General features: G+C 73.0%; 47 protein-coding genes, 1 pseudogene and 1 riboswitch. Of the genes and pseudogenes, 12 read left to right on the top strand and 36 right to left on the bottom strand.

The annotated features are described in order from the left end of the window. Positions 1-392 precede the first annotated feature (392 nt). The 3 genes from HCC30_RS26115 to HCC30_RS26105 form a co-directional block, all read right to left on the bottom strand. Entirely contained in the window at positions 393-1,871 is a 1,479-nt protein-coding gene (locus tag HCC30_RS26115) for a serine/threonine-protein kinase (RefSeq protein ID WP_169445260.1), read from the bottom strand. Between the two features lie 931 nt (positions 1,872-2,802). Then, positions 2,803-4,104 carry a YrhB domain-containing protein gene (locus HCC30_RS26110; protein WP_169445258.1) on the bottom strand — a complete coding sequence of 434 codons (1,302 nt, stop codon included), beginning with the start codon at positions 4,102-4,104 and terminating at the stop codon, positions 2,803-2,805. A gap of 6 nt (positions 4,105-4,110) precedes the next feature. Next, positions 4,111-4,413 (bottom strand): YrhB domain-containing protein, encoded by a 303-nt coding sequence (locus HCC30_RS26105; protein WP_169445257.1) that lies wholly within the window; start codon positions 4,411-4,413, stop codon positions 4,111-4,113. 115 nt (positions 4,414-4,528) lie between these two features. On the opposite strand from HCC30_RS26105, the gene HCC30_RS26100 reads away from it, so the two are divergent. After that, complete coding sequence (locus HCC30_RS26100; protein ID WP_169445256.1) at positions 4,529-4,717, top strand: hypothetical protein; 189 nt, start codon at positions 4,529-4,531, stop codon at positions 4,715-4,717. A 412-nt stretch (positions 4,718-5,129) separates the two neighbouring features. Here the strand turns inward: HCC30_RS26100 and HCC30_RS26095 are convergent, their stop codons facing one another. Then, positions 5,130-6,533, bottom strand: a complete 1,404-nt coding sequence (locus HCC30_RS26095; protein ID WP_240979901.1) for a C39 family peptidase — start codon at positions 6,531-6,533, stop codon at positions 5,130-5,132. Positions 6,534-6,782: 249 nt separating this feature from the next. Here HCC30_RS26095 and HCC30_RS26090 point away from each other — a divergent pair, with 249 nt between their 5' ends. Next, positions 6,783-7,439: a hypothetical protein gene (locus HCC30_RS26090; RefSeq protein ID WP_169445255.1), complete on the top strand. Its 657-nt coding sequence runs from the start codon at positions 6,783-6,785 to the stop codon at positions 7,437-7,439. A 549-nt stretch (positions 7,440-7,988) separates the two neighbouring features. Continuing rightward, positions 7,989-10,025: an AAA family ATPase gene (locus tag HCC30_RS26085; RefSeq protein ID WP_169445376.1), complete on the top strand. Its 2,037-nt coding sequence runs from the start codon at positions 7,989-7,991 to the stop codon at positions 10,023-10,025. Here HCC30_RS26085 and HCC30_RS26080 read toward each other — a convergent pair. The 10 genes from HCC30_RS26080 to ribD form a co-directional block, all read right to left on the bottom strand. Further along, positions 9,943-11,130, bottom strand: coding sequence for a hemolysin family protein (locus HCC30_RS26080; RefSeq protein ID WP_169445254.1), 1,188 nt, complete (start codon positions 11,128-11,130; stop codon positions 9,943-9,945). The two genes, HCC30_RS26085 and HCC30_RS26080, sit on opposite strands and share 83 nt — an antisense overlap. Then, the gene (locus tag HCC30_RS26075) at positions 11,127-12,587 is read right to left on the bottom strand and encodes a hemolysin family protein (RefSeq protein ID WP_169445253.1); all 1,461 of its coding nucleotides are present in this window, start codon (positions 12,585-12,587) and stop codon (positions 11,127-11,129) included. Before HCC30_RS26075 ends, HCC30_RS26080 begins: the two co-directional genes overlap by 4 nt. A gap of 280 nt (positions 12,588-12,867) precedes the next feature. After that, positions 12,868-13,314: a PH domain-containing protein gene (locus HCC30_RS26070; protein WP_169445252.1), complete on the bottom strand. Its 447-nt coding sequence runs from the start codon at positions 13,312-13,314 to the stop codon at positions 12,868-12,870. Between the two features lie 53 nt (positions 13,315-13,367). Then, positions 13,368-14,216 (bottom strand): ATP phosphoribosyltransferase, encoded by an 849-nt coding sequence (gene hisG, locus HCC30_RS26065; protein ID WP_169445251.1) that lies wholly within the window; start codon positions 14,214-14,216, stop codon positions 13,368-13,370. A 174-nt stretch (positions 14,217-14,390) separates the two neighbouring features. Beyond that, on the bottom strand, positions 14,391-14,663 hold the full coding sequence (locus HCC30_RS26060; RefSeq protein WP_169445250.1) for a phosphoribosyl-ATP diphosphatase: 273 nt from the start codon (positions 14,661-14,663) through the stop codon (positions 14,391-14,393). Positions 14,664-14,698: 35 nt separating this feature from the next. Next, positions 14,699-15,184 (bottom strand): 6,7-dimethyl-8-ribityllumazine synthase, encoded by a 486-nt coding sequence (gene ribH / locus HCC30_RS26055; protein WP_169445249.1) that lies wholly within the window; start codon positions 15,182-15,184, stop codon positions 14,699-14,701. Positions 15,185-15,257: 73 nt separating this feature from the next. Then, positions 15,258-16,586: a bifunctional 3,4-dihydroxy-2-butanone-4-phosphate synthase/GTP cyclohydrolase II gene (locus tag HCC30_RS26050; protein ID WP_169445248.1), complete on the bottom strand. Its 1,329-nt coding sequence runs from the start codon at positions 16,584-16,586 to the stop codon at positions 15,258-15,260. Further along, positions 16,583-17,272 carry a nicotinamide mononucleotide transporter family protein gene (locus HCC30_RS26045; protein WP_346776819.1) on the bottom strand — a complete coding sequence of 230 codons (690 nt, stop codon included), beginning with the start codon at positions 17,270-17,272 and terminating at the stop codon, positions 16,583-16,585. Before HCC30_RS26045 ends, HCC30_RS26050 begins: the two co-directional genes overlap by 4 nt. Then, positions 17,269-17,889, bottom strand: coding sequence for a riboflavin synthase (locus HCC30_RS26040; protein WP_169445247.1), 621 nt, complete (start codon positions 17,887-17,889; stop codon positions 17,269-17,271). Before HCC30_RS26040 ends, HCC30_RS26045 begins: the two co-directional genes overlap by 4 nt. Further along, the gene (ribD, locus tag HCC30_RS26035; protein ID WP_169445373.1) at positions 17,890-19,020 is read right to left on the bottom strand and encodes a bifunctional diaminohydroxyphosphoribosylaminopyrimidine deaminase/5-amino-6-(5-phosphoribosylamino)uracil reductase RibD; all 1,131 of its coding nucleotides are present in this window, start codon (positions 19,018-19,020) and stop codon (positions 17,890-17,892) included. It abuts the gene before it with no gap. 191 nt (positions 19,021-19,211) lie between these two features. After that, a riboswitch (FMN riboswitch) is annotated at positions 19,212-19,342 on the bottom strand. Positions 19,343-19,561: 219 nt separating this feature from the next. Here ribD and HCC30_RS26030 point away from each other — a divergent pair. Both HCC30_RS26030 and HCC30_RS29250 read left to right on the top strand, forming a co-directional pair. Then, positions 19,562-20,443, top strand: coding sequence for an alpha/beta hydrolase (locus HCC30_RS26030; protein WP_169445246.1), 882 nt, complete (start codon positions 19,562-19,564; stop codon positions 20,441-20,443). Positions 20,444-20,560: 117 nt separating this feature from the next. Continuing rightward, positions 20,561-22,120 (top strand): tetratricopeptide repeat protein, encoded by a 1,560-nt coding sequence (locus HCC30_RS29250; protein WP_169445245.1) that lies wholly within the window; start codon positions 20,561-20,563, stop codon positions 22,118-22,120. On the opposite strand, the gene HCC30_RS26020 is transcribed toward HCC30_RS29250, so the two are convergent. Further along, positions 22,117-22,833, bottom strand: coding sequence for a TetR/AcrR family transcriptional regulator (locus HCC30_RS26020; protein WP_169445244.1), 717 nt, complete (start codon positions 22,831-22,833; stop codon positions 22,117-22,119). The genes HCC30_RS29250 and HCC30_RS26020 overlap by 4 nt on opposite strands. A gap of 230 nt (positions 22,834-23,063) precedes the next feature. Between HCC30_RS26020 and HCC30_RS26015 the strand changes: the two genes are divergently transcribed. From HCC30_RS26015 to HCC30_RS26005, 3 genes are all read left to right on the top strand, one after another. Next, entirely contained in the window at positions 23,064-24,377 is a 1,314-nt protein-coding gene (locus HCC30_RS26015; protein ID WP_169445243.1) for a UDP-glucose/GDP-mannose dehydrogenase family protein, read from the top strand. 105 nt (positions 24,378-24,482) lie between these two features. Then, on the top strand, positions 24,483-25,703 hold the full coding sequence (locus tag HCC30_RS26010) for a glycosyltransferase (RefSeq protein ID WP_169445242.1): 1,221 nt from the start codon (positions 24,483-24,485) through the stop codon (positions 25,701-25,703). Positions 25,704-25,777: 74 nt separating this feature from the next. Then, positions 25,778-27,424 (top strand): MDR family MFS transporter, encoded by a 1,647-nt coding sequence (locus HCC30_RS26005; protein ID WP_346776818.1) that lies wholly within the window; start codon positions 25,778-25,780, stop codon positions 27,422-27,424. A 6-nt stretch (positions 27,425-27,430) separates the two neighbouring features. On the opposite strand, the gene HCC30_RS26000 is transcribed toward HCC30_RS26005, so the two are convergent. After that, positions 27,431-28,834 (bottom strand): solute carrier family 23 protein, encoded by a 1,404-nt coding sequence (locus HCC30_RS26000; RefSeq protein ID WP_169445241.1) that lies wholly within the window; start codon positions 28,832-28,834, stop codon positions 27,431-27,433. A gap of 253 nt (positions 28,835-29,087) precedes the next feature. Between HCC30_RS26000 and HCC30_RS25995 the strand changes: the two genes are divergently transcribed. Together HCC30_RS25995 and HCC30_RS25990 are read left to right on the top strand one after the other, a co-directional pair. Then, positions 29,088-29,786, top strand: a complete 699-nt coding sequence (locus HCC30_RS25995; RefSeq protein WP_169445240.1) for a DUF5995 family protein — start codon at positions 29,088-29,090, stop codon at positions 29,784-29,786. 87 nt (positions 29,787-29,873) lie between these two features. Next, positions 29,874-30,803, top strand: a complete 930-nt coding sequence (locus tag HCC30_RS25990) for an LLM class F420-dependent oxidoreductase (protein WP_169445239.1) — start codon at positions 29,874-29,876, stop codon at positions 30,801-30,803. Between the two features lie 61 nt (positions 30,804-30,864). Here the strand turns inward: HCC30_RS25990 and HCC30_RS25985 are convergent, their stop codons facing one another. The 4 genes from HCC30_RS25985 to HCC30_RS25970 all read right to left on the bottom strand — a co-directional run bounded on the left by HCC30_RS25985 (position 30,865) and on the right by HCC30_RS25970 (position 35,856). Continuing rightward, positions 30,865-32,523 carry an NAD(P)/FAD-dependent oxidoreductase gene (locus HCC30_RS25985; protein ID WP_240979907.1) on the bottom strand — a complete coding sequence of 553 codons (1,659 nt, stop codon included), beginning with the start codon at positions 32,521-32,523 and terminating at the stop codon, positions 30,865-30,867. A gap of 139 nt (positions 32,524-32,662) precedes the next feature. Beyond that, positions 32,663-33,460 carry a carbon-nitrogen hydrolase family protein gene (locus HCC30_RS25980; protein WP_169445237.1) on the bottom strand — a complete coding sequence of 266 codons (798 nt, stop codon included), beginning with the start codon at positions 33,458-33,460 and terminating at the stop codon, positions 32,663-32,665. Positions 33,461-33,744: 284 nt separating this feature from the next. After that, complete coding sequence (locus tag HCC30_RS25975) at positions 33,745-34,200, bottom strand: Lrp/AsnC family transcriptional regulator (RefSeq protein WP_169445236.1); 456 nt, start codon at positions 34,198-34,200, stop codon at positions 33,745-33,747. A 210-nt stretch (positions 34,201-34,410) separates the two neighbouring features. Beyond that, positions 34,411-35,856: a GuaB1 family IMP dehydrogenase-related protein gene (locus HCC30_RS25970; protein WP_169445235.1), complete on the bottom strand. Its 1,446-nt coding sequence runs from the start codon at positions 35,854-35,856 to the stop codon at positions 34,411-34,413. A gap of 272 nt (positions 35,857-36,128) precedes the next feature. Between HCC30_RS25970 and HCC30_RS25965 the strand changes: the two genes are divergently transcribed. Continuing rightward, positions 36,129-37,940 (top strand): AMP-dependent synthetase/ligase, encoded by a 1,812-nt coding sequence (locus HCC30_RS25965; RefSeq protein ID WP_346776817.1) that lies wholly within the window; start codon positions 36,129-36,131, stop codon positions 37,938-37,940. A 3-nt stretch (positions 37,941-37,943) separates the two neighbouring features. Here the strand turns inward: HCC30_RS25965 and HCC30_RS25960 are convergent, their stop codons facing one another. From HCC30_RS25960 to fmt, 7 genes are all read right to left on the bottom strand, one after another. Further along, positions 37,944-39,383 (bottom strand): hypothetical protein, encoded by a 1,440-nt coding sequence (locus HCC30_RS25960; protein WP_169445233.1) that lies wholly within the window; start codon positions 39,381-39,383, stop codon positions 37,944-37,946. 167 nt (positions 39,384-39,550) lie between these two features. Next, entirely contained in the window at positions 39,551-40,876 is a 1,326-nt protein-coding gene (locus HCC30_RS25955; protein ID WP_169445232.1) for a cation:proton antiporter, read from the bottom strand. A 141-nt stretch (positions 40,877-41,017) separates the two neighbouring features. Further along, positions 41,018-41,494, bottom strand: a complete 477-nt coding sequence (locus tag HCC30_RS25950) for a cation:proton antiporter regulatory subunit (protein WP_169445231.1) — start codon at positions 41,492-41,494, stop codon at positions 41,018-41,020. Positions 41,495-41,848: 354 nt separating this feature from the next. After that, positions 41,849-42,835 (bottom strand): sugar-binding domain-containing protein, encoded by a 987-nt coding sequence (locus HCC30_RS25945; protein WP_169445230.1) that lies wholly within the window; start codon positions 42,833-42,835, stop codon positions 41,849-41,851. 160 nt (positions 42,836-42,995) lie between these two features. Further along, a complete protein-coding gene (rpe, locus tag HCC30_RS25940; RefSeq protein ID WP_169445229.1) occupies positions 42,996-43,673 on the bottom strand; it encodes a ribulose-phosphate 3-epimerase in 678 nt (225 codons plus the stop codon). A gap of 65 nt (positions 43,674-43,738) precedes the next feature. Next, positions 43,739-45,166, bottom strand: a complete 1,428-nt coding sequence (locus tag HCC30_RS25935) for a transcription antitermination factor NusB (protein WP_169445228.1) — start codon at positions 45,164-45,166, stop codon at positions 43,739-43,741. A gap of 130 nt (positions 45,167-45,296) precedes the next feature. Further along, entirely contained in the window at positions 45,297-46,229 is a 933-nt protein-coding gene (gene fmt / locus HCC30_RS25930) for a methionyl-tRNA formyltransferase (RefSeq protein WP_169445227.1), read from the bottom strand. A gap of 445 nt (positions 46,230-46,674) precedes the next feature. On the opposite strand from fmt, the gene HCC30_RS25925 reads away from it, so the two are divergent. Next, the gene (locus HCC30_RS25925) at positions 46,675-47,286 is read left to right on the top strand and encodes a hypothetical protein (protein WP_169445226.1); all 612 of its coding nucleotides are present in this window, start codon (positions 46,675-46,677) and stop codon (positions 47,284-47,286) included. Positions 47,287-47,355: 69 nt separating this feature from the next. On the opposite strand, the gene HCC30_RS25920 is transcribed toward HCC30_RS25925, so the two are convergent. From HCC30_RS25920 to carB, 9 genes and pseudogenes are all read right to left on the bottom strand, one after another. Beyond that, the gene (locus tag HCC30_RS25920; RefSeq protein ID WP_169445225.1) at positions 47,356-49,497 is read right to left on the bottom strand and encodes a primosomal protein N'; all 2,142 of its coding nucleotides are present in this window, start codon (positions 49,495-49,497) and stop codon (positions 47,356-47,358) included. 131 nt (positions 49,498-49,628) lie between these two features. After that, positions 49,629-50,837 (bottom strand): methionine adenosyltransferase, encoded by a 1,209-nt coding sequence (metK, locus tag HCC30_RS25915; RefSeq protein ID WP_169445224.1) that lies wholly within the window; start codon positions 50,835-50,837, stop codon positions 49,629-49,631. 514 nt (positions 50,838-51,351) lie between these two features. Continuing rightward, positions 51,352-52,623 (bottom strand): bifunctional phosphopantothenoylcysteine decarboxylase/phosphopantothenate--cysteine ligase CoaBC, encoded by a 1,272-nt coding sequence (coaBC, locus tag HCC30_RS25910; protein WP_169445223.1) that lies wholly within the window; start codon positions 52,621-52,623, stop codon positions 51,352-51,354. A 164-nt stretch (positions 52,624-52,787) separates the two neighbouring features. Next, positions 52,788-53,066, bottom strand: coding sequence for a DNA-directed RNA polymerase subunit omega (gene rpoZ / locus HCC30_RS25905; RefSeq protein WP_169445222.1), 279 nt, complete (start codon positions 53,064-53,066; stop codon positions 52,788-52,790). A 48-nt stretch (positions 53,067-53,114) separates the two neighbouring features. After that, entirely contained in the window at positions 53,115-53,711 is a 597-nt protein-coding gene (gene gmk, locus HCC30_RS25900; RefSeq protein WP_169445221.1) for a guanylate kinase, read from the bottom strand. A 37-nt stretch (positions 53,712-53,748) separates the two neighbouring features. Beyond that, complete coding sequence (locus HCC30_RS25895; RefSeq protein WP_169445220.1) at positions 53,749-54,072, bottom strand: integration host factor; 324 nt, start codon at positions 54,070-54,072, stop codon at positions 53,749-53,751. Positions 54,073-54,410: 338 nt separating this feature from the next. After that, positions 54,411-55,280, bottom strand: coding sequence for an orotidine-5'-phosphate decarboxylase (gene pyrF, locus HCC30_RS25890; protein WP_169445219.1), 870 nt, complete (start codon positions 55,278-55,280; stop codon positions 54,411-54,413). Next, positions 55,277-56,416, bottom strand: coding sequence for a quinone-dependent dihydroorotate dehydrogenase (locus HCC30_RS25885; protein ID WP_169445218.1), 1,140 nt, complete (start codon positions 56,414-56,416; stop codon positions 55,277-55,279). The genes pyrF and HCC30_RS25885 overlap by 4 nt, the downstream gene beginning before the upstream one ends. A gap of 122 nt (positions 56,417-56,538) precedes the next feature. Continuing rightward, positions 56,539-57,521: pseudogene (carB, locus tag HCC30_RS25880) on the bottom strand (carbamoyl phosphate synthase large subunit); the annotation flags it as partial.

Genomic DNA, 57,521 nt, shown 5'->3' with positions numbered 1-57,521 from the left:
CTTCATGGCGTAGTCGAGGTATCCGTTGGCCACGAGCTCCCGCTGCTCCGCCTGCCAGGCCAGGGCCTTGGCGCTGCCGTCGGTGCTGCTCAGTGCGGAGTGGTCGTCCTCCGTCATGCGGATGGCGGGCCCGTACCGCACCTTCTGCTTGCCGTGCGGCTTCCCCTCGCGGTAGAAGCCGTTCTCGGTGATGTCCTTCCAGGCCGACTTGGGCGGGATGTGGTTGATCTCCATCGGGACGCTGTACTTCTTGCGGTCGGGGTCGTTCGCGTTCTGCAGCCCCGCGTACGCCTCGCAAAGACGCTGGCCAGCTTCGCCGCCTCCACCCCGGCCCGCCGGCGCCCGCTGAGAGACCCGAACACGCCCAAGCTGGACGACGGAAGCCAGCCGGACTACCCGTGGTGGTTCTGCGGACCCGCGGAGAACGCGGCCCTGCGGGCGGCTGCGGCGAGCCAGGGACGGATGGAGCCGTCGTTGGTGAGGTCGGCACGGTAGGCCACCGCCACCCTCAGGTAGCGGTTCTCCCTCCAGCTGTACCGCTGTCGGTGGCTGCGGTGGACCTTGTCGGGACAGGGGGCGAGCCCGCCCCCGTCGCGGGCGCTCCAGATGGTGAGGCGCCAGGCTCCGCCCCCGTCGCCCAGGTACCCGTGCGCGTCCTTGGCCATCGCCCAGTCAGGGAACGCGAAGACCTGGACGCAGACGCAGACAGGGTTCTCCGGCATGCCTCGGGAGCCGGGCTGCTCCACGTAGACGCCGACGACCGCCCCAGTACAGTCACGGCACTCGAGTTCCCTGACCAGGTCGCTGGGGCCCGCTTCACGGGGGAGGCGGGTGTCCGCTGCGATCCGGGCGAACTCGATGCCCATGTCGTCGGTGAACCGCCGCGGCAGCAGAGCGTCCGCGGTGAACGGCGTCTCGTCGGTGGAGGCGCTGTTCCAGGAGCCGGGAGAGGGCGGCCGAGGTTCCCCTCGGATGTCGTCGTCCATCAAGCGGGTGCGCGGGGGCGGGGGCATCCCCTCAGTGGGAGCTTCCTCTGCCCCGCACGACGCCGAGAGTGCCTGAAGTCGCTGTTGGACCTGCTGTGCCGACTGGGGGCGCCGGTCGGGGTCGCGCTCCAGTAGTTCGGCGACGAGCGCGGTCACCTCCGGCGGCAGGCCGGGGCGCAACGCGTCCAGGGGCGGGGCCTCCTCGTCGAGCTTGCGCCGCACGATCGCCATGCTGTTAGGCCCGGTGAAGGGCGGTCGGCCGCCGAGCATCGCGAAGAGCGTCCCACCGAGTGCGTACAGATCGGAGCGTTCGTCGCCGCGTTCCGTGAGGAACTGCTCCGGTGCACCGAACTCCGGCGTTCCGGCCGGGGCCAGTTGGGAGGAGCGCGCCACCGTGAACGCGGCCTGGACGAACCCGGCGATCCCGAAGTCGATGACCTTCACCAGCCCGTCGCCGGTGACGATGACGTTGTGGGGCTTGATGTCGTAATGGATGACCTGGGCCCGGTGCGCGGCCTCCAGTGCGGCGCAGATACTGCCGGCGATGGCCACGGCACGCGTCAGAGGGAAAGGACTCCCAGCCTGGAGCCGCGCGGCGAGTGTCTGGCCGTCCACCTTCTCCATGACCAAGAACAACACGTCGTCGTGAACGCCCCGGTCGTACAGGGCGGCGACGTTGGGGTGGACGATCTGGGCAGCAGCCACCGCCTCGCGCTCGAACCGCCGGGGCAGGTCAGCATGGGCAACCCCGTCCAGATCCAGCAGCTTGAGCGCTACCTCACGGTGGAGCACGCCATCCCGCGCGGCCCACACCTCGCCCATGCCGCCCCGGCCCAGACGGCCGATCAGCTCGTAACGGTCCGCGACTATCTTCCCCCGCTCCACGGGGGGCAGCATACGAGACGCCTCCACCCCTGCGAAGACGGCGGATGCGGCGGCCGCCACACAGGCTCGGCCATGGACCGGGGCGGCACGCGCACGGCCAACAGGCCACGCAGCCACCACAGTTGTTCCAGCTGACGGGTCTGGGCAGTTCGCAGAGCCCGCATGAGGTCCCCGCTTGCCCCGCACATCGCGCCGTTGGCGCAAGCGCGCGGAAGCGAGGCGGGACAGCTGTGGCCGTGCCGGGGCCCGCTGAAGGGCCTCCGGGAGGAGGCGAGGAGTCATGAGCCTTGCGCACGAGTACAGCCAGCACCCCGGCCCGTGGACGGTCCAGGAAGTCCTGCGACTGCCGGAAGACACTGTCCACCGCGTCGAACTGGTGGAGGGGTCGTTGATGATGAGCCCCAGCCCGGGAATCCCGCACAGCGGGCCGCCCGCCACCTCGCCCGCCTCCTGGAGGACGCCGCAGACGAAACGGGAGCGGACGTCGAGGTATTCGACACGGTCAACGTGCTGGTCAAGACGGGTTGCTGGTCCCGGACATTGCAGTGGTCGACGCAAGCGCAGCGGCCGAGGCAGCACTGACCGGACCGTTCCGCGCGCGGGGCGGACACTTCCTGACCTGTTGCTTGAGGTCGGACCGTTCCGCAGCCCCCTGCGACCTCGGCAGCCGCGAACACACCCAGGCCGAAGCAGAACAGCTCCAGACCCCTCTGACCTCCCTCTGCCACCGCGCCCTCGGCTACACATGACATCGAACCGCCACGGTGCTCAGGCACCAGCCCAACGACACCCAGCCGCTTCCTCGAAGAACTCTGTGCCTCCAGCCCAGTAAATCCGCCCGACGGGTGGCGGCAGTCCCCTTGCTCACACCATTCCTCCGAGCCCCCGCCACAGCCAACCCCACCTGGTTCTGCGGCGGTCCACAGAGCGCCTACCTGTAGCGGATGAGGTGAAGGGCGATGACGCCTTCCGATTCGAGGCGGGCGGTCGTTCCCGTGTTGCTGTCGATGAGCTGGACACCGTCAGGGCCGTGGGTGGCAACGAGGACCAGGCCGGTGGAGTCGCGGCCGCGGCGGTCGCGGCGGCGCTGCCATACCAGTGCGCGGGCTCCCCGGGGCCATGACGCGATGGTGGCGATGAGCTGTCCCCAGTCGGTGTGGCTGGTCAGGGACTGCACGTCGCCCTCGAGGTTGGCCAAGGTGTTGGGCAACCACGATGCGGGGCCCGGCTCCGGGGGCAAGGGCATGCTCTCGTTGCCCGGGGTGGCGCCGTTGTCCCAGGCGTCGAGCCACTGCCACGGATAGGAATTGGGCAGCAGGATTGGTGCTTGGGTGCTCTTGGGGACGACGAATCCGGCGTCGAGCATGCCCGCGTTGCCGTCCCGTTCGTGCAGGAAGCGGCGGGTGTTGCAGGCGAACAGCCAGCCCCGTTGCAACTCGTCGGCGGCATCGGGGGAGACGAGTTCCACCTCCGGGCCCCAGGTGCTCTCCAGCCACGCAGTGGCCTTGCGCACGGCAGACTGCAGATCCGGGGCCGGCTGGCGCATCGGGTCGGCCTCGGCGGGCTGGAAGCGCGCCACGGCCAGAGAACGGATTCCGTGCGTCTGGAGCTGTGCCAGCCCGCCGGTCTGACCGTCCAGAAAGGCAACGTTCCCGTTCCGACTGTCGGCGAACAGCACAGTGCCGGTGGCCTCATGGCCGTTGACCTCCCTCCGCACCCACACCAGGGCCCGGGTACGCGGCCCCTGCTCCTGCACGGCGCGGATCACCTCGTCCCACGTACTACACGAGACCGTGGACGCCGAGGGGAAGTAGCGGCTGACCAACTGCTGCCACCAGCCGGGCTGTTCCTGCCAGGGCTGCCATGGCAGGGCTGTGGCCTGCGCGCCGTCGACCATCGCGCTGATTGCCAGGGCGCAGCCGCGGGCGTTGAGCTGCCGGGCCAGGTCCTGCGGGCCGCGCGGGTGCGGCGCTGCGTCGAAGGCGCGCAGGTCCGCGTGCGGATCGTGAGTCGCGGGATGGAACGGCGCGCTGCCGTTCCTGGGCACCGCGACGGTGCAGTTGAGCATCGGTTCGGCCCCGGCTGCCGCCTCGGGGCCGCGGGGGTCGAGCACGTTACGGCAGCCGAAGAGGAGGCTCTCCCGGTACTGCGCGAGGGGTTCGGGGCCGGTCAGTTCGACGCGGCCTTGGTAGACGTGCTGCAACCACGCGGCTGCTTGCTGTGCGGGGATCATGCGCGGTCAGACTCCGGGACGCAGTCGCTCGGGCGTCACACCGGTCTCCAGAAACGCTGCGGTTTCCTCGGTGGTGAACGCCGTCGGGAGGAACTGCACAGGTGAGCCGTCCTGCGGGACGTACACCACGCAGGACAGAGGAGCCTGCATGTCATCACCGGTATCGATGTGCTCCTGCGTGTCAAAGACAACGCTCCAAGCCCAGCTGTACTTACGGGCACACCCGGCCGGCAGGACGATCGTGTACTCGCCCGCGTAGGTTCGTTCAAGATATTCCCGGGCCTCTTGAATGGCCTGCTCTTCGCTCAACAAGGGTCATTTCCTCCAACTAGTAATAGGGCATGTACTTGATTCCGGAGACATTGGATTCCAGGTTTCCCAGTCCCCCCGTCTGCCCATCGAGAAATGTCACACCATGTTTACCGTGAACCACATTGAAGACCTGGGCTGGGAGCTGAAGCTGTTCACCGAGGCTTCGGGACGCGGGCTCTCCGCGATGTGCGGACGCTCTTCCACAACATCCTGGACACCGCGCCGCTCAGCACCAGCCTTCCCCAGGTCTCCGCCCCCTCCCCTCGCCCGCGTCCGGGACAGCCGCAGCGCCGCCGTCTGACGCGTCGGCGGAAGCCGAGGCGCCGGCTGTGGAGGCGGTGGACGCCGACGACGAGCATGCGGTCACCATCGCCTGGCTGAAGGGCTCCCCCGACGCCTGGTCGCCGCTGGATGTGCGCGATGCTCCCCTGGAGTGGCAGGAGCAGCTTCACAAGGCTGTGACCTGGCATAACGAGGGCAGGATCCTGGCTCGCGGCGCAGGTCATCTCCTGGAGACCTACCGGAGGCCCGCTCCTGCCATCGGGGCCCGGGACGCGGCCTTGGCGGTCATCGCGGCTACCTCGGCTCTGACACATCCCCTCTCCGCGGACGAGCCCAAATGGGCAACGGTGACCTTGACGAAAGGTGCTTCCCTCCACGAGGTGCCCCGATGGCTCGGGCACAGCTCCGTCGAGGTCACCGCCGCCTGCCCGCTACAGCACCCCCAACTCCCCCAGCACTTCCCGCTGTTCGTCCGAGAGGTCGAGGGGGAAGTACAGGTAGCAGACGCCGCCGGTGGCGCTGGTGGTCTTGCCGTCGGCGTCCTTGCGCTTGGTGCGGAGCCAGATGTTCTCCCACTGGCGGCGTTTGTAGACGCGGCGGACCGAGGGGTTGTCGGGGGCGGCCGGGTCGTTGGCGACGATGTCGCCGTCGGGGGTGAAGCCGACGACGGTCATGAGGTGCCCTGGGGTGCCGTAGCCGGCTCCGTCGAGTTCGGACTCGATGAAGGACTGGGAAGTGATCAGCGGGATGCCCGCGGCGATGAGGCGTTCGGCCTGGCCGAGGTCGTCGAGGCGGGTGACGGCGGCCTGCATGTCGCGGTACGTGGTCGCGTAGGCGGTGTTGAACGGCCAGTTGCCGCAGCCCTCGTACTGGTAGTCGAAGGTGTACCGGGCCGCGTGGCAGACCTGCGGGTCGGCGTAGTCCGGGTTGACCCACTCCAGGTCCTCGGCGGTGGGCTTGCGGCCCCAGAACTCCAGGATCATCTGCGAGGAGGTGGGGCTGCACCAGGCCTCGCCGCCGCCGTCGTACTCCGGGTACTGGCCCTTGTGGATCTCCTGCGAGTAGCGCGGAACCTTCAGTTCCGCGGCCCTGCCCGGCTCCGAGGCGGGCACCTCGAAGCGGTCGGGCACGTCCGAGGTCATCGCGCCGAGCCGCCAGACGGTCGGCCCGGTGTCCGAGCCCCGGGCCCGGTAGAGGGTGACGCGCAGCCGGTAGGCGGTGACGCGGAGGCCGGTGGCGCGGTCGTCCACGGCGAGGGTGTCGGTGGAGACGCTGGTGCTGCCGTCCTTCTGCTTGTCGACGGAGGTGCGGCGGGGCACGTCGTCGCCGTCGCCCGAGGTCCAGATCCCCATCGTGTACCAGGGCGAGGTGCCGCCGTCCGAGTACGTCGCCCGGATCTCGGCGCGGATCCAGGTGCCGCGCGGGGTGTGCGCGTTCCAGGAGACGATCGCCTCGCTCGCGGGCGCCTCGGGGCTGTGCTCGGGCGAGGTCCAGCGGGCGTACTCCCAGGTCTGCTCGCGGCCCGTGTGCGGATCCTTGTACGCGTACGTGCCGTGCGGCTCCTCGATGACGACGCCGGGGCGGCCGCCCTGCACGGCCCGGGTGCCCTCGTGGGTGCCGGTGAGCCAGTCGCGGTGGGCGGTCCAGGCGCGGTGGCCGACGGTGGAGGCGGCGCGGGTGCCGGGGGCGGACCGGCCCGGCTGCGCGGAGGCCGCGCGGACGGGCGTGCCGGACGTGGCGACGGCGCCGGCCGCGACGGCCACGGCGGCGGCGAGGACGGAGCGGCGCTTGGCCGGTCTGCTGCTCATCTCGTTCATCTCGTTCAACTCGCTCATCTCGGGGTTCCCCCAGTGGGTACGGGTGCGGATACGAGTACGGGCGGGAGGCGGTGCAGAGGTGCGGCGGGTCGGGGCGTCGGCCTGCAGTGCGGAGGGTGCGGACGGCCCGGTGCGACGGCAGGTCCACGTCAGGTCAACTATCGCCGCTCCGGGGGCCGGCGGGCCAGAGGTGCGCCGCCGGGCGCGTCATGCGCGCGGGCCGCGGCCAAGGGACGGCCCGCCGCCGCAGGGCCGTACGCTGGGGTGATGTCCCGCCCCACGCCTCCGTCCGCCGCTCCCCCGTCCGTACCCGCGAGCGGGGAGCCGGCGGCGCTGGCCGCGTGGCTGCGGGGGCTGCCGCCGTCGGTGGGCCCGGTGCGGCTGGTGGCCGTGGACGGGCACGCGGGGTCGGGGAAGTCGACCTTCGCGACGCGGCTGGCCGCGGCCCTCGGCGAGGCGGCGGAGCCGGGCGGCGGGCCCGCCCCCGTCGTCCGTCTCGACGATCTGGCCAGCCACGAGGCGCTGTTCGCGTGGACGGACCGCGTGCGGCGGCAGGTGCTGGAGCCGTTCGCCGCCGGGCAGCCCGCGCGGCACGCCGTGTACGACTGGGTGCGCGGGGAGTTCGGGCCGCACCGGCGCGAACTGCCGCCCGCACCGGTGGTCCTGGTGGAGGGGGTCGGCTCCGGGCGGCGGGCGCTGCGCCCGTATCTGGCCTGCCTGTTGTGGATGGACCTGCCGGAGGCGGTGGGCTGGGAGCGCGGGCGGCTGCGGGACGGTCCGGAGCAGGCCCGGTTCTGGGACGGCTGGACGCGCGCCGAGCGTACGCATTTCGCGGGAGATCCCTCGCTGCCGCACGCGCATCTTCTGGTGTCGCAGGGGCACGGGGGCTACGGGGTGCGGAGGGGTCCGGCGGGACTGCCGTGACGGCCCCAATTCGCTACCCAGCGTGACCCCTTGGGGCTCTCCGCGCATTCCCGGGTGCGCGCACGAAAGAGGCGCTTGACCCGGACGCCGTCACCGGATTACGTTTCCAACAGGGGGCCTGTACAGGCCCCCTGCAGACGCGAGGCCCCCGGTTGTTCCCCCGTGATCGGGGGCTTCGTTCTGCCCGGAGCGGGAGCTGCGTGCCGCTGGCTCCTCACTCTCCGTCATCCTCTCTCCCGGGTCGGCACCGCGCCGCGCGCCCGTCCGCGCCCCCTGCCCCGGCCCCCTGGACGCCTCGCTCCCGCCCGCCCACCGGCGGACCGGCGGCTGCGCCGGTCTTCGGTCGCGCCGGGTGCGCAGGTACGATACGGAAACGGCGTGGGGTACGCGGGGCGCAGGGGTGAACCGGAAGCGGACTCGCGCCAACTCCCGCCCGGCCCGGGCCACTTCGTCCACCACCCCCTGAAGGAGGACCGCCCAGGGCGGGCTCGCGGGGAGCGGCCGACGGCGGACGGCAGACGACGGGGGTGCAGGTGTGTGGGGGACGTGATGGACTTCGGCCGGCAGGACACCCGCGGCCTGCACACTCCTGCGGACCTCGCCTGGCTGCGCGGGGTCGACGCGTACACCGTGGGCGGATACGCGCAGGCCGAGGAGGAGTTCCGCACGGCGGTGCGGCTCGACCCGGGGATGGCCGACGCCTGGCTGGGGCTGCACGCCCTCCGCGTCGACACGGCCACCGCGCTGCTGCGCATGCACCACAGCAGACGGCGCTTCGGCGAGCAGCGCGCACGGCACGAGCGCACCCTCAACTCCTGGTACTGGCTGGGCTGGTGGGTGCAGCCGGTCCTGGAGTCCCCTCGTGACCTGCTGCTGGCGCACGCCTCGCACTGGCTGGACGGGCGGCACGTCGCCGAGCTGGACAGCGCGCTGGCGGACTGCCCGCCGGCCGAGAGCGACCCGCAGGTCCGCTTCCTGCACGCGTGCCGCGCGTACCTCGCCAAGGACTGGGACCGGCTCGTCGCGCACACCGAACCGCTGGTCGACGACCCGCTGCTGGGCATCGAGGCGGGCCTGTTCGCGGGCATGGCGCGGGTGCGGCTGGAGATGTACGGGCAGGCCGAACCGCTGCTGGCCGCCTCGCTGATGCGCTGCCGCAGCGAGCAGCCCCAGCGCAAGGAGCTGCGGTACTGGCTGGCGCGGGCCCGCGAGGGCACCGGCCGCAGCGCGGCCGCGCTGCCGCTGTACCGCGCGGTGCACCGCATCGACCCGACGTTCATGGACACGGCCGCCCGCCTGACCACCATCGCCGACGGCGACGGCCTGGGCGACCCGGCCACGGCCGTCACCGTCGCCGACCCGGAGACGGGCCCGTCAACCGGCGGGAATCCGGGGCCTGTTGACGGGGCGGACGGGGACTTCGCCTCTGGCGACGACGTGCTGGGCGGCATGCTCGGCGGGACGGGCTCCGGGAACGGCCAGGCGGACCCGCCCCGTGGCAGCCGGCGCGGCGAGGACGCGGCGGAGTGGGCCGATCCGGAGCTGGACCCCGAGGCGGACGCGCTGTGCGTCGAGGAGTCCTCCGACCCGGCGGCGCCGACCCGGATGGACCCGGGGCCGCTCCGGCAGCCGCGCGTACCGCCGCAGGCCGGTCCCGGTGACGTGCCGGCGCCCGCCGGGCCCACGGACCCGGTGCTGCTGGCCCGCGCCCTGGACGAGCTGGAGCGCATGGTCGGCCTGGAGCCGGTGAAGCGCCAGGTGCGGGCGCTGTCCGCGCAGTTGCACATGGCGCGGCTGCGCGCCGGACAGGGCCTGCCGGTGCAGCCGCCGAAGCGGCACTTCGTCTTCTCCGGGCCCTCGGGCACGGGCAAGACCACGGTGGCCCGCATCCTCGGACGCGCCTTCCACGCGCTCGGCCTGCTCGGCGGGGACCACCTGGTGGAGGCCCAACGGGCCGATCTGGTGGGCGAGTTCCTCGGGCAGACCGCCGTCAAGGCGAACGAGCTGATCGACTCCGCGCTGGGCGGCGTCCTCTTCGTCGACGAGGCGTACGCGCTGTCCAACTCGGGCTACGCGAAGGGCGACGCGTACGGCGACGAGGCACTCCAGGTGCTGCTGAAGCGCGCGGAGGACAACCGGGACCGGCTGGTGGTGATCCTCGCGGGCTACCCGGAGGGCATGGACCGGCTGCTGGCCGCCAACCCCGGGCTCTCCTCCCGCTTCACCACCCGCGTGGACTTCCCCAGTTACCGCCCGCTGGAGCTGACCGCGATCGGCGAGGTGCTGGCCGCGGAGAACGGCGACGTGTGGGACGAGGAGGCCAAGGAGGAGCTGCTGAGCATCGGCGGCCACGTCGTCGGCCAGGGCTGGATCGACGAGCTGGGCAACGGCCGCTTCCTGCGCACCCTCTACGAGAAGAGCTGCGCCTACCGCGACCTGCGCCTCTCCGACTTCTCCGGCACCCCCACCCGGGAGGACCTGGCGACGCTGCGGCTGCCCGACCTCATGCAGGCGTACGGTGAGGTGCTGTCCGGCCGGGGCGGCCCCGAGGGTCCCCGCGCCGACCCGCCTCCTCCCCCGCAGTGACGTCGCCGGGGCCGGCGTCGTCCGGTCCGTAGGCCGCGCCGGGCTGAGGGCCGGGCTGCCGGGTGCCGGGCCGTGGCGGGTCGTGGGCCGGGTCGCGGACCTCGCCGACGAGCATCTCCAGTACGTCCTCCAGTGCGACCAGCCCCAGCACGCGCCCGCCGCCGTCCGCGACCGCGGCGAGGTGGGTGGCGGCGGCGCGGAGCGCGCCCAGCGCCTCGTCCAGGGGGAGTTCGGCGCGCAGGACCGTCATCGGGCGCCACAGGTGCTGGGGGACGGCGCGGTCCGCCTCGACCTGGTCGAGGACGTCCTTGACGTGCAGATATCCCATGAAGGCGCCGTCCGGCGCGCAGATCGGGAAGCGCGAGTAGCCGGTGCGCACGGTCAGTTCCTCGACCTCGCGCGGGGTCACCCCGGGGCCGACCGTCACCAGCCGGTCGCGGGCGAGGAGGACGTCGGAGAGCCGGCGGGAGGCGAGGCCGAGGGCGTCGGAGAGCCGCTCGTGCTCCTCGGGGCCGAGCAGTCCGGCCTGACGGGAGTCGGCGACGAGGTGGGTGAGCTGTTCGCTGGTGAACACCGACTCGACCTCGTCCTTCGGCTCGACCCCGAAGCGCCGCAGGATCAGCGCCGAGGCGGCGCCGAAGGCGGCGGTCACGGGGCGGCAGAGCCGGGCGAAGGCGACGAGCGCGGGGCTGAGCCACAGCGCGGTGCGCTCGGGGGCCGCCATCGCGAGGTTCTTCGGCACCATCTCGCCGATGACGAGATGGAAGAAGACGACGACGGCGAGGGCTATCGCGTACCCGGCGGGGTGAACCAGCGCGGCCGGCATGCGGACGGCCTCGAAGACCGGTTCCAGCAGGTGCGCGACGGTCGGTTCGGCGACGGCGCCGAGCGTCAGGGAGCAGACGGTGATGCCGAACTGCGCGGCGGCCATCATCTGCGGCAGGTTCTCCAGCCCGGCCAGGACCCGCCGGGCGCGCGCGGAGCCCGCCGCCGCGAGCGGTTCGACCTGGCTGCGGCGGACGGAGACGAGCGCGAACTCGGCGCCGACGAAGAACCCGTTGGCCAGCACGAGCAGGGCCGCGAGAAGAAGCTGGAGCGCGCTCATCCGGCCACCGCCTGGGCCAGGTCCTCCCGCGCCCCGGGCGGCGGCCCGGGAGCGGCAGGTGCCGGAACCCGCGCCCGCACCGCCGACGGCCCGACGATCCGGACCCGTTCGGCCCGGTGGTGGGCCACCGTCCGCACCCGCAGCTGCCATCCGGCGGCCGCACCGGACGCCGCACCCGAACCGCCCTCGTGCTCCCCGCAGTTGACCGGCGGACCCGGCAGGTGTGCGGTGTCGCCGGGGGCGGGGATGCGGCCGAGGAGGTCCGCGACGAGTCCGGCGACGGTTTCGTACGGGCCCTCCGGCGCGTCCAGGCCGATCGCGCGGAGCGCGTCGACGCGGCAGCCGCCGTCGGTGTCCCAGGCGGGACGGCCGTCCGACTCCGGTGCGGCGGGGGCGAGTTGGGGCGGCGTGTGCCCGTCGTGCTCGTCACGGACCTCGCCGACGAGCTCCTCGACGATGTCCTCCAGGGTGACCACCCCGGCCGTCCCGCCGTACTCGTCGACGACGACGGCGATCGGCGCCTCGCTGCGCAGCCGCTCCAGCAGCGGCCGCAACGGCAGGGTCTGCGGGACGAGGAGCGGCGGTACGGCGATCCGCGCGACCGGGGTCCGCAGCCGCTCCTGCGCGGGTACGGCGAGGGCGTCCTTGAGGTGGACGATGCCGGTGACCTCGTCCAGCCGTTCGCGGTAGACGGGGAAGCGGGACAGGCCGGTGGCGCGGGTGAGGTTGCGGACGTCCTCGGCGGTGGCCTCGGCCTGGAGGGCCGCGACCCGGACCCGGGGCGTCATCGCGTGCTGCGCGGTCAGGCCGCCCAGCGAGAGCGAGAGGGTGCGGACGAAGAGGTCGGCGGTGTCCTGCTCGATGGCGCCGGCGCGGGCCGAGTGCCGGGCGAGGGAGGCGAGTTCGCCGGGGGTGCGGGCCGAGTCCAGCTCGTCGGCGGGCTGCACGCCGCAGGCGCGGACCATCCGGTTGGCAGCGGTGTTGAGCAGCGTGATCACCGGGCGGAAGGCGCCGGAGAAGGCGCGCTGCGGGCCGGCGACGAACCGGGCGACGGCCAGCGGGCGGGAGACGGCCCAGTTCTTCGGCACGAGTTCGCCGATGACCATCTGCACGGCGGAGGCGGTGAACATGCCGACGGCCACCGCCGTGCCGCCCACCGCGCCCTCGGGCAGCCCGGCGGCCGTCAGCGGTCCGCTGAGCAGCCGCGCGAGCGCGGGCTCGGAGAGCATGCCGACGACCAACGAGGTGAGGGTGATGCCCAGTTGGGTGCCGGAGAGCTGGAAGGACAGCTCGCGGAGCGCGGCGGTGACGTGCCGGGCGCCGCGGTCGCCGCGCGCCGCGGCCCGTTCGGCGTCCGCCTTCTCGACCGTGACGAGGCCGAACTCGGCGGCCACGAAGAAGCCGTTGGCGAGGATCAGCAGGAAGGCCGCTGCGAGCAGCAGGAGCGGGAGAGTCATGCCGTGCCTCCCCGGTGTTCACCGAAGGACACGGCGCGGGTACTGCCGGACGAACCGTCCATCGCGGTAGGAAGTCACTCCTCGGATCGGGGTGCGCGGTACGGCGGTGCGGCCGTCGCCGGTGCGGGACGGCACACCGCCGCGGCCCAGAGTAGCCACGGGGACGGTGGCGTGGGCAGGGCCGCCGGGCGGAGAGTTGGGCTCCGGATCGCGCGGGGGAGAGTACGGCGCCGCCCCGGGCGCCCCGTGGACGGGGGCGGCCGGGGCGGCGCCGGTGGTGTCAGGAGGCGGGGCTCGTACCGCGGCTCTCGCTCAGGGCCCGCAGCGCACGGGCGTCGGCGAGGGCCTGCTGCCGGCCGATGCCGGGCTGGATGCCCATCGCGGGCAGACTGGTGCCGTCGGCGAGGTCCAGGTACACCCAGGGGTCGCCGGCGCGGAGGTTGACGCGCAGCACTTCCGCCCATTCCAGTCGCCGCTTCGTCGTCAGGTTGACGACGGTGACGCCCTGCTCGTCCGCCGTGACGTGCGGGCGGGCGAGCAGCAGGAGGACGCCGAAGAACAGCAGGCCGGTGACGACGAAGGTCATCCGCTCCCCCGCGCCCAGCGTCGGAAGGATCATCGCGATCGCCGTGATGACGGCGAACACCGCCACCCCGACGCTGATCAGGACGGCACGGGTGCGCCCCGGCCGGAACGTGACGGGGAGCGCGGGCAGTTGGGCGGACATGGGCGAATCCCGGTGCTCGTGTGCTGAGTTGGTGCTGGGTGCGGGGCCGGCGCTCAGAGGCGGCAGGCGTGGATGCCGGTGGTGAGGATGGCGCGGGCGCCGAGGGCGTAGAGATCGTCCATGATCCGCTGTGCCTCGTTCGTCCGCACCATGGAGCGGACGGCGACCCAGCCCTGGTCGTGCAGCGGGGACACCGTCGGCGACTCCAGTCCCGGGGTGAGGGCCACCGCGGCCTCCAGGTGCTCGGCGCGGATGTCGTAGTCCATCATCACGTACCGGCGGGCGACGAGGACGCCCTGCATGCGGCGCAGGAACTGCTGGACCTTGGGGTCGTCCTCGCTCGCGCCCTCGCCGCGGATGACGACGGCCTCGGAGTGCAGGATCGGCTCGCTGATGATCTCCAGGCCCGCGTTGCGGAGCGTGGTGCCGGTCTCCACGACGTCGGCGATGATCTCGGCGACGCCGAGCTGGATGGCGGTCTCGACGGCGCCGTCGAGGTGCACCACGGAGGCGTCCACGCCCTTGTCGGCGAGGTGCTTGGTGACCAGCCCGGAGAAGGACGTCGCGACGGTCTTGCCGCCGAACTCGCTCACGTCCTTGGCGGTGCCGGGGATCGTCGCGTAGCGGAAGGTGGAGCCGGCGAAGCCGAGCTGGAGGATCTCCTCGGCGGAGGCGCCGGAGTCCAGCAGCAGGTCGCGGCCCGTGATGCCGATGTCCAGCTTGCCGGAGCCGACGTAGACGGCGATGTCGCGAGGACGGAGGAAGAAGAACTCGACCTCGTTCTCGCTGTCCACGAGGACCAGCTCGCGGCGGTCCTTGCGCTGCCGGTAGCCCGCCTCATGGAGCATCGCCGACGCAGGCTCGGACAGTGAACCCTTGTTGGGGACGGCGATGCGCAGCATGGGGCGGGCTTCCTTCGCGTAGAGAGCTGGGGTGTTCGAGCACGGTGCTCGGTTGCGGTGCTGGAGATGTGGTGCCGGTCCGCCCGCCGGACGCGGGGGCGGTACGGGCCCGTCCGGCGGTCCGGATCGCGGACTGCGGGGATCGGGCCTGCCCGGCGGCTCGGAGCCGTCGGCTCAGAGGTGAGCGTATACGTCGTCGAGGGAGATGCCCCGGGCGACCATGAGCACCTGCACATGGTAGAGGAGCTGGGAGATCTCCTCCGCGGTGGCGTCCTCCCCCTCGTACTCGGCGGCCATCCACACCTCGGCGGCCTCCTCGACGACCTTCTTGCCGATCGCGTGCACGCCCTGGGAGACGAGCTCCGCGGTACGGGAGGTGATGGGGTCGCCGGTGGCGGCCTTCTGCTGGAGCTCGGCGTGGAGCTCCTCGAATGTCTTGTTCGCCATGGTGTCTCTCACCCTACGTGGTCGGCCCGGGGCCCTCAGCGCCAGGGTTCGGAGACGGTGCGCAGGGTCGTGGCGGTGGCCACTGCGGCGGTGACGGCCTCGTGCCCCTTGTCCTCGGTGGAGCCCTCCAGACCGGCCCGGTCCAGGGCCTGCTCCTCGGTGTCGCAGGTCAGCACACCGAATCCGACGGGGACGCCGGTGTCGGTGGAGACCTGGGTGAGGCCCTGGGTGACGCCCTGGCAGACGTAGTCGAAGTGCGGAGTGCCGCCCTTGATGACGACGCCGAGCGCGACGACCGCGTCGTAGCCGCGGCCGGCCAGGACCTTGGTGACGACGGGGAGTTCGAAGCTGCCGGGGACCCGCAGCAGGGTCGGCTCGTCGATGCCGAGCTCGGCCAGGGCGCGCAGGGCGCCGTCGACGAGACCGTCCATGATCTGCTCGTGCCACTGGGCCGCGACGACCGCGACGCGGAGGTCCTGGCAGTTCTTGACGGTCAGTTCGGGTGCGCCCTTGCCACTCACGCGCTTCTCCTCTGTGCGGATGCGGGGTTTTTCCGGGGGAACTTCAGGTGTTTCGGGGGGATTTGGGACGGTGTCACTGGTTGCCGCAGGCGGAGGCGCGTTCGGCCTCCAGCCAGGGCAGGTCGTGGCCCATCCGGTCGCGCTTGGTGCGCAGATAGCGGAGGTTGTGCTCGCCGGCCTGGACGGGCATCGGCACCCGCCCCGTGACCCGCAGCCCGTGCCGCACCAGCGCCGCGGTCTTCTCCGGGTTGTTCGTCATCAGCCGCAGCGAGCGGACGCCGAGGTCGCCGAGGATCTGCGCGGCCGCGGCGTAGTCGCGGGCGTCGGCGGGCAGGCCGAGCTCCAGGTTGGCGTCGAGGGTGTCCCGGCCGTGCTCCTGGAGTTCGTAGGCGCGCAGCTTGGACATCAGGCCGATGCCGCGGCCCTCGTGCCCGCGCAGGTAGAGCACCACTCCCCTGCCCTCGGCCTGCACCCGCTCCAGCGAGGCCTCCAGCTGGGGGCCGCAGTCGCAGCGCAGCGAGCCGAAGATGTCCCCGGTCAGGCACTCGGAGTGCACCCGGACGAGCACGTCCTCCCCGGCGCCCGCCTCGGCGCCGTCCGCGGCGAGGTCGCCCGCGACGAGGGCGATGTGCTCGACGCCGTCGGCGGTGGAGCGGTAGCCGTACGCGCGGAAGGTGCCGTGCCGGGTGGGGAGCCGGGTCTCGGCCTCGCGGCGGACGGTCGGCTCGGCGGCCCTGCGGTAGGCGATCAGGTCCTCGATGGAGATGATCGCGAGCCCGTGCTTGCGGGCGAAGGGCAGCAGTTCGGGCAGCCGCAGCATGGTGCCGTCCTCGCCCGCGATCTCGACGATCGCGGCGGCGGGCCGCAGCCCCGCCAGCCGGGCCAGGTCGACGCCCGCCTCGGTGTGCCCGGCCCGCACCAGCACACCGCCGGGGCGCGCCCGCAGCGGGAAGACGTGCCCGGGCCGGACGAAGTCCTCCGGCACCGAGCCGCCCTCCGCCAGGAGCTGGATGGTGGTGGCGCGGTCGGCGGCCGAGATGCCGGTGGTGACGCCGTGCTCGGGCCCCGCGTCGACGGAGACGGTGAAGGCGGTGCTCATCGCCTCGGTGTTGTCCTGCACCATCTGCGGCAGCCGCAGCCGGTCGATGTCCTCGCCCTCCATCGGGGTGCAGATCAGGCCACGGCACTCGCTCATCATGAAGGCGACGACCTCGGGCGTGGCCTTCTCCGCCGCGATCACGAGGTCGCCCTCGTTCTCCCGGCTCTCGTCGTCGACGACCACGACGGGCCGCCCCGCCGCGATGTCGGCGACGGCGCGCTCGACGGGGTCCAGGGCGAGGTCGTCGGCCTCGCCCGTGCCGTGTCCCGCGTACCAGGTCTGCTGCGCGGTGATGCCGGTCATGCCCGGGCTCCTTCCAGTGCGGGCTCCGCCTCGGAGCCCTGCGCCGCGTCCAGGCGGGAGCGCAGCCACCAGGCGCGCAGCCCCCACAGGACGAGGCCGAGATAGATGACGTACACGAAGCCCGAGAAGGCGAGTCCGCTGCTGAAGGCGAGCGGGACGCCCACCAGGTCCACCAGCAGCCACGCGAACCAGAACTCCACCAGTCCGCGCGCCTGCGCGACCATCGCGGCGAGGGTGCCGACGAAGATGTAGGCGTCCGGCCAGGGGTTCCAGGACAGCGCGGGGACCAGCGAGAACAGGCCGCCGACCAGGGCGGTGCCGAGCGCCGTCCCGGCGATCAGCCAGGCCCGCTCGGAGCCGCTGGCGAAGCGGACGGCGATCGACCCGTCCTGCGCCTGCCCGCGTCCGCGGCTCCACTGGCGCCAGCCCCACACCGCGACGGCGATGACCAGGAGCTGCTTGCCGACGCCGCCCGCGAGCTGCGCCGAGCCGTAGGCCGCGATGAGGACGAGGCCGGACAGCAGCTGCGCGGGCCAGGTCAGCAGGGAGCGGCGCCAGCCGAGGGCGAGGGCGGCGAGGCCGATGGTGTTGCCGAGGGCGTCGGACCAGATGACGTGCTGCCCGAAGGCGGTGAACGCCTCGGAGTTGAGCCCGTCGGCCCAGCCGAGCCAGTCCACGGCGCTCACCGGACACCGCCGCCCGGAACCGCCCCCGCACCCGGACTGCCGTGGCTCATCAGGCGCTCCACGTACTTGGCGAGGACGTCGACCTCCAGGTTGACCGGCTCGCCCGCGCCCTTGGTGCCGAGGGTGGTCAGCTCCAGGGTGGTGGGGATGAGGCTGACGGTGAAGTGCGCGTCACCGGCCTCGACGACGGTGAGGCTGATGCCGTCCACCGTGATCGAGCCCTTCTCCACGACGTACCTGGCCAGTTCGCGGGGCAGTCCGATGCGGAAGGTGCCGTCCTCGGCGCGTTCCTCGATGGTGCCGGTGCCGTCCACGTGGCCCTGCACGAGGTGCCCGTCGAGGCGCCCGCCGAGCGCCATCGGGCGTTCCAGGTTGACGCGGGAGCCGACGGCGAGGGCGCCGAGGCTGCTGCGCCGCAGCGTCTCGGCGATGACGTCGGCGGTGAACTCGCCCCCGGAGGACTCGACGACGGTGAGGCACACGCCGTTCACCGCGATCGAGTCGCCGTGCCGCACCCCCTCGGTGACGACGGGGCCGCGCAGCCGGAAGCGGGAGGACTCCCCGAGGTTCTCCACGGCGACGACCTCGCCCAGCTCTTCGACAATTCCGGTGAACACTCAGGACTCCTCGGTGGGGTGGGCGGAGGGGACGGGGGACGCGGGGTCGGCGGCGGCGGTGGCGCCGACCGCGTCCGGGGGCACGGCGGTGATCCGCAGGTCCGGCCCCAGGCGTGCGGAACCGGTCAGTGTCAGCCGCAACGCCTGGGCGATGGTGCTGATTCCGGCGTCGCCGAGCGCGGGCGCCCCGTCCCCCAGCAGCACCGGCGCGAGATAGCCGACGACCCGGTCGACGACGCGGGCCGAGACGAACGCGCCCGCGAGCGCGGGCCCGCCCTCCAGCAGCACGGACCGCACGTCCCGCTCCAGGAGGGCGCCGAGCAGCGCCGTCACGTCGAGCCCGGCGCCGCTCGCGGAGCGGGGGAGCCGGACGTACTCGGCGACGCCGTCGAGTGGCGCGGTGTCCGCGTCCCGCGCGACGGCGACGAGGGTGGGCGCCGCGGCGTCGAGGACGCGCGCGCCGGGGCGGACGACGGCGGCCTCGGTGTCGACGACGACGCGCAGCGGCTGCACGGCGCCGGGGACGTCGCGCACCGCGAGGTGCGGGTCGTCGGCGCGTGCCGTGCCGGAGCCGACGACGACGGCGTCGACACCGGCGCGCAGCCGGTGCACGTCCGCGCGGGCCTCGTCGGAGGTGATCCAGCGGCTGGAGCCGTCGGCCGCGGCGATCCGGCCGTCGAGGGTCGCGGCGTACTTCCAGGTCACGTGCGGGCGGCCGCGGAGGACCGAGGTGAGCCAGGCCGCGTTGACGGCGGTGGCCTCGTCCTCCAGCAGCCCGGTGGCGACGTCGACGCCGGCGGCGGCGAGGGTGGCGCCGCCGCCCTCGGCCGTCGGGTTGGGGTCGGCGACGGCGTAGACGACGCGGGCGATCCCGGCGTCGATCAGCGCCTGCGCGCAGGGCCCGGTGCGTCCGGTGTGGTTGCAGGGTTCGAGGGTGACGACGGCGGTGCCGCCGCGGGCGTCGTCGCCGGCCTCGGCGAGCGCGTGGATCTCCGCGTGCGGGCCGCCGGCGCGCTGGTGCCAGCCCTCGCCGACCGTGCGGCCCGTGCGGTCGAGGACGACGCAGCCGACGACGGGATTGGGGCTGGTGGAGCCGATACCGCGCGCGGCGAGCTCGACGGCCCTGCGCATGGCGGCGCGCTCGTCGGGCGGCGCTGTGGCGTGAATGGCCACCGGGTCCTCCTGCCTTCTGGCACGGACTCCGGGGCGCTTCGGGAAGAGACACGGGTACGCGGAACGGGGAGCACACCGGGGGCATCCGGAAGATCCGTCCCCTCGGGGAACGGACCGCCGAAGCCGACGGTGAACCGTCTCGCGGCCCGTCGCGCACTGCCTCCCATCCGGACTTTCACCGTCGGTCCAGGAGTTTCACCTGGTCAACCGACCGCTGGCGGCGATCGGGTCGCGGACTGTAACCGCCGGTTCGGACTTTCACCGACCCCGGAGTGCGCTGACGTCACTGGTTCTGCGTCCAGTCTGCCACGGGGCGCCCGGGGCCATACCGGCGGGCCGCTGTGGCCTGACTCACAGCAGCGGTCGCCGGACGGAGGGTCACCGCGCGCGCCGGGCACCGACTCGCCGCGCACGCCCGGCAGTTGGGCACTGTGGAACGCTGTCCGCACCCCATGACGGCCCGTACCGGCCGCCCCGTACCGAGCGACGGAGAGCACGCGTGCAGCGCACCCCCGGCACCGACCGCCCCACGCACCTCACGCGGGTGCCCTCGGGGCCCGTGGAGTACCGGCTCGACCGGCGCGGCCCCGGCACGGTGCTGATCCTGCACGGCGGGCACATGCGGGCCGGAATCGCCGTGGGCGAGCGGGAGTTGGCGGCCGCCGGGCACACCGTCCTGGCCCCCTCCCGGCCCGGTTACGGGCGCACGCCGGTGTCCACCGGGCCGTCGCCCGAGCGGTTCGCGGCGGCGACGGAGGAGCTGTGCGCGCGGCTCGGCGTCCGCAGGCTCGACGCGGTGATCGGGATCTCCGGGGGCGGGCCGACGGCGGTGGCCCTGGCGGCGCGCAGCCCCCGGCTCGTGCGCCGGCTCGTGCTGGAGAGCGCCGTCGGCCCGCTGCCCTGGCCGGACCTGCGCACCAGGGCGGCCGGGCGGCTGCTGTTCCACCCCCGCACCGAGGCGCTGACCTGGGGCGCCACACACGCGCTCGTACGCCGCCGCCCCGGATTCGGGCTGCGGCTCCTGCTGGGCGGCCTGACCACCCGGCCGGTGGGCGAGGTCCTCGCGGAGCTGGACGCGGCGGACCGTGAGCAACTCGCCGCGCTGCTGGGGCGGATGCGCTCCGGCGCCGGGTTCGCGACCGACCTGCGGTACCTCGCCGGGGGCGCGCAGCCGCTGCTCGCCGAGGTCCGCGTGCCCGCGCTGGTGGTCGCGGGCCGCGCGGACGGCGCCGTCCCGTTCGCCCACGCCGAGGCGCTGGCCGCCGCGCTCCCCCGGGCCCGTCTCCTGGTCAGCGAGGCGGGCAGCCACCTCCTCCGGTTCGGCCGCGACGCGGCCCGCACCGGAGCGGAGACCGCCCGCTTCGTCACGGGCGGGGACTGAACCGGACGGCCCTCCGTGGCCTGGCACACTTCCGGTCAATTCACCTGCCCCGCACGGGGGTTGACACCTAGCCTGCCGCCGAGGGCGCGCCCGTCCGGGGCGCCGGAGGAGGGCACTGTGCGCAACGAGGACCGGCCTGTCGAGAGCCACACCAACAGCGTGGCCGACGGCCACTACTACGGCCCTGTCGTCCAGGCCCGCAACGTGCAGATCAACCACTACGACCGCGACCGCGACGAGGACGAGCGCGACCCGGTCCTCCCGGCGGTGCGGCGGGAGCCCGGCTCCTGCCTCGCCGATCTGGTGGTGGACGGCGACCCGCCCCGGCTCATGACGCCCAGCGGCACGCTCTACGTCGTCACCCTCCAGGCCCGCACCCGGCGCGCGGTGGTGCTGCACGGCGCCCGCGCGGTCGTGGTCTCCCGCCGTTCACCGCGCCCGGCCTGCCTCACGCCCCGGCTCGGCCGGGCGATCGTGCCCCGGTACTTCCGCACCGACCTGGACGCCGACCCGCCTCGACTGCACGCGGAGGGCACCGACTTCCCGTTCCAGATCAGCGAGACGGACGTCGAGCAGTTCCGCTTCGAGGTGGTCACCAGCCGCGACGAGGTCGCCTGGCGGCTGGAGCTCGACTGGGCCTGCGGCATCCACGAGGGCACCCTCGTCCTCGACGACAACGGCGCCCCGTTCGAGGCGTACCCGGTGCCCGCGCTCTTCGACGGCCGGTCCCCGTCCGCCCTCAGCTCCGGCTGCGGCTTCGGCGGCCACCAGCCCGGCTGCCCGGCCCTCCGCGTCGAGAAGCCCGCGCCGGAACGACACCCCGCGCCCCCGGTCACGGGCGGGGACGGCGGCCGCGAGGAGCTGCTCCGCACCGTCCTGGAGCTGGACGCCGCACTGCGGCCCGCCGACCCCGACCAGCCGGAATCGTGGCCCGGATACGCCCGGCTCTCCGGCCCCGTCCGGATGCTGCTCGGCCGCGCCGACTTTCCCGGGGACGCGCCCGAGCCGTTCCGCGCGCTGCTCCTCCGCTTCGTGCGCCACCTGTTCGTCACGGGGCAGCAGCGGCTCGGCGTGACCCTCGCGCGCCCCGCACTCCGCCGGTGGACCGAGACCCTCGGCGAGGACCATCCGCACACCCTCGCCCTGACGAACCGGCTCGCCGGGTGCCTGCTCGCCGACGGCGCGGCCGGGCAGGCGCGGGAGCTGTGGGAGGACCTCGTGCCGCGGACGGCCCGGGTCCTCGGCGAGGACCACCCGGACACCCTGACCGCGGGCGGCAACCTCGCCGCCTGCCTGATGGAGCTCGGCGCGTACGAACAGGCCAGGGAGGCGCACACGGAGACGCTGCGGCGCAGCACCCGCGCACTCGGCCCCGACCACCCGGCCACCCTGCGCACCGCGGGCAACCTCGCGCTCGGCATGCGGATGCTGGGGGACCACGAGGCGGCACGGGCCCTCGGCGAGGACACCCTGCGGCGGTACCGGGCGACGCTCGGGGACGACCATCCGGACACCCTGGCCGAGGCCGGCTCGCTCGCCTCCTCCCTGGCGCAGCTGGGCGAGCGCGAGGCCGCCCGGATGCTGCGCGAGGACACCCTGCGGCGCCGCCGGCGGGTGCTGGGCGAGGACCACCCGGACACCCGGCGCTCCCGGGCAGGCGGCGACGGGCGCCCCTAGCCCTCCCGCTCCCCCGTCACCGGGCAGTCGCAGCCGCACGGGGGCGGCCCGCCGCTCGTGGGCGCCGCGGGGCCGAGGAGGGCGGTGATGCCGTGGCTCAGGTGGGTGTGGAGGGTGTCCTCGGAGGCGGAGTCGAGGGCGGGGGTGCGGAACGCCTTGCGCAGCAGGCTCGTTCCGAGCAGCCAGGCGGCGAGCAGTTCGGCGCGTATCTCCGCGTCGGGCCCGTCCAGCCGGGCCGCGAATTTGGCCGAGAAGACCTCCGCCACCTCGTCACGCAGACGCGCGAGCGTCTCCTCGCGGCCGGAGGAGCGCAGGGCGGACAGGACGGGGTGCGGGATCTCGTCATCCGGCGGGCCGCTGGAGACGAAGTCGCACATCCAGGCGGCCACTTCGTCCAGCGGGGTCTCCAGCAGCGGCCCGAAGAGCGCGGCGCTGTCCTCGGAGACGGACGTGAACAGCGCCTCCTTGGAGCCGAAGTAGCGGTAGACCAGGGCCGCGTCCACCCCCGCGTCCCTGGCGATGTCGCGGATGCTGGCGCCGTCGTAGCCGTACCGGCCGAAGCGCAGCGCGGCGGCGGCGAGCAGCGCGGAGCGGGTCCCGGAGGCGGTGCGCCTCCGGCCGCCGCGCGCCGGGCGCGCCTCGTCGGCACGTTCCGGACCGGCCCCGTGATGCGGGCCCTGACCTGCGGTTTCCTGTGTCTTCGGTGCGTCCACTTCGGTACCTCTGCCTCCGCCGGCTGATCTTCGTTCGAACAGCACATCGTCCAGCTTCACGAGACTGTCCGGAAGTCACCGTTCGTTGTCATCGACCGTTGACCAACTCACCGTGCCGTGGCTTATGTTCGTGGAGTACGGCGTTCGTGTGAACGATCGTCGGCGAACCGTTCCCCAGGGACCGTGGCGCCGTCAACGCCCGCCCGCACGGCAGGAGATGGGGCTCAACCATGCGCGAAGGACACATAGCCGTCGTCGGCACCGGCTACGTGGGACTGACCACGGGCGCCGCCCTGGCCTCCCTCGGACACCGCGTGGTGTGCGCCGACGCCGACCCGCACAAGGTCGCGCGGCTGCGCCGGGCCGAGGTCGACATCCTCGAACCCGGCCTGCCCGGACTCGTCCGCGAGGGGCTCGACTCGGGGCTGCTGGAATTCGGCCAGGACACCCCCGCCGCCGTCACCGGCGCCGGCGTGGTGTTCCTCTGCCTGCCCACGCCGATGGGCGCCGGCGGTGCCGCCGACCTGGCCGCCGTCGAGGCCGTCGCCGCGGAGATCCGCGCGGTGCTGCCGGCCGGCTGCGCCGTGGTCAACAAGTCCACCGTCCCGGTGGGCACGTCGGAACGCGTCGCGGCGCTGATCGGCCGCCCGGACGTGCACGTCGTCAGCAACCCCGAGTTCCTGCGCGAGGGCCACGCGGTGCACGACTTCCTGCACCCCGACCGCGTCGTCGTCGGCGCCGCCGACCGGGAGGCGGGCCGCCGCGTGGCCGAGCTGTACGCGCCGCTCGGCGCCCCGCTGGTGCTCACCGACCCGGCCAGCGCCGAACTCACCAAGTACGCCGCGAACTTCTTCCTCGCCATGAAGCTGTCCTTCGCCAACAACCTCGCCGCCGTCTGCGAACGCTTCGGCGCCGACATCGGCGACGTCACGACGGGCCTCGGGCACGACCCCCGCGTCGGCGCGGCCTTCCTCCAGCCAGGACCCGGCTGGGGCGGCTCCTGCCTGCCCAAGGACACCCACGCGCTGCTCAGCATCTGCGAACAGGCCGGCGTCGAGTTCCCGCTGCTGCGGGCCACGATCGAGACGAACGTCGAACACCAGCGGCAGCTCGTCGACCGCGTCGCCGCCGGCTGCGCGGGCCCCGACGGCACGCTGCGCGGCGTGCGGCTGGCGCTGCTCGGGCTCGCCTTCAAGGCCGGCACCTCCGACCTGCGGGACTCCCCCGCCCTGGCCATCGCCCGCGCCCTGCGCGCACGCGGCGCCGAGCTGTACGCCTACGACCCGGCGCTGTGCGAGACCCGCCCGGACCTCAGCGATCTGCTCACCCTCACCGACGACCCGGCCGAGGCCGTCACCGGCGCCGCCGCCTGCCTGGTGCTCACCGAGTGGCCCGAGTTCCGCGAGCTGGACTGGACGCGGCTCGCCGGGCTGCTCGACGGACGGCTCGTCCACGACTTCCGGAACATCCTGGACCCGGCCCGCCTGGAGGCGGCCGGCCTGAGCTGGCAGGGCATCGGCCGCACGGCCGCCCTGACCACCTGAACCCCCTCCCCGGCCCGCATTCTCGGGGCCCGGTTCCCCGCGCCGCCGGACGCAGAACGCACGGCGGCTCCGCACCCAGCCAGGACCGAACAGAAAGGCCCTCACATGCGGGTTCTGTGCACCACCATCGGCAGCCCCTCGCACGGGCGTGCCCAACTGCCGCTGCTCCGCGCCCTGTCCGCCGCCGGACACGAGGTGCGGGTGGCCACCACCTCCCACATCGCCCCCCTCTTCGCGGACGACGACCTGACCGTGGACGCCGTCTTCCCCGAGTTCAACGCGCGCACCATCCTGGAGCGGGCCGACGGCCTCACCAGGGCCGACCTCCCGGAGGACCCCGCCGAGCTGACGCAGTTCATGGTCAAGCTCATGGCCGGCGGGCTGTCCGGCTCCCTGGCCCGGTCCATGCACGAGATCCTGCTGCCGCTCGTGGAGGAGTTCCGTCCCTCCCTGATGCTGCGCGACGGCATGGACCTGAGCACCTGCCTGATCGGCGAACGGCTCGGCATCCCGCACCTGCCCACCCCGTCCGGCCTGGTCAACTCCTTCGACCCGGCGCTCTTCGTGCCCGGCCTCACCACCCTGCGCAAGGAACTGGGCCTCCCCGCCGACGACGATCCGCTGTCGGTGGTGGCGCACGGCCGCGTGGACTACGTCCCGGACGCGTACTCCTTCGCCCTGCACGTGCCGCCGTCCCTCTCGTACCGGCAGACGGTGAACGTCGAGCGCAGCTCCGTCCTGCCCCGCTGGGTCGCCGAACTGCCCACCGACCGCCCGCTGGTGTTCGCCGCCCTCGGCACCGCGCTGCCGATGATGCACACGCAGATGGAGCAGCGCGAGAAGGACGACTGGTACCCGTTCCCCCAGCCCGATCCCGCCGCCACCCTGCAGAGCATCGTCCGAACCGGCGGCCTGCTGGAGGAGTGCGAGGTGATCGTCGCCACCGGCGGGGTGCCGGTCGACGGGAGCGGGCTGCCGCCGCACGTCCACCTCACCGAGCGGCTGCCGCAGCCGCTGCTGCTGGAGGCGGCGGACGTGTTCCTCACCCACGGCGGCTTCAACAGCGTCCGCGAATCGCTGCGCACCGGCACGCCGATCGCCGTCCTGCCGCAGTTCGGGGACCAGCACCCGAACGCGCAGCGCGCGACGGAGCTCGGCATCGGCCGCGAGATCACCGACCGTTCGCCCGAGGGCGCCGCCGCCGTCATCCGCGGCCTGCTCGCGGACGACGGTGTCGCGGCCGCCGCCCGGCGCGCCCGGCTGGCGATGCTGGCGCTCCCCGAGGTCGACAGCGCCGTCGCGGACCTGGAGAAGCTGGCCGGCTGAGCCCCCGCGCGGGCTCCGCCCCGGCGGGGCCCGCGCAGCCGCGGCCCGAGACCGACCACCAAGGAAGCAACCACGTGACGTCCTCCCCCGCGTCCGGCGCCCCCTCCCGCGACGAGCCCCCGCCCGACTCCGCGGAGCCGGGCGCGCCCGCGCGGCTGTCGCACCGCGAGGTCGTCGTCGTCCTCTCCGGTCTCGTGCTGGGCATGTTCCTCGGCGCGCTGGACCAGACGGTCGTCTCCGCGGCGCTGCGCACCATCGCCGACGACCTGAACGGGCTGACGGCGCAGGCCTGGGTGACCACCGCGTACCTGGTCACCGGCACCATCGCCACCCCGCTGTACGGGAAGCTGTCCGACATCCACGGCCGCCGCCGGGTCTACCTGGCCGCGATCGTGCTGTTCACGCTCGGCTCGCTGCTGTGCGGCTTCGCCGGCTCGATCCACCAGCTGGCCGCGTTCCGCGCGGTGCAGGGGCTGGGCGGCGGCGGGCTGATGTCGCTGGCCATGACGGTCATCGCGGACATCACCTCGCCCCGCGAACGCGGCCGCTACCAGGGCTGGTTCATGGCCGTCTTCGGTGGCGCGAGCATCGTCGGCCCGGTGGTGGGCGGCGTCTTCGCCGGGTACGACTCGCTGCTCGGCCTCGACGGCTGGCGGTGGATCTTCCTGGTGAACGTGCCGCTCGCCGCCGTGGCGCTGGCCGTCATCACCCGCGTCCTGCGCCGCGTCCCGCACACGCCCGTGCGGCACCGGCTGGACTGGGGAGGGGCCGCGGCGCTCACCGTCGGCGTCGTCCCGCTCCTCACCGTGGCCGAGCAGGGCCGCGCCTGGGGCTGGACGTCACCGCTCGCGCTCGGCATGTACGCGGTGGGCGCGGCGGGGCTGGTGGTGTTCGTCCTCGTCGAGCGGCGCATGGGAGAGGCGGCGCTGCTGCCGCTGCGGCTGTTCCGGATACGCAGCTTCCGCCTGGGGACGGTGCTCCATTTCACCGTCGGCATCGGCATGTTCGGCGCCATGACGACCCTGCCGCTCTACCTCCAACTGGTGCGGGGCCTGAGCCCGATGGCCGCCGGTCTGGCGATGCTGCCCACCATGGCGGCGAACGTCGCGGTCACGCTGACCGTCGGACGGCTGATGTCCCGCACGGGGAACGTCAAGGTCCACATGGTGACGGGCATCGGCTGCTTCACCCTGGCCATGGTGGTGTACGCGACGCTGGGCGTGGACAGCCCGCTGTGGCAGGTCGCCCTCGGCATGCTGTTCATGGGGGCCGGGCTCGGCGCGTCCATGCAGACGATGACGACGCTGGCCCAGTCCGAGGTACCCCGCACGGACATGGGCGCGGCCACCGCCTCCGTCAACTTCTTCCGCTCCAACGGCGGGACGGTCGGCGCCGCCGCGTTCCTCTCCGTCCTCTTCTCGCTGGCCGGTTCCCGGATCGCGGAGCGGCTGGCCGGTGCGTTCCGGGAGCCGTCGGTGCGGCAGCTGGCCGAACAGCCGGAGAACGCCGAGGTGTTGAAGGGCGTGCTGCGCCCGGACGGCTCCCTCGACCTGGAGGACTCGGCGTTCCTGCACACCCTCGACCCGCGCCTGGCCCGCCCGTTCCTGGAGGGCTATGTGGGCGCGATGCAGGCCGTGTTCCTCGTCGGGGCCGCCGTGCTGCTGCTGGCGTTCGTCATCGCCGCCTGGCGCGTGCCGAATCTGAAGCTGTCCGACGAGTGAGCGTGCTCAGTCCGCCTTGCCGTGGCCGTCCGGCCCCTTGTCCTTCGGGTCGTAGCCGGCGGTGCCGCCGTCCAGCAGGGGCTGCTGCCGGGTGCCGGCGGCGTGGGAGAGCCAGCGCAGGGCGTGGTAGCCGGTGAGGACGATGAGCGTGCCGAGCGCGATGCCGCTGAGCTCGAAGGTCTCGGTGAACTTCAGGGACACGTCCCCGACCCCGATGATGATCCCGGCGGCGGCCGGTACGAGGTTGAGCGGCTGCGCGAAATCGACCTCGTTCCGGATCCAGATCTGCGCGCCGAGCAGGCCGATCATGCCGTACAGGATCACCGTGATCCCGCCGAGCACCCCGCCGGGGATGGCGGCCACCACGGCACCGACCTTCGGGCACAGCCCGAAGAGCAGCGCGAACCCGGCGGCGGCCCAGTAGGCGGCGGTGGAGTAGACGCGGGTGGCGGCCATGACGCCGATGTTCTCCGCGTACGTGGTGGTGGCCGGGCCGCCCACCGCCGTGGAGAGCATGGACGCGGCACCGTCCGCCATGATCGCGGTGCCCATCTTGTCGTCGAGCGGGTCGCCGGTCATCTCGCCGACGGCCTTGACGTGACCGGCGTTCTCCGCGATGAGCGCCACCAGGACGGGCAGCGCGACGAGGATCGCCGAGGTGGAGAACTCGGGCGCGTGGAAGGACGGGAGGCCGATCCAGTCGGCCTGCGCGACGGCGGAGAAGTCGAGCCGCCAGTGGTCGGTGACCTTGCCCGAGCCGTCCACCGAGTGGATCTGTCCGAGGCTCAGGTCGAGCACCCAGGACAGCACGTAGCCGAAGAGCAGCCCGAGGAAGATCGCGATCCGGGACCAGAAGCCCCGCAGCACCACCAGCGCGAGCCCGGTGAAGAGCATGGTGGCCAGCGCCGTCCACTGGTCCTGCGGCCAGTAGGTGGAGGCCGTGACGGGGGCGAGGTTGAAGCCGATGAGCATCACCACGGCACCGGTGACCGCGGGCGGCAGCACCGCGTGGATCACCCGGGCGCCCAGGACGTGGATGGCGAGCCCGCACCCGGCGAGGCAGGCGCCGACGACGAACAGCGCGCCGGTCAGCGTCCCCGCGTCGCCGCCCTGGCCCGCGATGACCGCGGAGACGCCGACGAAGGAGAGCGAGGAGCCCAGATAGCTGGGCACCCGTCCGCGGGTCAGCAGCAGGAAGAGCACGGTGGCCACGCCGGAGGCCATCAGCGCCAGGCCCGGGTCGAGACCCATGAGGACGGGTGCGACGAAACACGCGCCGATCATGGAGACGACGTGCTGGGCGCCGAGCCCGGCCGTCCGCCCCCAGCTCAGCCGCTCGTCCGGCCGGACCACCTCACCGGGCCGGAGATGCTTCCCGTCCCCGTGCACCTTCCAACCGACGCCTGCCATGACCACACTCCACGTTGCCGTGCCCTGCACACCGCGCAGAGTCGGACGATTCATAGTTGACGTGTCCAGCAAAAGACAAACCGAGTGGCCTTCACGGAACGCGCGCGGGGCGGACGCGGAGAGCCGGACACCTGTGCGGTCACCGGCGGCGGGTGCCCCCGGGCCGGGCCGCCGCCGGTGCTCCCGTCCCCCGTCCGGGGGCTGTCGGGGCGGCGCGCGGCCCCGGCCGCGGCGCGGGTGCCACCCTGCCGGGATGACAGCCGTGGAGCGGACGCCGGCGCACGGCGCGGCGAGCCTGGACCTGGTCCTGCAACGGATGCGGACCGCCGGCACCCGGCTGCCACCGGGCGACGGCGTCGCCGCCTTCCACCACGTGTACCTGCCGGCCGCCGAGGAGTGGGCCGCGCGTCTCGGCCCCGGCCGGTCCGCCGACCGCGCGCTGGCCGCCGAACTCCTCGCCCGCCTCACCGGCCGCTACCTGGACGCGGTGGACGCCGAACGGGCCGGGCGGCGCCCGCCCGCCTGCTGGCGCCCGCTGTTCCAGCTGCGCCGCCACCCCTCCGTCCACGTCCTGCAGTTCGCGCTCTCCGGCATCAACGCGCACACCGGGCACGACCTGCCGCTCGCCCTCGCCGGCACCTGCCGGGCCCGGCGGCTGGAACCCGAGGCGCTGGAGGGCGGCTTCGACCTCGTCGGGGAGCTGCTGACGGGCCTGGAGGAGCGCATCCGCGAGGACCTGATGCCAGGACCCGACCTGCTGGACGTCGCCGACCCGCTGACGCACCTGCTCGGCTCGTGGAGCCTGGAGATGGCGCGCGCCGGGGCGTGGGCGGCGTTCCGCGCGCTGTGGGGGCTGCGTGAACTGCCCGGCCTGGCCGAGGAGTTCACCGAACGCCTCGACGGCACCCTCGGCCTGGCGGGCCGCTGCCTCCTCACCCCGCTCCCGGACTGACACCCGTTGCCCCCGCGGCACGGATCGCCTAGGCAGGTGCCAGGCCCGTGCGACGGCGCGCGGGCGGAACGTCGGAGGGACGACGAGATGGCTCTGCGACTCGGTCTCGGGCTGCCCCAGATGCGGCAGTACGAGCTCACCCGCGACGTGACGGCGGTGGCACGCGCCGCCGAGCACGCGGGATACGACAGCGTGTGGGTGTTCGAGCGGACGCTCTTCCCCGTGCACCCCCGGGACGGGATGTACGGCGTACCGGGCCTGGCCTGGGGCGACTTCTACCGGGACTGCGCCGACCCGCTGGTGACGCTGACCCTGGCGGCGGCCGTCACCGAGCGGGTGCGGCTGGGCACCAGCGTGCTGATCGCACCACTGCACCACCCGTACGAACTGGCCCGCTCCCTCGCCACGCTGGACGCGGCGAGCGGCGGGCGGCTGGTCGCCGGGTTCGGCACGGGCTGGTCCAGCGACGAATACACGGCGGCGGGCGCGGACTTCGGCACCCGCGGCGCCGCGCTGGAGGAGACCCTCGACGTGTGCGAGGCGGTGTGGGGCCCGGACCCGGTGGCGTACGAGGGCCGGAGCGTCACCGTTCCCCCCGCGTACGCGGGCCCCAAACCGCACGCCGGGCCACCGCCCGTGCTGCTCGCCGGGAGCGCGGGCCGCGCGCTGGACCGGGTCGCCCGCCGCGCCGACGGCTTCCTGCCCGCCTTCGTGCCGCACCCGGTCCTCGCCGGACGGTGGGCGCGGGTACGGGAACTCGCCGAGTCCTACGGGCGGGACCCGGACCGGCTCACCCTCGTCCAGCGCTGCGCGGTCCGGCTGACGGACAAACCCGTCGACGGGGAACGGGCGCTGCACGAGGGCAGCGTGGAGCAGATCGTCGAGGACCTCGCCCAGGGCGTCGCCGCCGGGGTCGACGAGGCGCTGCTCGACTTCCAGTCGGCGGCGCGGGACGCGGCGGAGCTGACGGACGCGGCGCGGCTCCTCGCCCCGGCCGTCCGTGAGGCGGGCCTGTGAGGTGACCGGCAGGGGCGGGAGCCGGCCGGGCGCTCCCGCCCCCCGTGCCGCCGAAGTCCCCTCAGTCCTCCGGGAGTTCGACCGGCGCGAGCTCCTCGTAGCGGTCGCCGGGCCCCGGGTTGACCGGGTCGGTGGAGCCGCCGAGATGGTGCATGACGCCCCACACCGCGTTCAGCGCGGTCTGCACCGCGCCCTCGGCCCAGCCCGCCGTCCAGGAGATGTCGTCCCCCGCGAGGAACAGGCCGCGCCGGTCCTCGGGCAGCGTGTCCTGCATGAAGTGGGTGAACAGCCGCCGCTGGTACCGGTAGTGGCCCGGCAGGTTCGCCTTGAACGCGCCGGTGAACCACGGCTCGCTCTCCCAGGACACGGTGACCGGGCTGCCGATGATGTGCGAACGGATGTCGGCCTTCGGATAGATCTCGCCGAGGGAGCGCAGCATCACCTCCATCCGCTCGTTCGCGTCCAGCGGCAGCCACTTGATGCTGTCGTCGCACCAGGTGTACGAGAGGCAGATGACGGCCGGCTTGTCCGGGCCGTCGTCGAGGAGGTACGTGCCGCGTGTCATCCGGTCGGTGAGCGTCATGCTCATCACGTCACGGCCGGTCGCATTCCCTTCGTCGTCGACGGCACTGTCCAGCCAGAACGGCCGGTCCACCGGCACGAACAGCTTGGAGGACTCCATGTAGTGCGTGCGCTCGACGGCCGTCCAGTGGTCGGCGGGCAGCAGCGCCTCGTCGCAGTCGATCTGGTTGAGCAGCATCCACGACTGGGCGGTGAACACGGCCGCCGGGTAGGTGCGTATCGCGCCGTCGGCGTCGGTGACGGTCAGCCGGTTGCCCGCCGTGCGGTACAGCCGGGTGACGGCGGGACGGTGCCGGCCCTCCTCGTGCAGGGACTTCAGGGAGGTGCCCTGCGGCCAGTGGGTGAGCTTGTCCGGCGCGTGCTCCCACAGCCGCAGGGGCAGCTGCTCGCTGCCGCCGACGATGCTCTCGTGGTCGTCGTCCGCGCCGGTGTAGACGACGCGGAGGATCTCCAGGATGGAGTTGGGGAAGTCGGTGTCCCAGCCGCCGGTGCCGAAACCGACCTGGCCGAAGATCTCCCGGTGCCGGAAGGACGCGAAGGACGGGGCGGCGCACAGGAAGCCGTAGAAGGTCTGGTCGTCGAGCTGTTCCACCAGCCGGGACCAGATCTCCCGGATCTTCGGCACGTCCCGCTCGCGCAGCGCCCGCTGCATCGCGGAGAAGTCGGCACCGTCCTCCAGGCAGGCGTTCCAGGCCTCCATCACCTCGTGGAAGACCGGCGGCAGGTCGTCCAGGGTGCGGGCGTAGTGCGACTTCCCCTTGAGGTCGACGACCGTCGAAGGCGTCGTCGGGGCAAGGGGGTTGGGGAACGGCTCGGTCTCCAGCCCCGCCAGGTCCACGTAGTGCCGGAAGGCGGTCGAGGACGGCGGGAAACGCATGGCGCCCATCTCGGCCGTCAGGCCCTCGGCGTCCCCGCAGCCCTCGAACCGCGCGGTGCGCAGCCGCCCGCCGATCCGGTCCGCCTCGTACACGACGGGCCGCAGGCCCATCTTCATCAGCTCGTACGCGGCGACGATGCCGGAGAGGCCGCCGCCGATGACGGCGACCTCCGTGCCGTGCGCGGTCGCCGGCACGGAGCCGAGGCCCGCCGGGTGGGCCAGGAAGTCGTCGTAGCCGAACGGGAAGTCGGGGCCCGCCATCGTCAGCGGCGGAAGTTCCGCTTCCGCCGCGGGCTGCGCGGACTGCGACGGCTGCTCGGGGTGGGCGGCCGTGGGCACCGTGGAGGTCATCGGGGTGCGCTTTCTCCTTGAGCGGGCGTACAGGGGGTGGTGGCGCGGTTCAGGCGGAGTACAACTCGGGCCGCCGGTCGGCCAGATACGGACTCGCGGCACGGGCCCGGCGGACCCGCTCCGGATCGGCGTCCGCGACCAGCAGCTCCTCGCCGCCGCCCGCGCGGACCGTGACGGTGCCGTCCGGCGCGGCCAGACAGCTGCGCCCGGCGAACTCGTCACCGCCCTCGCGCCCCTGCCGGTTGACGTACGCGATGTACATCCCGTTCTCCCAGGCACGGACCGGCACCAGCGCGTCCGGCACGAACTCGAACGGGCGCATCAGCGCCGTCGGCACCGCCAGCAGCTGGGTGCCCGCCAGCGCGTGCGCGCGCACGGCCTCCGGGAACTCCACGTCGTAGCAGACCAGCAACCCGACCCGGACACCGTCCAGTTCGGCCTGCACCACCAGCCGGTCGCCCGGCGTGTAGTGCTCCGACTCGTAGCCGCCGTACAGGTGCGTCTTGCGGTACCCGGCGAGCGGCGACCCGTCGGGCCCGGTCAGCCGGACGGAGTTGTGCAGCGCACCGGTGCCCGGGTCGCGTTCGACGTACCCGTGCACGACGGCGATGCCGTGCCGTGCCGCGATCCGGGCGACGGCCTCGGAGCCGGGCCCGTCGGCGGGCTCGGCGTGCGCGGCCGGGTCGTCCAGCGCGTAGCCGGTCAGGGACAGTTCGGAGGTGACGAGCAGCCGGGCGCCGCCGGCCGCTGCGCGGCGGGCCGCGTCGTCGAGCACGGCGAGTCCGGCGGCACGGGAGCCGGGGACTCCGCCGGGGCCTTGGAAGAGGGCGGTGCGCAGCGGCGTCATGACGTCCTGGGGCTCCTTGCCGGGCGGGAGGGGAGGTCGAGCGGTCCGGTCGATCCGTTCTCGACGGTACGGGCGGCCCGAACAGCCCGACAAGATCCATCCGTTGCGCACCGACGCACCATTCGTTGCGTCCACACGGCCCACAGCGGCCGATCGTTGCGCCGCACCGGCGCCCCGGCGGCCCCTCCGGCGCACCCCGCGCACCCGCACCCGGCCCCGCGCCCCGCAACCGCCCGCCGGACGCGCGGCCCCCGCCCCCGGCGGATCGTTGCGCGGGGGCGCCGTCAGCGGGGCGGGTGCTCCGTGGAGCGGCGCAGCAGCGGCGAGAGGACGAGGACGGACTTGGTGCGCTCGACGAAGTGCTCGCCCGCCATCCGCTCCAGCACCCGCTCGAAGTGCCGCATGTCGGAGGCGAAGACCTGCACCACGGCGTCCGCGTCCCCCGTGACGGTCGAGGCGGCGGCCACCTCCGGATAGTGCGAGAGAGCGCGGCGGATGTCCTCGGGAGAGGTCCGGGAGCGGCAGTACATCTCGATGAAGCCCTCCGTCGTCCAGCCCAGCGCCGCCGGATCGACCCGCACCGTGAAGCCGGTGATCGCACCGTCCTCCCGGAGCCGGTCGACCCGGCGTTTGACGGCGGGCGCGGAGAGACCCACCTCGGCGCCTATGTCGGCGTAGGAGCGGCGGGCGTCCCCGGCGAGGGCGTGGACGATGCGGGCGTCGAGTTCGTTCAGGGCCACGGGGTCGGTTCGCTCTTCTGTGCTGCCGGCGGGGGACGCCCGCAGTAGACCACGCCGGCCCCCGCGCGCAGCAGGGGTCCACCCCCATCAGCAGCGCACGTCACAGCCCCACAGCCGGCGGAACACCACACGGCGCGGCACCGGAGCGGGTCGCTCCGGTGCCGCGCCGTGTGCGTGTGCAGTTGTCGTGCCGGGGTGCCCCGGCCCTCGTCACCAGCTGGCGTGCAGGGGCTTGCCCTCCGCGTAGCCGGCCGCGCTCTGGATGCCCACGACGGCCTTCTCCGCGAACTCCTCCAGCGACCCCGCGCCCGCGTACGTGCAGGACGAGCGGACGCCCGCGATGATCGCGTCGATCACGTCCTCGACACCGGGACGGGCCGGGTCGATGAACATCCGGGAGGTGGAGATGCCCTCCTCGAACAGCCCCTTGCGGGCCCGGTCGTACGCCGACTCCTCGCTCGTACGGTTCCGCACCGCACGCGCCGAGGCCATGCCGAACGACTCCTTGTAGAACCGCCCGTCGGAGCTCTGCTGGATGTCCCCCGGCGACTCGTACGTCCCCGCGAACCAGGAGCCGATCATCACGTTGGACGCACCGGCAGCCAGCGCCATCGCGACGTCGCGCGGGTGCCGCACACCGCCGTCGGCCCACACGTGCTTGCCGTACTTGCGCGCCTCCTCGGCGCACTCCAGCACCGCGGAGAACTGCGGACGGCCCACACCGGTCATCATCCGCGTCGTGCACATGGCGCCAGGACCGACACCGACCTTGACGATGTCCGCACCGGCCTGGATCAGGTCCCGCACGCCCTCGGCGGCGACGACGTTGCCCGCGACCACCGGCACCTGCGGGTCCAGCGAACGGACGGCCTTGAGCGCGTCGATCATGCGCTCCTGGTGACCGTGCGCGGTGTCGACGACGAGCGTGTCCACACCGGCGGCGAGCAGCGCCTCGGCGCGGCCCGCGACGTCACCGTTGATACCGACCGCGGCGGCCACGCGCAGCGCGCCGTCCGCGTCGACGGCGGGGGTGTACAGGGTCGCGCGCAGGGCGGCCTTGCGGGTCAGTATGCCGACGAGCCGGCCGTCGGCGTCGACGGCGGGGGCCAGCTTGCGGTGGGCCGCGTCGAGACGGTTGAACGCCTCGCGCGGGTCGATGTCCGCGTCCAGGACGAGGAGTTCACGGGACATGACCTCGGACAGCTGCGTGAAACGGTCCACGCCGGTCAGGTCGGACTCGGTGACGACACCGACCGGACGCCCGTCCTCCACCACTACGCCCGCGCCGTGCGCCCGCTTGGGCAGCAGCGACAGCGCCTCGGCGGCGGTCTGCTCGGGGGCCAGCCGGATCGGGGTGTCGAGCACCAGATGACGGCGCTTGACCCACCCGATGACCTCGGTCACGACATCCAGCGGGATGTCCTGCGGGAGCACCACGAGTCCGCCGCGGCGTGCGACGGTCTCGGCCATGCGGCGCCCGGCGATGGCCGTCATGTTGGCCACGACGAGCGGGATGGTCGTACCGGTGCCGTCGGGGGTGGCCAGATCCACGCCCTGGCGCGACCCGACCGCGGAGCGGTTCGGCACCATGAAGACGTCGTCGTACGTCAAGTCGTACGGAGGCAGTTGCTCATTCAGAAAACGCACGTGCTTCATTCTCCCACGTGGCCGCCAGAAGCCGGGAGAGGACGATCCTCCGGAACGGGCCCGCCCCCCTCGTTCGATCACACGAGCGAAGACCGGAGCGGCCCGTACGCACGGGCGGCGGACGACGGTGTCAAGGGACTGGGCAGCCAGGTGACCGCCGGGTAGGTTGCGGCTGTGGTCACTGACCGTGCTGACCACGTCGCGCACCGCCGCGTGCGCGACGCGACGAGGGGGAAACGAGGGGGAGGTGCGCTGTGCGTGACGCCCATGCGCCTCGACAGGTGGCCCGAATCCGCACCGGCGGACTCGCCGACCCGGTCTACACGACCGCCGCACACGAACCCGACCTGCCCCGGGCCGCCGTCCGCGACCCGCACGACCCCGGCACCTGGCACCAGATCACCGCCGCCGAATTCGGCGACCGCGTCCTCGCCCTCGCCCGCGGCTTCCTCGCCGAAGACATCCGCCCCGGCGACCGCGTCGCCGTCATGTCCCGCACCCGCCTCGAAGTCACCCTCCTCGCCTTCGCCCTGTGGTCCCTCGGCGCCGAACTCGTCCCCCTCTACCCCACCTCCTCCCCCGGCCAGCTCCGCGGACTGCTCTCCGCCTCCGGCGCCTGCGCCGCCGTCGTGGAACACGAGGACCACGCCATGACCCTCGCCTCCGCCTCCGACGGCCTCCCCGGACTCCGCCACGTCTGGCAGCTCGACGACGGCTGCGTCACCGCCCTCACCGCAGCCGGCGCCGCCGTCCCCGCCCAGGACGTGCACCGGCACCGCGCCGCCGTCACCCCCGACGCACCCGCCGCCGTCGTCTTCACCTCCGGCACCACCGGCACCCCCCGCGGCTGCGTCCTCACCCACGCCAACCTCGCCGCCGAATGCGACACCCTCGTCGCCGGCTGGGGCACCCTCATGGCACCGCCCGGCGAACAGCCCTCCGTCCTCACCTTCCTCCCCACCGGCCACGTGTACGGACTGATGGTCGTCGTCCTCTGCGTACGCGGCGGCATCCTCCTCGGCCACCAGCCCGACCTCGCCCCCGCCCAACTCCTGCCCGCACTCGCCTCGTTCCGGCCCACCCTCGTCCTCGGCGTCCCCTACGTCTTCGAGAAGTTCTACGCACGCGCCCGGCACACCGCCGTCGCCGCGGGCCGCGGCGGACTCTTCGACCGCGCCATGGACGTCGCCCACCGCCACGCCGAAGCCACCGAAGCCCAGACCCTCGGCACCGGACCAGGACCAGGGCCCGGCCTCCGCGCCCGGCACGCCCTCTACGACCGGCTCGTCTACCGCAGGATGCGCGACGTCCTCGGCGGCCGCGCCAGGAACGCCGTCTCCGGCGGCTCCACCCTCAGCCGCGAGCTCGGCCTCAGACTCGCCGGCGCCGGCCTCACCGTCTACGACGGCTACGGACTCACCGAAACCACCGCGGCCGTCACCGGCCAGCTCCCCGGACGGCCCCGCTTCGGCACCGTCGGCCGGCCACTGCCCGGCACCAGCCTCCGCATCGCCTACGACGGCGAAGTATGGGTGCACGGCGACACCGTCTTCAGCGGCTACCTCGACGACCCCGCCGGCACCGCCGAAGTCCTCCACGACGGCTGGCTCGCCACCGGCGACCTCGGACACCTCGACGACGGCCACCTCGTCATCACCGGACGCAAGAAGGACGTCATCATCACCAGCGGCGGCAAGAGCGTCTCCCCGCTCGCCCTGGAAGAACGGCTCCGCGCCCACCCCCTGATCTCCCAGGCCCTCGTCGTCGGCGACGACCGGCCCTACATCGCCGCACTCGTCACCCTCGACCCCGAAGCCGTCGAACAGTGGACCGGCTTCCGCCGCCCCGGACACGGCGGCCTCGCCGAGGAAGAACTCCACCGGGAGGTCTGGCGAGCCGTCGCCGCCGCCAACGCCCTCGTCTCCCGCGCCGAATCCGTCCGCGCCGTCCGCATCCTCCCCCACGAGTTCACCGTCGCCGCCGGCCTCGTCACCCCCTCCATGAAGCCCCGCCGCAAAGCCATAGTCCGCCACTACGCCCAGGAGATCGACGACCTGTACGCGAGGCCGGAAGTGCATACGCGGCGGGGGTGACGGTCAACCGCGGTGCGCTGAACCCGTTGACCGGCTCCACGAACCCCTGCCCCAGACGCAGCACCCGCGCCACCGTACGAGGCGCGAACAACGCAGCCGGCGGGGTCTGGAGCTGAGTCGCCCGCAGGAACGCCCCGCCACCCGCGGGTCCCGGACCGCCGCGCGGCGCAGCCGCTCCGTGTACCGCTGCGTGACCCGGTGCACGGCCGTCCGCCGGCCCGGCACCTGCGGCACACTGAGATCGGCACCGACCGCGAGCTCCCACGCGGGACGCACCGCACGGGCCGCCTCCCGGTAGTAGCGGCGCGGCAGACCGGCCGTACCGCCCTCGGCCAGCGCCGCGTCCAGACACAGCGCCTCCATCGCGGCCACCGTCATGCCCTGCCCGTACACCGGATTGAAGCTGCAGTGCGCGTCACCGACCGCCAACAGGCCCTCGGGCGGCGCCTGAAGCCGCTCGTACCGGCGGCGGACCCCCTCGGGAAAGCGGAACGTGGCGATACCGCCCACCGGCTCGGCCCCGTCGACCACCCCGGCCAGCTCAGGCGGCGCCACCGTACGCAGGAAAGCGGCGAACGTCTCGTCGTCACCGCCCGGATGGTCACCCGCCATCCCCGCCAGGGTGATCAGCCAGCGGTCGTCCTCCTGCCGCAGCACACCGAGACCCCGCGTCGGGAAACCCGGCACATTGCCGATCAGCACCGCCTGATCGCCGCCGAACGCGCCCTCCGGGAGCCGGACGAAACGGCTGGCATAGCCGAGATCCACCTTCACCCGGTCCTCCGGCGGCGCGGGACAGCCCAGTTCGGCCAGCCACCGCGCGCTGCGGCCCGCCCGGCCCAGCGCGTCCACGACGAGCTCGGCCTCCCACACCTCCTCCGCACCCCCGCCCCCGGCCGGCGCCGTACGCACACCCGTCACCCGGCCGCCCTCGTGCACCGGGCCCATGACATCCCGCCCGTCGGCGAACCCGACCGCGGGCAGTGCCGCCACCCGGGCACGTATCACCGACTCCAGCAACGGCCGCGTACCCAGCACCACCCGGGGACCCGCCTCCCCGCGCGCCAGCGCCCGCCCGTCGACCAGATACCGGGTCTCCAGCAACGGCCGGACCAACAGGGCCCCCGCCTCGGCCAGTTCATCCACCAGGCCAGGCAGCAGACGCTCCATCGACTCGCTGCCACGCGCCAGCAGTCCGTGCACATGCCGCCCCTGCGGAACCCCACGCCGCGGCCCCTCCCGCAGCGCCGCCCCCTCGTCCTCCGGGACGCCGTCCTCGGACCAGGTGGCTTCGGGGCGGGCGTGCGGATGGCCGTCGGAGTCCGTCAGCCGGTCGCGTTCCACCACCGTGACGCGGGCGAAGTGCCGCGCCAGCGCGGCGGCCGACAGCAGACCGCCCATCCCCGCACCCAGCACCACCGCGTGCCCGAACCGTTCCCCCACGTCCGCTCACCCCTCGCCCGCGTAGCCGTCCGGGCGCCAGGCCGACGGCGCCCCGCAGAGCCCAACTCTTCGCGCCCGCACGGCATCCACGCAAGAACGCCGCAACGAAAACCGCATCTGGCCGGGGCCGCAAACTCAGGACGAGCCCACAGCGGGCCCGAGACGGATCAGTGGTCCGGGCGGGGCGAGGTGTGCGGGATCAAGTCCTCGGCACTCCCGTCCAGCGTCGACTCCTGCCGGGACGTTTCCTCCCGCTCCACCGCACCCGCAGGACCCTCGACCGGAGCCGCACCTGCCTCCGCCGCGGGCGACGGGGCGGGCGCCGACCGCGAAGCCCCGTCCGACCTGCGCTGCACCGCCGCGACAATCGGCTGCGTCCAACGGGCCGCCAGCGGGCCGAGGATGACCATCAACAGCACGTACGCCGTCGCCAACGGGCCGATCTCCGGCTCCACCCCGGCCGCGAGCCCGGCGATCACGATCGAGAACTCACCCCGCGCGACCAGCGCTCCCCCGGCCCGCAACCGGCCCCGCGAACTCACCCCCGCACGACGGGCCGCGTACCAGCCGGTGAACACCTTCGTCGTGATCGTCACCAGCGCCAGCAGCAACGCCGGCACCAGCACCGGGGGTATCGCCGACGGCACCGTCGACAGCCCGAAGAACACGAAGAAGATCGCCGCGAACAAGTCACGCAGCGGCGTGAGCAGCGCCCGCGCGTTCTCCGCCGTCTCCCCGGACAGCGCGATACCCACCAGGAACGCACCGACGGCGGCCGACACCTGAAGCTTCTGCGCGACACCGGCCACCACCAGCGTCAGCCCGAGAACGACGAGCAGCAGCATCTCCGGCGTCTTCGAACTCACCGCCCGGCTGATGAGCCGCCCGTGCCGCAACGCGACGAACAGCACCAGCCCGACCGTGCCCAGCGCGATCAGCAGCGTCACACTGCCGCCCGCCAGACCCGCACCCGCGATCAACGCGGTCAGCAACGGCAGATACACCGCCATGGAGAGGTCCTCCATGACGAGCACCCCGAGAATCACCGGCGTCTCCCGGTTACCCAGACGCCCGAGATCCGTCAGCACCTTCGCAATCACACCCGACGACGAAATCCAGGTGACACCCGCGAGCGCGAGAATCCCCGCCGGACTCCAGTGCAGGATCAGCCCGGCAAGCGCACCCGGAGTCGCGTTCAGCACGAAGTCGACGATGCCGGACGGGTACTGCGTCCGCAGACTGGTGACCAGCTCCGACGCCGTGTACTCCAGCCCGAGCAGCAGCAGAAGCAGAATCACCCCGATCTCGGAGCCCACTTCGATGAACTCCTCGGACGAGTTCAACGGAAAGATCCCGCCCTGGCCGAAAGCCAGCCCGGCCAGCAGATACAGCGGAATGGGGGACATGCCGATACGCCCGGCGAAGCGGCCGACCAGGCCCAGGCCCAGGATCACGGCCCCCAACTCGATCAGGAGGACGGTGGTTTCATGCACGTGCTCGGACCTGCCCCTTCTTGGTCGGTTTCCGGGCCCGCCGCTCCTGCTGTGCGCGCCCCCGTTGTTGCGCCTCGCCCCTCCCCCGGCCGCCGCGCGACGGCCGGCGGGCGGAACACCTCCCAGGCGCTGTACGTCAGCTCAGGTACCGGAAATGATCCGGATGAGCTCGTCGACCCCCTCACGGGTGCCGACAGTGACGAGTTCGTCCCCCGCCTCCAGCCGGAAATCCGGCGTCGGCGACGGAATCGGCCCCGTACGACGCAGCACGGCGACGATGGAGGCGCCGGTCAGCGTACGAGCCCGGGTGTCGCCCAACGGGCGCCCGCGGTACGGCGATTGAGTCGTCAGCGGGATCCGCTCGGTGACAAGATCGATGTCGAGCTCGGTGGTGCCCAGATCCGGGGTATCGGGCGGGTTCAGCAACTCGGCGAGCGAGGACGCCTCGTCCGGATCGAGCGGAACCGTGGCCTGACAGGCATCCGGATCATCCGGCTGATAGAAGCCGACGAACCGGCGCCCGTCCTGATGGGCCACGACAGAAATGTGGCGACCGCCGCGCGTGGAGATGTCGTACTGGGTGCCGACTCCGGGAAGCCGGGTGCGCTGCGTGGTCATGGCTGGCTGGTGCCTCCTGTCGACGACGTGCCGTGCGGCCCCTCCGGCCGCGACCGGGAAGACACTAACGCGAACCGCCCCGAGGGTGACGCCCTCATCCACAACAGCCCACTTGTCCACAGGCCACCCGCCCCCGCCCCCAACTCCCCGTAGTGTTCTCACCGGTTGCCCCCACAGGCCGGCCACCCGAGAACACCCTCACAAAGGGACCTCGCCACGCCACCTCACGGGACGACCAGACCCGCCCTCACCGCAACACCCGCACCACGGGACGCGGTTGACGGCGGGGAGTGTGGGGGGGCGGGGGGGGGGAGGGGGCCCACCCCAAGGCCAACCCCCAACCGGGAACCCCCCTCAGTCGTCCGGGTCGGCCCTCTCCAGCGCGGGCCTGGGGCCGGGCTGGGTTTCCATCAGGAGGTAGTCGGCAGCGGCAGTGTCGGTGACGAGGCTGGTGACGAGGCCGGAGCGGAGGACGGCGCCGATGGCGGCGGCCTTGCGGTGTCCGCCGGCGATGGCGACGACCTCGGGGATGCGGCGGAGCCGTTCGGCCTCGACGGTGATGCAGCGTTCGCCCAGGTCACGGCCGATGCGGCGGCCTTCGACGTCGAAGAGGTGCGCGGACATCTCGGCGGAGACTCCGAGCGAGGAGTAGTGGTCGCGTTCCTCGTCGGAGAGCATGTCGTGCACGGTGGAGATGCCGGGTTCCCAGGAGCCGATGGACACGGCGGCGACGGTGACCTTGTCGAAGTACTCGAAGGCGCGGGCGATGCCGGTCTGGCTGCGGAGGGCCGCCGCCGTGGCCGAGTCGGGCAGCAGCATCGGCGCGTAGACCGGGTGTGCTTCGCCGCCGGCGACTTCGGCGGCCCGGCGCACGGCCTCGACGGAGCCGCGGTCGGCGGTGCCCGCGTCGTAGACGCCGGTGAGCTGGACGACCGTGCAGGGCGGCAACTGGCGCAGCGCGGCGGCCATGTGGATGGTGGAGCGTCCCCAGGCGAGTCCGAGGACGTCGCCGTCGGTGACGAGTTCGCCGAGCAGGTCGGCGGCGACCTCGCCGAGGTTTTCCGGGTCCGCGCCGTCGTCGGCCGCCTCGGAGGGTGACTCGACGACGACGACGTGCCGCAGGCCGTAGCGGGCCCGCAGGGCGTCGGAGCGCTCGGCGTCGAGCTCGGCCGGTACGCGGATCTCGATGCGGATCAGGTCCCTCTCCAGGGCTGTTTCGAGGACCCGGGCCACCTTGAAGCGGCTGACGCCGAATTCGTCGGCGATCTGGATCTTCGATTTGCCTTCGAGGTAGAAGCGGCGTGCCATGGCCGCTGCCTGCATCAGCTCGGCGGGCCCCATTCGCGTGCTCCGACCCGTCGACACCGCACTCACCTCACTGTCTTCCCGTACGTGCGCATCAGCGCTGGGCGTTCATCCTTGCAGATCCGGCGTGACGCCGGTCCCACTCGTGCAGGGTGCTTGGCGGAATACCGCGCTTCGCCGTGCACCGGTTGTTCGTTCAGTGGGCGCAGCCCACGCGTGCGGCCGCCTCCTCTGCCTGTGTGCGCAGGGCGCGGACGGCGGCGGCGGGGTCGTCGGCGGAGTAGACCGCGGAGCCGGCGACGAAGACGTCGGCGCCTGCTTCGGCACACTGTTCGATGGTGGAGGCGGAGACTCCGCCGTCCACCTGGAGCCACATGGACAGTCCGTGCTTGTCGATGAGCTGCCGGGTCCGGCGGATCTTCGGCAGCATGATGTCGAGGAAGGCCTGTCCGCCGAAGCCGGGCTCGACGGTCATGACGAGCAGCATGTCGAGCTCGGGGAGGAGGTCCTCGTAGGGCTCGATGGGGGTGGCGGGCTTGAGGGCCATGGAGGCGCGGCCGCCCTTGGCCTTGATCTCGCGGGCGGTGCGGACGGGGGCGGCCGCGGCTTCGGCGTGGAAGGTGACGGAGCCGGCTCCGGCTTCGACGTAGGCGGGGGCCCAGCGGTCGGGGTCCTCGATCATCAGGTGGCAGTCGAGGGGGGTGTCGGTGGCTTTGGCCAGCGATTCCACGATCGGGACGCCGAGGGTGAGGTTCGGGACGAAGTGGTTGTCCATCACGTCGACATGGAGCCAGTCGGCGCCGTCCACCGCTTTGGCTTCGTCGGCGAGACGCGCGAAGTCGGCGGAGAGGATGCTGGGGTTGATCTGAGCCATGGTTCCAGTATCTCGTGTGGTCGGACGGTGGATTCGTGGTTGTGGTGGCCGGTGCCGGGCTGCGGTCAGGCGGTGCGGCGCAGCAGGGCGAGGTACATGGCGTCGGTGCCGTGCAGGTGGGGCCAGAGCTGTACGTCGGGGCCTTCGCCGAGGGCGGGGACGCCGGGCATGAGGGGCCTGGCGTCGAGGAGTTCGGCTCCGGTTTCGGTGCGGAGGTCGTCGACGACGGCGCGGGTTTCCTCGAGGTGGGGTGAGCAGGTCACGTAGGCGACGACGCCGCCGGGGCGTACGGCGCGGAGGGCTTCGCGCAGGAGTCCGCGCTGAAGTGGCTTGAAACCGTCGAGGTCTTCGGGGCTGCGGCGCCAGCGGGCTTCGGGGCGGCGGCGCAGTGCGCCGAGTCCGGTGCAGGGGACGTCGGCGAGGACGCGGTCGAAGCTTCCGGGGCGCCAGGGGGGCCGGGTGCCGTCGGCGGTGATCACTTCGTAGGGGCCGGGGTTGCCTTCGAGGGAGCGGGCGACGAGGCGGGCGCGGTGCTGCTGTTTCTCGGCGGCGAGGAGGGAGGCGCCGCGTTCGGCGGCGAGGGCGCCGAGCAGGGCGGCTTTGCCGCCGGGTCCGGCGCAGCAGTCGAGCCACTGTTCGTCGCGGGCCGTGTGCGTTCCGGTGTGCTCGGGCTGGAGGGGCGCGTTGGCGAGGGCGAGGGCGACGAGCTGGCTGCCTTCGTCCTGGACGCCGGCGCGGCCTTCGCGGACGGCGTCGAGTGCGCCGGGTTCGCCGCCTTCGGCGAGCCGGACGGCGTAGGGGGACCAGCGTCCGGGGAGGGCGTCCTCGGTGAGGAGTTCTTCGGTGGTGGAGCGTCCGGGGCGGGCGACCAGGGTGACTTCGGGGCGTTCGTTGTCGGCTTCGAGGAGGTCTTCGACGCCTGCGCTGCCGCCGCCGAGGGCGTCCCAGAGTGCGGAGACGATCCAGCGGGGGTGTGCGTGCCGGATGCCGAGGTGGAGTTCGGGGTCGTCGTCGTAGGGCGGGGCGACGCGGTCGACCCAGCCTTCGAGGTCGTCGGCGGCGATGCGGCGGAGGACGGCGTTGACGAATTTGGCGCGTCCGTCGCCGAGGACGAGGCGGGCGAGTTCGACGGTGGCGCTGACGCCGGCGTGCTGCGGGATGCGGGTGCCGAGGAGCTGGTGTGCGCCGAGAGAGAGGACGTCGAGGACGGGTGGGTCGACTTCGCGGAGGGGCCGGTCGATGCACTGGGCGATGATCGCGTCGTAGGTGCCCTGGCGGCGGAGGGTGCCGTAGACGAGTTCGGTGGCGAGGGCCGCGTCCCTGGCGTCGAATCCGTCCTTCTCGCGGGCTGCGCGGAGCATGGGGGGCAGGACGAGGTTCGCGTACGCGTCGCGTTCGTCGACGGCTCGCAGTGCCTCGAAGGCGAGGACGCGGACCGGGTCTTTCTGCGGACGGCGGTACGGCTTGGCAGGACGGCGTGGCCGGTTGCTCACGAGGGAAGGTGCTCCGGTGCTGTGATGACGGTGATTCTCCAGCGTACGCCTGTGCGGGACGGTCACGAACGCGGGCGGTGGTGCGGGGGCCCGGCCGGGGTGGCCGGGCGTGTGGTGGGGCGGGCCGGGGTCAGACTCCGAGGATTTCTCCGGCGTCGGGGCGTACGCCGCGTGCCCAGTCGGCTGCCTTCATCGGCTTCTTGCCCTGGGGCTGGACCCAGAGCAGTTCGACGGCGTGCGAGGCGGTGCCGGCGTGGACGGAGTTCTTGCCGATGAGGAGTTCGCCGGGGGCGAGGTCGGTGACGGCGGGGTCGGAGGCGGCGGTGCGGATCTTGAGCCGTTCGCCGCGGAAGAGGGTCCAGGCGCCGGGTGCGGGGGTGCAGGCGCGGACGACGCGGTCGACGCGGAGTGCGGGGGTGGTCCAGTCGATGCGGGCGTCGTCGACGGTGATCTTCGGGGCGACGGTGATGCCGTCTTCCGGCTGGGGTTCGGGCTTGAGGGTGCCGTCCTCGACGCCGTCCATGGTGGCGACGAGGAGGCCGGCGCCGGCGAAGGCGAGGCGGGTGAGGAGGTCGCCGCTGGTGTCGGTGGGGCGTACTTCTTCGGTGAGGACGCCGTAGACGGGGCCGGAGTCGAGTCCTTCCTCGATCTGGAAGGTGGTGGCGCCGGTGAGTTCGTCCCCGGCGAGGAGGGAGTGCTGTACGGGGGCGGCGCCGCGCCAGGCGGGGAGCAGCGAGAAGTGGAGGTTGATCCAGCCGTGGGCGGGGACGTCGAGGGCCTTGCGGGGCAGGAGTGCGCCGTAGGCGACGACGGGGCAGCAGTCGGGTCCGATGTCGCGGAGCCGCTGGAGGAAGTCCGCGTCCCGGGGGTGGGCGGGCTTGAGGACTTCGATGCCTTCTTCCTCGGCGCGCTGGGCGACGGGCGAGGGGACGAGCCGGCGGCCGCGTCCGGCGGGTGCGTCGGGGCGGGTGACGACGGCGGCGACTTCGTGCCGGTCGGAGGCGAGCAGGGCGTCGAGGGCAGGTACGGCCACCTCGGGGGTGCCGGCGAAGACGAGCCTCATCGTGGGGTCTATACCTCTCGCGTGCGCGGTTGTGGCAGGCCGCCGGGGCGGGATGCCGCGGTGCGGGTGCGGTGTGGACGGGTTCCGGGTCGGCGGGTGCTGCCGGCTGACGTACGGAAGGCCGCCCAGTCTACGGTCCGTCACCTGCCCTTGGCCGAGGGGGCGTACGGGGCGGCGTGCGCCCCGTGCCCGCCGTGCCCACGCCCCGGTGCGTGACCCGAGCGACCGTTATGGCGTTGGTCAAGTGAGATTGACCGAATCGGGCGGCTGGCGGCCCCGGTTCCTCCCCGTCCCCTTCCTGCGCCGCTCGCCCCGAATGACCCGATTCCCTGTTGCCGCTGTTCTTCCGTCTCTTCCCCCGCTCCTGCGATCCCTGCCGTCCTTCCAGATTCCGCATTCTCCGTTTCTCCGTTTCCCTGTTTCCGCCGGTTCGAGAGGCTTGTTCATGGCCGACCACGCAACCCACGACGCACAGGCGAGGGCGAGCCTGCACCTCTTGGTGCGGGACATCGAACGCGTCCGCCGGCAGGTGGACGCCCTGCGCACCCTCACTGCTCAGCTCGGCAACGTCTACCGCCCGCGACGCTCAGGACCGTCCGCGGGCTTCGTCGTCTACGGGCGGGCTCCCGCTCCTACGGTGCGCCTTGCCCAGGAGCTGCGGGACAGCGTCGAGACCCTGGTCACGGCGGCGGTCGAGTTCGACAGGTCGCTCGGTTTCTCCTGGGACGCGGTGGGCTCCGCGCTCGGCGTGACCAAGCAGGCGGTGCACCGCCGTTACGGCGCGCGCCGCAGCGCTCCGCGTGAGACGTCCGAGGGCGGCGCGGCCGCGCGGCACACGTCCGGTGGTCAGGGCGCCGCCCCGGCCACCCCGTCGGTGCCGGCGGCGCGCTCGGGGGACGGTGCCGGTACGGGTGCCGTGCCGACGGTGCCGGCGCCCGCGGTGCGTTCGGCGGCGAACTCGGCGCAGAGCATCACGCATGCGGCGCCGCCCGCGCCGCGGTCCGCGCCGGGGAAGGAGCCCCGGCCGGGCGTCTTCCCCGGTCCGCGCAACGGCTGACGCGTCCGCGGCTGTTCCTGTCGCCCGGTGCACCTGTGGGTGCGCCGGGCGTCGGTGTTTCCCCGCGTCTCAGCCGATGTCGGGCGGGTCGACGCGGAGGTGGGCGGCGGGGCCTTCGCGGCGGGTGAGGCGCTGTACCTGTGCGGTGCGCAGGGCGGCCGCGAGGGCGGCGCCGGAGCCGGGCGGGACGCGGACGAGGGCCCGGTCCCAGTGTTCTCCCGGCGGGGGGCCGCCGGGTCTGCGGGGGCGGCCCGGTTCCGGTGCCTGCAGGGGGACGGGGCCCAGCACTTCGGCGTCCGGGGGGAGTTCGGCCTGGTCGAGCAGGGCGGCGACGCCGTCGGCGGGGCCGCTGACGGCGATCATGCGGGAGACCGGGGGGAATCCCAGTTCGGCGCGTTCGGAGAGTTCCCTGACGGCGAAGCCGGCCGGGTCCCAGCGGACGAGGGCCTGGACGGGCCGCAGTGTCGGCTCGGCGACGATCATCACGCTGCCGCCTTCGGTCTGGCTGCGTACCAGTGCGGAGGCGCCGAGCCAGCGGCGGAGGGCTTCCTCACCGGCCCGCAGGTCGGGGCGTCCGAGCATGGCCCAGGCGTCGAGGAGCAGCGCGGCCGCGTATCCGGGGCCTTCGGCGACGGGTTCGGCGCCGGGGGTGGCGACGACGATGGCGGGGCTGTCGGGGACGGTGTGCAGGATGTGGTCCCGTCCCGAGGTGCGGACGGGGACGGAGGGGAAGGCGCGGCCGAGTTCCTCGGCGGTGCGCCGGGCGCCGAACACCTGGCCGCGGAGCCGGCTGCCGCCGCACTCGGGGCAGTGCCAGCCGGGGGCGGTGCGGGCGCACCAGCCGCAGGTCAGGTCGGCGCCGCCGCCTCCGGCTTCGAGGGGTCCTGAGCAGTGCCGGCAGCGGGCGGGGGCGCGGCAGCGTTCGCAGGCGAGGCGGGGGACGTATCCGCGGCGGGGTACCTGGACGAGGACGGGGCCGTGCGGCAGGGCGTCCCGGGCGGTGCTCCAGGCGGTGCTGGGCAGGCGGGCGGTGCGGGCGGCCTGGTCGCGGGCTTCGTCGAGTTCGCCGACGGTGCGGAGCAGGGGTGCGGTGGCGCGGACGGTGTCGCGGGTGGCGTCGAGTGGTGCGGCCCAGCCGGTGGAGACGAGCTGGGCGGCTTCGACGGTGCATCCGTGGCCGCCGAGCAGCAGTCCGGCCTGTTCGGTGACGGCGCGTTGCAGGAGGACTTCGCGGGCGTGGGGCTGGGGGGCGTGGTCGTCGCTGTGGCTGGAGTCGCCGTCGTCCCAGATGACGGCGAGGCCGAGGTTCCGTACGGGGGCGAACATGGCGGCGCGGGTGCCGACGACGGCGCGTACGGAGCCGCGGCTGACGGAGAGCCAGCGCGCGTATCGCGCTTCGGGGCCCGCGTCGGCGGTGAGGAGGACGTGGTGGCCGGTGCCGAGGAGTGCGGTGAGGGCGGCGTCGACGCGGGCGGCGGCGCGTCCGTCGGGGAGGACGACGACGGCTCCGCGTCCGGAGGCGAGTGCGGCGGCGACGGCGCGGGCGAGTTCTTCGGGCCAGGTGGGTCCGGGGAGGGCCGTCCAGACGGCGCGGGGGGTGCCGCCGTCGGCCAACGCGCGGAGGTATGCGGGGCCTTGGGGGTAGCGGTTCCAGCTGCCCGGTTCGGGTGCGGGGGGTGGGGGCTGCGGCGGGGGTGAGGCGCGTTTTTCGGCGCGGGCCATGCGGGGTGGTACGGCGAGCTGGACGACGTCGGCGAGGGAGCCGGCGTACCGGTCGGCGACGGCGCGGCACAGGCGGAGCAGTTCGGGCCGGAGTACGGGTTCGGAGGACAGCACCTGGGCGAGCGGGGCGAGGGCGCCGGGGTAGTCGCTCTCGGCCCGGCGTTCGACGACGAAGCCGTTGATGAGTTTGCCGCCTTCGCGGCGGCCTTCCTTCTCGCCTGCGCCGAACCGGATGCGGACGCGGACGCCGGGCTGTGCCTCCTCGTCCATGGCGGCGGGCACGGCGTAGTCGAAGAGGCGGTCGAGGTGCACCATGCCTTTGTCGACGAGTACGCGGGCGACGGGCAGCGTCTCGGCCAGCGCGGCGTTCCGCCAGGTACGCGGCCGGGCGCGGGGCTCGGTGCGTTTGCGTACCGTCTCGCGGATCAGCGCGAGCTGTTCGGGCTGCTCGGCCGCCTCGCCTCCCCGCTGTCCGTCGTCCCTGCTCACGCCCTCAGTCATAACAGACCCCACCGACAGCCCCGTATCCGTGCTCTTCCGTGCCCGCTGCCCGCGCACGCCGAGGCCCGGCCGCCCCTCGCGGGGTGGCCGGGCCTCGGTGCGTCAGGTGTGGCCGGTGCTTACAGGCCGACGGCCTTGCGCAGTGCCTCGACGCGGTCGGTGCGCTCCCAGGTGAAGTCCGGGAGGGCGCGGCCGAAGTGGCCGTATGCCGCGGTCTGGGCGTAGATCGGGCGGAGCAGGTCGAGGTCGCGGACGATCGCGGCCGGGCGGAGGTCGAAGACGTCCGAGATGGCCTGCTCGATCTTCTCCACGTCGACCTTGGCGGTGCCGAAGGTCTCGACGAAGAGGCCGACGGGCTCGGCCTTGCCGATCGCGTAGGCGACCTGGACCTCGCAGCGGCCGGCGAGGCCGGCGGCGACGACGTTCTTCGCGACCCAGCGCATCGCGTAGGCGGCCGAGCGGTCGACCTTGGACGGGTCCTTGCCGGAGAAGGCACCGCCACCGTGGCGGGCCATGCCGCCGTAGGTGTCGATGATGATCTTCCGGCCGGTGAGGCCGGCGTCGCCCATGGGGCCGCCGATCTCGAAGCGGCCGGTGGGGTTGACCAGCAGGCGGTAGCCCTCGGTCTCCAGCTTGATGCCCTCGTCGACGAGGCGCTTCAGCTCCGGCTCCACGACGTACTCGCGGATGTCGGGGGCGAGCAGCGAGTCGAGGTCGATGTCCGCGGCGTGCTGCGAGGAGACGACGACGGTGTCGAGGCGGACGGCCTTGTCGCCGTCGTACTCGATGGTGACCTGCGTCTTGCCGTCGGGGCGCAGGTAGGGGATCGTCCCGTTCTTGCGGACCTCCGAGAGGCGCTCGGAGAGCCGGTGCGCGAGGGTGATCGGCAGCGGCATGTACTCGGCGGTCTCGTCGCAGGCGTAGCCGAACATCAGGCCCTGGTCGCCGGCGCCCTGCTTGTCGAGCTCGTCGTCGTCGCCCTCGACGCGCTTCTCGTAGGCGGTGTCGACGCCCTGCGCGATGTCGGGCGACTGGGCGCCGATGGACTCGGAGACGCCGCAGGAGGCGCCGTCGAAGCCCTTCTTCGACGAGTCGTAGCCGATGTCGAGGATCTTGTTGCGCACGAGCGAGGAGATCGGCGCGTACGCCTTGGTGGTCACCTCACCGGCGACGTGCACAAGGCCCGTGGTGATCAGTGTCTCGACGGCCACGCGGGAGTGCGGGTCCTCCTTGAGGAGGGCGTCGAGAATCGTGTCGCTGACCTGGTCAGCAATCTTGTCAGGGTGACCCTCGGTCACAGATTCCGAGGTGAACAAGCGGCGGGACACATCGCTCCCTGGGGTTGCAGCGGCTGCTGGCTGAACATGGTCGGACCGGTTGGGGGCTGCGCCCAAGCGCGGTCCGTCGCCAGTTTATCCATCTCCACCGGCATCCAATCACGGAGTCTCGAACTTCGAAACGACCATGACCTGCGGAAGCCCGCCGCGAGGCGTCCCGGAGCCCGGGATTCCATGGTGACATGTCCCCGTTTGCCCACTGGCCGCACTGCCGCTTTCCGTGCGTGACATAAGCCTCAGAGGATCCCAAATACGGACAGGCCATCGGCAATGCATAGGGCGATTCCGGACAGATTCCGGTCAGATCCGCATCAACTCCTGCTCGGAATCCGTCGAGATTCCTCGCCCCCGAACCCCCTCGGAGCACCGGACCGTACGCCCCCGCGCCGCGGACCGGGCACCCGGAAACCGGAAGCGCAACCCTGGCTCTCCAGCACCCCGACGGCCCGGCCCGGGCACCCGCACGACGAGCGCGGCACCCCGGACCGGCGACCCTCGGTGACCGTCAGCTCCCGGACGGGGACGCGGCCGGGAGTCGCTCGGCGACGAGGTCCCAGAGGGTGTCCGCGAGCCGTTCCTTCGGCCCGAACGGGACCGGCGTCTCGCTGCCGTCCGCGCCGAGGACCACGGCCTCGCTCTCCTCCGTGCCGAAGGTCTTCCGCTCCCCCACCTCGTTGACGACTAGCAGGTCACAGCCCTTGCGGGCGAGCTTGGCCCGGCCGTTGGCGAGCACGTCGTCCGTCTCGGCCGCGAAGCCGACGACGAGCTGTCCGGCGCCGCTCCGCTCCCGCGAGAGCTCGGCCAGGACGTCCGGATTGCGGACCAGCGCGACCGGCTCCGGCTCGTCGTCGTCCTTCTTCTTGATCTTCCCCCGGGCGTAGGCGGCGGGCCGGAAATCGGCCACGGCGGCGGCCATCACCACCGCGTCCGCGCCCTTCGACGCCTCCGTCACCGCGTCCCGCAGCTCCAGCGCCGTGCCCACCGGCACCACGTCGACCCCGGCGGGCGCGGGCAGTTCGCTGTTGGCCGCGACGAGCGTGACCCGCGCGCCCCGCGCCGCCGCCGTGCGGGCCAGCGCGTAGCCCTGCTTGCCGGAGGAGCGGTTGCCGAGGTAGCGGACCGGGTCCAGCGGCTCGCGGGTGCCGCCCGCGCTGACGACGACGTGCCGCCCCGCCAGGTCGGGCCGTACGCCCTCCGCGCCGCGGGCCAGCACCCGGCGGCAGAACGCGAACACCGCCTCCGGCTCGGGGAAGCGCCCCTTGCCGGTGTCGGCGCCGGTGAGGCGGCCGACGTCGGGCTCGATGACGAGCGCGCCGCGGCGGCGCAGCGTCGCGACGTTCTCCCGGGTGGCCGGGTGCTCCCACATCTCCGTGTGCATGGCGGGCGCGAAGACGACGGGACAGCGGGCGGTGAGGAGGGTGTTGGTGAGCAGGTCGTCGGCGAGGCCGTGGGCGGCCTTGGCGAGGAGGTCGGCGGTGGCGGGCGCGACGACGACGAGGTCGGCCTGCTGTCCGATCCGTACGTGCGGGACCTCGTGCACGGTCTCCCACACCTCGGTGCCGGCGGGCTGCCCCGAGAGCGCGGCCCAGGTGGCCTCACCGACGAAGTGCAGTGCCGACTCGGTGGGCACGACGCGCACCTCGTGGCCGCTCTCCTTCAGCCGCCGCACCAGCTCGCACGCCTTGTACGCGGCGATGCCGCCGCTCACCCCGAGCACGACCCGCGGCCGGGCACCGGTCTCCGGCGGCCGCTCCTGCTGCTCCTGACGCCTGTCCATCGCTGCCTCTCCCCACGCGCGGTGCGCTGTGCCGCAGCGCGCGCCTGTCGGTCCCGTACGCGGGCGCGCCGGGCGCCCCGCGGTCACTTCATGACACACCACGGGCCCGGCAGCCGCGCTGCCGGGCCCGTGATCCGGTACTTGTCCGCTTCGCCTGCCGTGCCTTACTGGCCGACGGCCGGGGCCTCGACGGCCTCGGAGGTGAGCAGGCCCGCGTTGATCTCGCGGAGCGCGATCGAGAGCGGCTTCTCGTGGACGTGGGTGTCCACCAGCGGCCCGACGTATTCGAGCAGGCCCTCACCGAGCTGCGAGTAGTACGCGTTGATCTGGCGCGCGCGCTTGGCGGCGTAGATCACGAGGCTGTACTTCGAGTCGGTGGCTTCGAGCAGCTCATCAATCGGCGGGTTGATGATGCCCTCGGGCGTGGTGATGGAAGAGGACACGCTCTGCCTTCCGGAGGGTGGAGTGGAAATCAAAGGACGATCGAGAGATCAATCGATTCGCATCAAGGCTAGCAGTTCGGCGCTGACCTCCTCGACGGAGGTGTTGACGAGGGTGCTGTCGAACTCGGCCTCGGCCGCCAGTTCCGTACGCGCGGCGTCGAGGCGCCGTTCGATCACGTCGGGCGCCTCGGTGCCGCGGCCGGTGAGCCGGCGGACGAGCTCGTCCCAGCTGGGCGGGGCGAGGAAGACGAGCCGGGCCTCCGGCATGGCCTCCTTCACCAGGCGGGCGCCCTGGAGGTCGATCTCCAGGAGCACGGGCTCGCCCCGCTCCAGCCGCTCGGTGACCGCCGCGCGCGGGGTGCCGTAGCGGTTGCCGGCGAACTCGGCCCATTCGAGCAGTTCACCGTTGGCGATCAGCTTGTCGAACTCCTGATCGTCCGTGAAGAAGTACTGGACTCCGTGCTCCTCGCCCGGGCGCGGGGCGCGGGTGGTCGCGGAGACGGAGAGCCAGACCTCGGGGTGGACCTTGCGCAGATGTGCGACGACCGTGCTCTTGCCGACCCCAGACGGGCCGGAGAGCACGGTCAGCCGCGGCTTGCCAACCGGGGGTTCCGGGGTTTCCCCCCGGGAGACTGCAGAACTCATGCAGCGATTATCCCGGTTAAACGGAGTGCGATGAACCTCAGGCGGTCGCGCCGCCGAACTCGCGCTCCAGGGCAGCGATCTGGTTGGAGCCGAGCCCGCGCACGCGACGGCTCTCGGAGATGCCGAGCCGCTCCATGATCTGCTTGGCGCGGACCTTGCCGACGCCGGGCAGGCTCTCGAGGAGCGCGCTCACCTTCATCTTGCCGATGACATCGTTCTCCTGGCCCTGCTTGATGACCTCGTGGAGCGAAGCGCCGGAGTGCTTGAGCCGGTTCTTGACCTCGGCGCGCTCCCGGCGAGCCGCGGCGGCCTTTTCGAGCGCGGCTGCGCGCTGTTCAGGGGTAAGGGGCGGAAGAGCCACGCCTACGTCACCTCAGTTAGAACTGTCGGATATGGATCGTGAGGAACCTAGTAGCCCCACATCTGTGGAGCAACGAGCAACGCACCTGTTCGCGCTGCTCCGACGGAGACTAGCGGCCCTCGGCCCCGGAGTCAGCGAGAACTGCGGAAAAGTCCTGGTCAGACTCAGGTCGATCAGGACATTACCGGGCAAAACTCTGCACTTCCAGGGCCAACTTCCCCCGCACGTAGGGTCTTAGGACCCTCCGGGACACGTCGGCGCAGGTCCGCGGCGGCTTCCGCGTGTGACGTACGAGCCCTCCGACGGTCACTGTCAGCGTCCGTCCGACTCCCCTCCGACTACCCGATGGCCGCGGAGAGTTGCTCCACCTCACGCTCCGCGGCGGCGCGCAGCGCGTCGCGGGACGGACCGTGCCGAAGAACACCCCGGCTGACGCTCGGCACCACGTTCCGCACCGCCGTTCCGAAAACCTCGGGAAGGTCCTCGGCGGTGGCGCCCTGGGCGCCCAGACCGGGCGCGAGGAGCGGGCCGTTGATGGCGACGTCGGCGTCCAGCGAACGCAGCGTCCCGCCGAGGGTGGCGCCGACGACGGCGCCGAACGAACCGAGCGGCTCCGCGCCCTCGTTGGCCTCCGCGAGGTGCCGCAGCACCGTCGCGGCGACGCTGCGTCCGTCCGCGCGCACCGCGTGCTGCACCTCGGCGCCCTCCGGGTTGGAGGTGAGCGCGAGGACGAACAGGCCGCAGCCGTTGGCGCGGGCGAGGTCGACCGCGGGGCGCAGCGAGCCGAAGCCGAGGTAGCCGCTGACGGTCAGCGCGTCCGAGAACAGCGGCGAGGACGGGTCCAGGTAGGCGTCGGCGTAGGCGGCCATGGTGGAGCCGATGTCGCCGCGCTTGGCGTCGGTGAGGACCAGCGCGCCCGCGTCCCGCGCCTGTCCGATGGCCTGCTCCAGTACGGCGATGCCGCGGGAGCCGAAGCGTTCGAAGAAGGCGGACTGCGGCTTGAGGACGGCGACCCGGTCGGCGAGCGCCTCGACGACGGTGTGCGTGAAGCGTTCCAGGCCGTGCACGTCGTCGGGCAGGCCCCAGTCGGCGAGCAGCGAGGCGTGCGGGTCGATGCCGACGCAGAGCGGGCCGCGCTCGTCCATCGCGTTCCGCAGCCGGGTGCCGAAGGGGGCGGCCGGTCCGGGGGTGTCGGGGGTGGTGGTCATCGGGTCTTCCCGTCGCTGTCGGCGGTGTCGGTGCCCTGCGCGCCGGCCTCGGCGCCGACGGCCTCGGCGAGCGTGGCGTAGGGGCTGGCCGCGAGGCGGGCGGCGAGGCCCTGGTGCAGGCGGCGGGTCCAGAACGGGCCCTCGTAGATGAAGGCGCTGTAGCCCTGGACGAGCGTGGCCCCGGCGAGGATGCGCTGCCAGGCGTCCTCGGCGGTGGTGACGCCGCCGACGCCGACGAGGGTGACCCGGTCGCCGACCCGCGTGTAGAGGCGGCGCAGGACCTCCAGCGAGCGCTCCTTGAGGGGTGCTCCGGACAGTCCGCCGGTCTCGGCGACGAGCGCGGGTGCGGAGGTCAGGCCGAGGCCTTCGCGGGCGATGGTGGTGTTGGTGGCGATGATGCCGTCGAGTCCGAGTTCGACGGCCAGGTCGGCGACGGCGTCGATGTCGTCGTCGGCCAGGTCCGGCGCGATTTTGACGAGGAGGGGGACGCGGCGGCCGGTGACGGTGCGGTCGGCGGCCTCGCGTACGGCGGAGAGCAGGGGCCGCAGGTGGTCGACGGCCTGGAGGTCCCGCAGGCCCGGGGTGTTCGGGGAGGAGACGTTGACGACGAGGTAGTCGGCGTGTGCGGCGAGTGCCTCGGTGGAGGTCACGTAGTCCGCGACGGCCTCTGTCTCGGGGACGGCCTTGGTCTTGCCGATGTTGACGCCGAGCGTCACCGGGAAGACGGTCTTCCGCTCGGCGAGCCGGGCGGCGACGGCGGCGGAGCCGTCGTTGTTGAAGCCCATGCGGTTGATCAGTGCCCGGTCCGGTACGAGGCGGAAGAGCCGCTTCTTCGGGTTGCCGGGCTGCGGCTGCCCCGTGACGGTGCCGATCTCGACGTGGTCGAAGCCGAGCATGGCGAGGCCGTCGACGGCGACGGCGTTCTTGTCGAATCCGGCCGCCAGTCCGAACGGTCCGTGCATCCGGCGTCCGAGGGCCTCGACGCGCAGTTCCTTGTGGCGCGGGGCGAGGACGGCCGCGGCGAAGGTGCGGAGGACGGGGACGCGGGCGGCGAGCCGGATCCAGGAGAAGGCGAGGTGGTGGGCCTTCTCGGGGTCCATCCGCCGGAACACGGTCCGGAAGAGGAGGTGATACATGGGGAGCCTTCGGCGAGAGGGGTGATCGAGGTCGGGCAGGCGCCCTGCCGGGGGGCGCGGGGTCCCGTGCGGCCGTGGTGGCGGCCGGCGGAACTCCGCGCCCCCCGGCGCGGGTTCGGCGGTTACGACCGTGCGGCGGTCAGGTGCTCCGCGTGGTCCTGCAGCGAGCGCACGCCCACCTCGCCCCGGCTCAGCGCCTCGATGCCCTGGACGGCTGCGGCGAGGGCTTGGACGGTGGTGAGGCAGGGGACGGCGCGGGCGACGGCGGCGGTGCGGATGTCGTAGCCGTCGAGTCGTCCGCCGGTGCCGTAGGGGGTGTTGACGATCAGGTCGACCTGCCCGTCGTGAATGAGCTGGACGACGGTCTTCTCACCGTTGGGGCCTTCACCCTCGGACTGCTTGCGCACCACCGTGGCGTTGATGCCGTTGCGCTTGAGGACCTCGGCCGTGCCGGAGGTGGCGAGGAGCTCGAAACCGTGGGCGACCAGTTCACGAGCCGGGAAGATCATGGCCCGCTTGTCCCGGTTGGCCACCGAGACGAACGCCCGGCCCTTGGTGGGCAGGGCGCCGTAGGCGGCGGCCTGGGACTTGGCGTAGGCGGAGCCGAACACCCCGTCGATACCCATCACTTCACCGGTGGAGCGCATCTCGGGGCCCAGGACGGTGTCTACACCGCGGCCCTGGACGTCACGGAAACGGTTCCACGGGAGCACGGCTTCCTTGACCGAGATGGGGGCGTCCATCGGCAGGTCGCCGCCGTCGCCGGTTGCGGGGAGCATGCCCTCGGCCCGCAGTTCGGCGATGCTCGCGCCGAGGGAGATGCGGGCGGCGGCCTTCGCCAGCGGGACGGCCGTCGCCTTCGAGGTGAACGGAACCGTCCGCGAGGCACGCGGGTTGGCTTCCAGCACGTACAGGATGTCCCCGGCCATCGCGAACTGAATGTTGATCAGCCCACGCACCCCAACACCCGCCGCAATGCCCTCCGTTGAGGCGCGCAGCCGCTTGATGTCGTGACCGCCCAAAGTGATCGGCGGCAGCGCACACGCCGAGTCACCCGAGTGGATACCGGCCTCCTCGATGTGCTCCATCACCCCACCGAGGTAGA

This window comes from Streptomyces sp. HNM0574 (assembly GCF_012726235.1).
In the GTDB taxonomy this organism is placed as follows: Bacteria; Actinomycetota; Actinomycetes; order Streptomycetales; family Streptomycetaceae; genus Streptomyces.
The sequence above is the reverse complement of the archived record's forward strand: the minus strand, read 5'-3'. Positions and strand labels throughout refer to the sequence as shown.

Excerpts from the sequence above, each read along its gene's own strand:
- HCC30_RS26050 (WP_169445248.1), bottom strand. The coding sequence starts at position 16,586 with ATGACCGGCATCACCGCGCAGCAGACCTGGTACGCGGGACACGGCACG.
- fmt (WP_169445227.1), bottom strand. The coding sequence starts at position 46,229 with ATGAGGCTCGTCTTCGCCGGCACCCCCGAGGTGGCCGTACCTGCCCTC.
- HCC30_RS26075 (WP_169445253.1), bottom strand. The coding sequence starts at position 12,587 with ATGACTCTCCCGCTCCTGCTGCTCGCAGCGGCCTTCCTGCTGATCCTC.
- HCC30_RS25985 (WP_240979907.1), bottom strand. The coding sequence starts at position 32,523 with ATGGCGGGCCCCGACTTCCCGTTCGGCTACGACGACTTCCTGGCCCAC.
- HCC30_RS25970 (WP_169445235.1), bottom strand. The coding sequence starts at position 35,856 with ATGAAGCACGTGCGTTTTCTGAATGAGCAACTGCCTCCGTACGACTTG.
- HCC30_RS26090 (WP_169445255.1), top strand. The coding sequence starts at position 6,783 with ATGTCCCGCCCCACGCCTCCGTCCGCCGCTCCCCCGTCCGTACCCGCG.
- coaBC (WP_169445223.1), bottom strand. The coding sequence starts at position 52,623 with ATGGACAGGCGTCAGGAGCAGCAGGAGCGGCCGCCGGAGACCGGTGCC.
- HCC30_RS26110 (WP_169445258.1), bottom strand. The coding sequence starts at position 4,104 with ATGATCCCCGCACAGCAAGCAGCCGCGTGGTTGCAGCACGTCTACCAA.
- HCC30_RS25885 (WP_169445218.1), bottom strand. The coding sequence starts at position 56,416 with ATGTATCACCTCCTCTTCCGGACCGTGTTCCGGCGGATGGACCCCGAG.
- rpe (WP_169445229.1), bottom strand. The coding sequence starts at position 43,673 with ATGGCTCAGATCAACCCCAGCATCCTCTCCGCCGACTTCGCGCGTCTC.
- gmk (WP_169445221.1), bottom strand. The coding sequence starts at position 53,711 with ATGAGTTCTGCAGTCTCCCGGGGGGAAACCCCGGAACCCCCGGTTGGC.
- HCC30_RS26015 (WP_169445243.1), top strand. The coding sequence starts at position 23,064 with ATGCGCGAAGGACACATAGCCGTCGTCGGCACCGGCTACGTGGGACTG.
- HCC30_RS26070 (WP_169445252.1), bottom strand. The coding sequence starts at position 13,314 with ATGTCCGCCCAACTGCCCGCGCTCCCCGTCACGTTCCGGCCGGGGCGC.
- HCC30_RS26080 (WP_169445254.1), bottom strand. The coding sequence starts at position 11,130 with ATGAGCGCGCTCCAGCTTCTTCTCGCGGCCCTGCTCGTGCTGGCCAAC.
- HCC30_RS25990 (WP_169445239.1), top strand. The coding sequence starts at position 29,874 with ATGGCTCTGCGACTCGGTCTCGGGCTGCCCCAGATGCGGCAGTACGAG.
- HCC30_RS25995 (WP_169445240.1), top strand. The coding sequence starts at position 29,088 with ATGACAGCCGTGGAGCGGACGCCGGCGCACGGCGCGGCGAGCCTGGAC.
- HCC30_RS26060 (WP_169445250.1), bottom strand. The coding sequence starts at position 14,663 with ATGGCGAACAAGACATTCGAGGAGCTCCACGCCGAGCTCCAGCAGAAG.
- HCC30_RS26095 (WP_240979901.1), bottom strand. The coding sequence starts at position 6,533 with ATGAGCGAGTTGAACGAGATGAACGAGATGAGCAGCAGACCGGCCAAG.
- HCC30_RS25925 (WP_169445226.1), top strand. The coding sequence starts at position 46,675 with ATGGCCGACCACGCAACCCACGACGCACAGGCGAGGGCGAGCCTGCAC.
- HCC30_RS26085 (WP_169445376.1), top strand. The coding sequence starts at position 7,989 with ATGGACTTCGGCCGGCAGGACACCCGCGGCCTGCACACTCCTGCGGAC.
- HCC30_RS25980 (WP_169445237.1), bottom strand. The coding sequence starts at position 33,460 with ATGACGCCGCTGCGCACCGCCCTCTTCCAAGGCCCCGGCGGAGTCCCC.
- HCC30_RS25950 (WP_169445231.1), bottom strand. The coding sequence starts at position 41,494 with ATGACCACGCAGCGCACCCGGCTTCCCGGAGTCGGCACCCAGTACGAC.
- HCC30_RS26010 (WP_169445242.1), top strand. The coding sequence starts at position 24,483 with ATGCGGGTTCTGTGCACCACCATCGGCAGCCCCTCGCACGGGCGTGCC.
- hisG (WP_169445251.1), bottom strand. The coding sequence starts at position 14,216 with ATGCTGCGCATCGCCGTCCCCAACAAGGGTTCACTGTCCGAGCCTGCG.
- HCC30_RS25945 (WP_169445230.1), bottom strand. The coding sequence starts at position 42,835 with ATGGGGCCCGCCGAGCTGATGCAGGCAGCGGCCATGGCACGCCGCTTC.
- HCC30_RS26000 (WP_169445241.1), bottom strand. The coding sequence starts at position 28,834 with ATGGCAGGCGTCGGTTGGAAGGTGCACGGGGACGGGAAGCATCTCCGG.
- pyrF (WP_169445219.1), bottom strand. The coding sequence starts at position 55,280 with ATGACCACCACCCCCGACACCCCCGGACCGGCCGCCCCCTTCGGCACC.
- ribD (WP_169445373.1), bottom strand. The coding sequence starts at position 19,020 with ATGCGCAGGGCCGTCGAGCTCGCCGCGCGCGGTATCGGCTCCACCAGC.